The 54,360-nt window shown below is 67.7% G+C and carries 57 protein-coding genes, 1 tRNA gene and 2 pseudogenes (1 of these 60 only partly in view); 27 read left to right on the top strand and 33 right to left on the bottom strand.

Annotation, left to right across the window (positions count from 1 at the left end; all coding sequences use genetic code 11):
- Positions 1 to 536, bottom strand: partial view of a class I SAM-dependent methyltransferase gene (locus ACWEVR_RS25900; RefSeq protein ID WP_452469074.1) — the 5' portion only. The gene continues 226 nt to the left of window position 1, outside the view; the window shows 536 of its 762 coding nt (coding positions 1-536); its start codon is at positions 534 to 536; the stop codon falls past the left edge of the window.
- Between the two features lie 145 nt (positions 537 to 681).
- Between ACWEVR_RS25900 and ACWEVR_RS25895 the strand changes: the two genes are divergently transcribed.
- Positions 682 to 1,569, top strand: coding sequence for a ribonuclease Z (locus ACWEVR_RS25895; RefSeq protein ID WP_452469073.1), 888 nt, complete (start codon positions 682 to 684; stop codon positions 1,567 to 1,569).
- A gap of 25 nt (positions 1,570 to 1,594) precedes the next feature.
- Here ACWEVR_RS25895 and ACWEVR_RS25890 read toward each other — a convergent pair whose 3' ends face one another.
- A complete protein-coding gene (locus tag ACWEVR_RS25890) occupies positions 1,595 to 1,999 on the bottom strand; it encodes a hypothetical protein (RefSeq protein WP_157105051.1) in 405 nt (134 codons plus the stop codon).
- Between the two features lie 275 nt (positions 2,000 to 2,274).
- Between ACWEVR_RS25890 and ACWEVR_RS25885 the strand changes: the two genes are divergently transcribed.
- Positions 2,275 to 3,882 carry an ABC-F family ATP-binding cassette domain-containing protein gene (locus tag ACWEVR_RS25885; RefSeq protein ID WP_452469072.1) on the top strand — a complete coding sequence of 536 codons (1,608 nt, stop codon included), beginning with the start codon at positions 2,275 to 2,277 and terminating at the stop codon, positions 3,880 to 3,882.
- Positions 3,883 to 3,899: 17 nt separating this feature from the next.
- Here ACWEVR_RS25885 and ACWEVR_RS25880 read toward each other — a convergent pair whose 3' ends face one another.
- Positions 3,900 to 4,505: a hypothetical protein gene (locus ACWEVR_RS25880; RefSeq protein ID WP_452469071.1), complete on the bottom strand. Its 606-nt coding sequence runs from the start codon at positions 4,503 to 4,505 to the stop codon at positions 3,900 to 3,902.
- Between the two features lie 46 nt (positions 4,506 to 4,551).
- Between ACWEVR_RS25880 and ACWEVR_RS25875 the strand changes: the two genes are divergently transcribed.
- Positions 4,552 to 4,983, top strand: coding sequence for a hypothetical protein (locus tag ACWEVR_RS25875; protein ID WP_452469070.1), 432 nt, complete (start codon positions 4,552 to 4,554; stop codon positions 4,981 to 4,983).
- A gap of 27 nt (positions 4,984 to 5,010) precedes the next feature.
- On the opposite strand, the gene ACWEVR_RS25870 is transcribed toward ACWEVR_RS25875, so the two are convergent.
- Positions 5,011 to 5,727 carry a TetR/AcrR family transcriptional regulator gene (locus ACWEVR_RS25870; RefSeq protein ID WP_452469069.1) on the bottom strand — a complete coding sequence of 239 codons (717 nt, stop codon included), beginning with the start codon at positions 5,725 to 5,727 and terminating at the stop codon, positions 5,011 to 5,013.
- A gap of 108 nt (positions 5,728 to 5,835) precedes the next feature.
- Here ACWEVR_RS25870 and ACWEVR_RS25865 point away from each other — a divergent pair, with 108 nt between their 5' ends.
- Both ACWEVR_RS25865 and ACWEVR_RS25860 read left to right on the top strand, forming a co-directional pair.
- Complete coding sequence (locus tag ACWEVR_RS25865) at positions 5,836 to 7,308, top strand: MFS transporter (RefSeq protein WP_452469068.1); 1,473 nt, start codon at positions 5,836 to 5,838, stop codon at positions 7,306 to 7,308.
- Positions 7,305 to 7,844, top strand: a complete 540-nt coding sequence (locus tag ACWEVR_RS25860; protein ID WP_452469067.1) for a hypothetical protein — start codon at positions 7,305 to 7,307, stop codon at positions 7,842 to 7,844. Before ACWEVR_RS25865 ends, ACWEVR_RS25860 begins: the two co-directional genes overlap by 4 nt.
- Before the next feature lie 70 nt (positions 7,845 to 7,914).
- Here ACWEVR_RS25860 and ACWEVR_RS25855 read toward each other — a convergent pair whose 3' ends face one another.
- Together ACWEVR_RS25855 and ACWEVR_RS25850 are read right to left on the bottom strand one after the other, a co-directional pair.
- Entirely contained in the window at positions 7,915 to 8,442 is a 528-nt protein-coding gene (locus ACWEVR_RS25855; protein WP_067487208.1) for a DUF3145 domain-containing protein, read from the bottom strand.
- 101 nt (positions 8,443 to 8,543) lie between these two features.
- On the bottom strand, positions 8,544 to 9,359 hold the full coding sequence (locus ACWEVR_RS25850) for a serine hydrolase domain-containing protein (protein WP_357151690.1): 816 nt from the start codon (positions 9,357 to 9,359) through the stop codon (positions 8,544 to 8,546).
- 31 nt (positions 9,360 to 9,390) lie between these two features.
- Between ACWEVR_RS25850 and ACWEVR_RS25845 the strand changes: the two genes are divergently transcribed.
- On the top strand, positions 9,391 to 10,587 hold the full coding sequence (locus ACWEVR_RS25845) for a serine hydrolase domain-containing protein (RefSeq protein WP_452469066.1): 1,197 nt from the start codon (positions 9,391 to 9,393) through the stop codon (positions 10,585 to 10,587).
- 90 nt (positions 10,588 to 10,677) lie between these two features.
- On the opposite strand, the gene aztD is transcribed toward ACWEVR_RS25845, so the two are convergent.
- From aztD to aztB, 3 genes and pseudogenes are all read right to left on the bottom strand, one after another.
- Positions 10,678 to 11,838: a zinc metallochaperone AztD gene (gene aztD / locus ACWEVR_RS25840; RefSeq protein ID WP_452469065.1), complete on the bottom strand. Its 1,161-nt coding sequence runs from the start codon at positions 11,836 to 11,838 to the stop codon at positions 10,678 to 10,680.
- Between the two features lie 23 nt (positions 11,839 to 11,861).
- Positions 11,862 to 13,007: a zinc ABC transporter substrate-binding protein AztC gene (aztC, locus tag ACWEVR_RS25835; protein WP_452469064.1), complete on the bottom strand. Its 1,146-nt coding sequence runs from the start codon at positions 13,005 to 13,007 to the stop codon at positions 11,862 to 11,864.
- Positions 13,004 to 14,976 (bottom strand): annotated as a pseudogene (gene aztB, locus ACWEVR_RS25830) (zinc ABC transporter permease AztB). The gene aztC and the pseudogene aztB overlap by 4 nt, the downstream one beginning before the upstream one ends.
- A 48-nt stretch (positions 14,977 to 15,024) precedes the next feature.
- On the opposite strand from aztB, the gene aztA reads away from it, so the two are divergent.
- Complete coding sequence (gene aztA / locus ACWEVR_RS25825) at positions 15,025 to 15,723, top strand: zinc ABC transporter ATP-binding protein AztA (protein ID WP_452469063.1); 699 nt, start codon at positions 15,025 to 15,027, stop codon at positions 15,721 to 15,723.
- On the opposite strand, the gene ACWEVR_RS25820 is transcribed toward aztA, so the two are convergent.
- The 3 genes from ACWEVR_RS25820 to ACWEVR_RS25810 all read right to left on the bottom strand — a co-directional run bounded on the left by ACWEVR_RS25820 (position 15,702) and on the right by ACWEVR_RS25810 (position 18,572).
- Positions 15,702 to 16,832 carry an NDMA-dependent alcohol dehydrogenase gene (locus ACWEVR_RS25820; protein ID WP_067487192.1) on the bottom strand — a complete coding sequence of 377 codons (1,131 nt, stop codon included), beginning with the start codon at positions 16,830 to 16,832 and terminating at the stop codon, positions 15,702 to 15,704. The genes aztA and ACWEVR_RS25820 overlap by 22 nt on opposite strands.
- A gap of 103 nt (positions 16,833 to 16,935) precedes the next feature.
- The gene (locus ACWEVR_RS25815; RefSeq protein WP_452469062.1) at positions 16,936 to 17,460 is read right to left on the bottom strand and encodes a DinB family protein; all 525 of its coding nucleotides are present in this window, start codon (positions 17,458 to 17,460) and stop codon (positions 16,936 to 16,938) included.
- A 71-nt stretch (positions 17,461 to 17,531) separates the two neighbouring features.
- A complete protein-coding gene (locus tag ACWEVR_RS25810) occupies positions 17,532 to 18,572 on the bottom strand; it encodes a phosphotransferase family protein (RefSeq protein WP_452469061.1) in 1,041 nt (346 codons plus the stop codon).
- Positions 18,573 to 18,611: 39 nt separating this feature from the next.
- Here ACWEVR_RS25810 and pabB point away from each other — a divergent pair, with 39 nt between their 5' ends.
- Positions 18,612 to 20,663, top strand: coding sequence for an aminodeoxychorismate synthase component I (pabB, locus tag ACWEVR_RS25805; protein ID WP_452469060.1), 2,052 nt, complete (start codon positions 18,612 to 18,614; stop codon positions 20,661 to 20,663).
- Here the strand turns inward: pabB and ACWEVR_RS25800 are convergent.
- A complete protein-coding gene (locus tag ACWEVR_RS25800; protein ID WP_174550357.1) occupies positions 20,660 to 21,145 on the bottom strand; it encodes a hypothetical protein in 486 nt (161 codons plus the stop codon). The two genes, pabB and ACWEVR_RS25800, sit on opposite strands and share 4 nt — an antisense overlap.
- A 54-nt stretch (positions 21,146 to 21,199) precedes the next feature.
- Positions 21,200 to 21,985 carry a carbonic anhydrase gene (locus ACWEVR_RS25795; RefSeq protein WP_452469059.1) on the bottom strand — a complete coding sequence of 262 codons (786 nt, stop codon included), beginning with the start codon at positions 21,983 to 21,985 and terminating at the stop codon, positions 21,200 to 21,202.
- A gap of 240 nt (positions 21,986 to 22,225) precedes the next feature.
- Between ACWEVR_RS25795 and ACWEVR_RS25790 the strand changes: the two genes are divergently transcribed.
- Positions 22,226 to 23,902 carry a TerD family protein gene (locus ACWEVR_RS25790; protein ID WP_452469058.1) on the top strand — a complete coding sequence of 559 codons (1,677 nt, stop codon included), beginning with the start codon at positions 22,226 to 22,228 and terminating at the stop codon, positions 23,900 to 23,902.
- On the opposite strand, the gene ACWEVR_RS25785 is transcribed toward ACWEVR_RS25790, so the two are convergent.
- The gene (locus tag ACWEVR_RS25785; protein WP_067487178.1) at positions 23,899 to 24,192 is read right to left on the bottom strand and encodes a hypothetical protein; all 294 of its coding nucleotides are present in this window, start codon (positions 24,190 to 24,192) and stop codon (positions 23,899 to 23,901) included. The two genes, ACWEVR_RS25790 and ACWEVR_RS25785, sit on opposite strands and share 4 nt — an antisense overlap.
- Positions 24,193 to 24,396: 204 nt before the next feature.
- Here ACWEVR_RS25785 and ACWEVR_RS25780 point away from each other — a divergent pair, with 204 nt between their 5' ends.
- Positions 24,397 to 24,687, top strand: coding sequence for a hypothetical protein (locus tag ACWEVR_RS25780; protein WP_067487175.1), 291 nt, complete (start codon positions 24,397 to 24,399; stop codon positions 24,685 to 24,687).
- 163 nt (positions 24,688 to 24,850) lie between these two features.
- Here ACWEVR_RS25780 and ACWEVR_RS25775 read toward each other — a convergent pair whose 3' ends face one another.
- Both ACWEVR_RS25775 and ACWEVR_RS25770 read right to left on the bottom strand, forming a co-directional pair.
- Positions 24,851 to 25,339 carry an FBP domain-containing protein gene (locus ACWEVR_RS25775; protein ID WP_067487172.1) on the bottom strand — a complete coding sequence of 163 codons (489 nt, stop codon included), beginning with the start codon at positions 25,337 to 25,339 and terminating at the stop codon, positions 24,851 to 24,853.
- 133 nt (positions 25,340 to 25,472) lie between these two features.
- Positions 25,473 to 26,573, bottom strand: coding sequence for an alkene reductase (locus ACWEVR_RS25770; protein WP_452469057.1), 1,101 nt, complete (start codon positions 26,571 to 26,573; stop codon positions 25,473 to 25,475).
- Positions 26,574 to 26,638: 65 nt separating this feature from the next.
- On the opposite strand from ACWEVR_RS25770, the gene ACWEVR_RS25765 reads away from it, so the two are divergent.
- Complete coding sequence (locus ACWEVR_RS25765; protein ID WP_357151716.1) at positions 26,639 to 27,016, top strand: MerR family transcriptional regulator; 378 nt, start codon at positions 26,639 to 26,641, stop codon at positions 27,014 to 27,016.
- 5 nt (positions 27,017 to 27,021) lie between these two features.
- Here ACWEVR_RS25765 and ACWEVR_RS25760 read toward each other — a convergent pair whose 3' ends face one another.
- A complete protein-coding gene (locus ACWEVR_RS25760) occupies positions 27,022 to 28,248 on the bottom strand; it encodes a vWA domain-containing protein (protein WP_452469056.1) in 1,227 nt (408 codons plus the stop codon).
- Between the two features lie 118 nt (positions 28,249 to 28,366).
- On the opposite strand from ACWEVR_RS25760, the gene ACWEVR_RS25755 reads away from it, so the two are divergent.
- Together ACWEVR_RS25755 and ACWEVR_RS25750 are read left to right on the top strand one after the other, a co-directional pair.
- Complete coding sequence (locus ACWEVR_RS25755; protein WP_452469055.1) at positions 28,367 to 29,134, top strand: ATP-grasp domain-containing protein; 768 nt, start codon at positions 28,367 to 28,369, stop codon at positions 29,132 to 29,134.
- A gap of 133 nt (positions 29,135 to 29,267) precedes the next feature.
- Positions 29,268 to 29,597 (top strand): hypothetical protein, encoded by a 330-nt coding sequence (locus tag ACWEVR_RS25750; protein ID WP_452469054.1) that lies wholly within the window; start codon positions 29,268 to 29,270, stop codon positions 29,595 to 29,597.
- Here ACWEVR_RS25750 and ACWEVR_RS25745 read toward each other — a convergent pair.
- From ACWEVR_RS25745 to ACWEVR_RS25735, 3 genes are all read right to left on the bottom strand, one after another.
- Entirely contained in the window at positions 29,583 to 30,392 is an 810-nt protein-coding gene (locus ACWEVR_RS25745; RefSeq protein ID WP_452469053.1) for a GNAT family N-acetyltransferase, read from the bottom strand. The genes ACWEVR_RS25750 and ACWEVR_RS25745 overlap by 15 nt on opposite strands.
- Positions 30,393 to 30,495: 103 nt before the next feature.
- Positions 30,496 to 30,569: transfer RNA gene (locus ACWEVR_RS25740), tRNA-Ile, on the bottom strand.
- A gap of 279 nt (positions 30,570 to 30,848) precedes the next feature.
- Positions 30,849 to 31,853, bottom strand: coding sequence for a zinc-binding dehydrogenase (locus ACWEVR_RS25735; protein WP_452469052.1), 1,005 nt, complete (start codon positions 31,851 to 31,853; stop codon positions 30,849 to 30,851).
- 633 nt (positions 31,854 to 32,486) lie between these two features.
- Between ACWEVR_RS25735 and ACWEVR_RS25730 the strand changes: the two genes are divergently transcribed.
- The gene (locus tag ACWEVR_RS25730) at positions 32,487 to 32,993 is read left to right on the top strand and encodes a hypothetical protein (protein WP_452469051.1); all 507 of its coding nucleotides are present in this window, start codon (positions 32,487 to 32,489) and stop codon (positions 32,991 to 32,993) included.
- A 3-nt stretch (positions 32,994 to 32,996) separates the two neighbouring features.
- Here the strand turns inward: ACWEVR_RS25730 and ACWEVR_RS25725 are convergent, their stop codons facing one another.
- From ACWEVR_RS25725 to ACWEVR_RS25715, 3 genes are read right to left on the bottom strand one after another with little or no spacing between them, the layout of a single operon-like run.
- Entirely contained in the window at positions 32,997 to 34,763 is a 1,767-nt protein-coding gene (locus tag ACWEVR_RS25725) for an SDR family oxidoreductase (RefSeq protein WP_452469050.1), read from the bottom strand.
- Between the two features lie 40 nt (positions 34,764 to 34,803).
- Entirely contained in the window at positions 34,804 to 35,898 is a 1,095-nt protein-coding gene (locus ACWEVR_RS25720; protein ID WP_452469049.1) for a PDR/VanB family oxidoreductase, read from the bottom strand.
- Positions 35,895 to 36,794: a metal-dependent hydrolase gene (locus ACWEVR_RS25715; RefSeq protein ID WP_452469048.1), complete on the bottom strand. Its 900-nt coding sequence runs from the start codon at positions 36,792 to 36,794 to the stop codon at positions 35,895 to 35,897. Before ACWEVR_RS25715 ends, ACWEVR_RS25720 begins: the two co-directional genes overlap by 4 nt.
- A 487-nt stretch (positions 36,795 to 37,281) precedes the next feature.
- On the opposite strand from ACWEVR_RS25715, the gene ACWEVR_RS25710 reads away from it, so the two are divergent.
- Genes ACWEVR_RS25710 through ACWEVR_RS25695 form a run of 4 tightly spaced genes read left to right on the top strand, consistent with a single transcriptional unit; the run spans position 37,282 to position 39,997 of the window.
- The gene (locus tag ACWEVR_RS25710; protein ID WP_067642258.1) at positions 37,282 to 37,620 is read left to right on the top strand and encodes a plasmid stabilization protein; all 339 of its coding nucleotides are present in this window, start codon (positions 37,282 to 37,284) and stop codon (positions 37,618 to 37,620) included.
- Between the two features lie 16 nt (positions 37,621 to 37,636).
- Entirely contained in the window at positions 37,637 to 38,596 is a 960-nt protein-coding gene (locus tag ACWEVR_RS25705) for a TIGR03557 family F420-dependent LLM class oxidoreductase (RefSeq protein WP_452469047.1), read from the top strand.
- A 7-nt stretch (positions 38,597 to 38,603) separates the two neighbouring features.
- Entirely contained in the window at positions 38,604 to 39,383 is a 780-nt protein-coding gene (locus ACWEVR_RS25700; RefSeq protein ID WP_452469046.1) for a DUF72 domain-containing protein, read from the top strand.
- Positions 39,380 to 39,997: a UdgX family uracil-DNA binding protein gene (locus ACWEVR_RS25695; RefSeq protein ID WP_452469045.1), complete on the top strand. Its 618-nt coding sequence runs from the start codon at positions 39,380 to 39,382 to the stop codon at positions 39,995 to 39,997. The genes ACWEVR_RS25700 and ACWEVR_RS25695 overlap by 4 nt, the downstream gene beginning before the upstream one ends.
- Here ACWEVR_RS25695 and ACWEVR_RS25690 read toward each other — a convergent pair whose 3' ends face one another.
- Positions 39,998 to 42,031 (bottom strand): CocE/NonD family hydrolase, encoded by a 2,034-nt coding sequence (locus ACWEVR_RS25690; RefSeq protein WP_452469044.1) that lies wholly within the window; start codon positions 42,029 to 42,031, stop codon positions 39,998 to 40,000.
- A gap of 146 nt (positions 42,032 to 42,177) precedes the next feature.
- On the opposite strand from ACWEVR_RS25690, the gene ACWEVR_RS25685 reads away from it, so the two are divergent.
- Positions 42,178 to 42,822 carry a TetR/AcrR family transcriptional regulator gene (locus ACWEVR_RS25685; RefSeq protein WP_452469043.1) on the top strand — a complete coding sequence of 215 codons (645 nt, stop codon included), beginning with the start codon at positions 42,178 to 42,180 and terminating at the stop codon, positions 42,820 to 42,822.
- Between the two features lie 19 nt (positions 42,823 to 42,841).
- Here ACWEVR_RS25685 and ACWEVR_RS25680 read toward each other — a convergent pair whose 3' ends face one another.
- On the bottom strand, positions 42,842 to 43,120 hold the full coding sequence (locus tag ACWEVR_RS25680) for a hypothetical protein (RefSeq protein WP_452469042.1): 279 nt from the start codon (positions 43,118 to 43,120) through the stop codon (positions 42,842 to 42,844).
- A 210-nt stretch (positions 43,121 to 43,330) separates the two neighbouring features.
- Here ACWEVR_RS25680 and ACWEVR_RS25675 point away from each other — a divergent pair, with 210 nt between their 5' ends.
- Positions 43,331 to 44,200, top strand: coding sequence for a hypothetical protein (locus ACWEVR_RS25675; RefSeq protein WP_452469041.1), 870 nt, complete (start codon positions 43,331 to 43,333; stop codon positions 44,198 to 44,200).
- Between the two features lie 91 nt (positions 44,201 to 44,291).
- Here the strand turns inward: ACWEVR_RS25675 and ACWEVR_RS25670 are convergent, their stop codons facing one another.
- Positions 44,292 to 45,440, bottom strand: coding sequence for an RNA-guided endonuclease InsQ/TnpB family protein (locus tag ACWEVR_RS25670; RefSeq protein WP_357151752.1), 1,149 nt, complete (start codon positions 45,438 to 45,440; stop codon positions 44,292 to 44,294).
- Positions 45,441 to 45,615: 175 nt separating this feature from the next.
- Between ACWEVR_RS25670 and ACWEVR_RS25665 the strand changes: the two genes are divergently transcribed.
- Genes ACWEVR_RS25665 through ACWEVR_RS25655 form a run of 3 tightly spaced genes read left to right on the top strand, consistent with a single transcriptional unit; the run spans position 45,616 to position 47,600 of the window.
- Positions 45,616 to 45,834 carry a three-helix bundle dimerization domain-containing protein gene (locus ACWEVR_RS25665; RefSeq protein ID WP_452469040.1) on the top strand — a complete coding sequence of 73 codons (219 nt, stop codon included), beginning with the start codon at positions 45,616 to 45,618 and terminating at the stop codon, positions 45,832 to 45,834.
- Between the two features lie 57 nt (positions 45,835 to 45,891).
- Positions 45,892 to 46,977: an S-(hydroxymethyl)mycothiol dehydrogenase gene (locus ACWEVR_RS25660; protein WP_452469039.1), complete on the top strand. Its 1,086-nt coding sequence runs from the start codon at positions 45,892 to 45,894 to the stop codon at positions 46,975 to 46,977.
- The gene (locus ACWEVR_RS25655) at positions 46,974 to 47,600 is read left to right on the top strand and encodes an MBL fold metallo-hydrolase (RefSeq protein ID WP_439263417.1); all 627 of its coding nucleotides are present in this window, start codon (positions 46,974 to 46,976) and stop codon (positions 47,598 to 47,600) included. Before ACWEVR_RS25660 ends, ACWEVR_RS25655 begins: the two co-directional genes overlap by 4 nt.
- A gap of 24 nt (positions 47,601 to 47,624) precedes the next feature.
- Here ACWEVR_RS25655 and ACWEVR_RS25650 read toward each other — a convergent pair whose 3' ends face one another.
- Positions 47,625 to 48,014: a DUF6223 family protein gene (locus ACWEVR_RS25650; protein ID WP_452469038.1), complete on the bottom strand. Its 390-nt coding sequence runs from the start codon at positions 48,012 to 48,014 to the stop codon at positions 47,625 to 47,627.
- 528 nt (positions 48,015 to 48,542) lie between these two features.
- Between ACWEVR_RS25650 and ACWEVR_RS25645 the strand changes: the two genes are divergently transcribed.
- Both ACWEVR_RS25645 and ACWEVR_RS25640 read left to right on the top strand, forming a co-directional pair.
- Positions 48,543 to 49,631, top strand: coding sequence for a sensor histidine kinase (locus tag ACWEVR_RS25645; protein WP_452469037.1), 1,089 nt, complete (start codon positions 48,543 to 48,545; stop codon positions 49,629 to 49,631).
- Positions 49,628 to 50,290, top strand: a complete 663-nt coding sequence (locus tag ACWEVR_RS25640; RefSeq protein ID WP_452469036.1) for a response regulator — start codon at positions 49,628 to 49,630, stop codon at positions 50,288 to 50,290. Before ACWEVR_RS25645 ends, ACWEVR_RS25640 begins: the two co-directional genes overlap by 4 nt.
- Positions 50,291 to 50,300: 10 nt before the next feature.
- Here the strand turns inward: ACWEVR_RS25640 and ACWEVR_RS25635 are convergent, their stop codons facing one another.
- A complete protein-coding gene (locus ACWEVR_RS25635; RefSeq protein ID WP_452469035.1) occupies positions 50,301 to 50,684 on the bottom strand; it encodes a nuclear transport factor 2 family protein in 384 nt (127 codons plus the stop codon).
- A gap of 77 nt (positions 50,685 to 50,761) precedes the next feature.
- Here ACWEVR_RS25635 and ACWEVR_RS25630 point away from each other — a divergent pair.
- Positions 50,762 to 50,941 (top strand): annotated as a pseudogene (locus tag ACWEVR_RS25630) (TetR family transcriptional regulator); the annotation flags it as partial.
- Positions 50,942 to 51,343: a hypothetical protein gene (locus tag ACWEVR_RS25625; protein WP_452469134.1), complete on the top strand. Its 402-nt coding sequence runs from the start codon at positions 50,942 to 50,944 to the stop codon at positions 51,341 to 51,343.
- 27 nt (positions 51,344 to 51,370) lie between these two features.
- Here ACWEVR_RS25625 and ACWEVR_RS25620 read toward each other — a convergent pair whose 3' ends face one another.
- The 4 genes from ACWEVR_RS25620 to ACWEVR_RS25605 form a co-directional block, all read right to left on the bottom strand.
- Positions 51,371 to 51,706: a hypothetical protein gene (locus ACWEVR_RS25620; protein ID WP_452469034.1), complete on the bottom strand. Its 336-nt coding sequence runs from the start codon at positions 51,704 to 51,706 to the stop codon at positions 51,371 to 51,373.
- A 26-nt stretch (positions 51,707 to 51,732) separates the two neighbouring features.
- Complete coding sequence (locus ACWEVR_RS25615) at positions 51,733 to 52,974, bottom strand: oxygenase MpaB family protein (RefSeq protein ID WP_452469033.1); 1,242 nt, start codon at positions 52,972 to 52,974, stop codon at positions 51,733 to 51,735.
- Positions 52,975 to 53,372: 398 nt separating this feature from the next.
- Positions 53,373 to 53,771, bottom strand: a complete 399-nt coding sequence (locus tag ACWEVR_RS25610; protein ID WP_225281089.1) for a DUF4870 domain-containing protein — start codon at positions 53,769 to 53,771, stop codon at positions 53,373 to 53,375.
- 70 nt (positions 53,772 to 53,841) lie between these two features.
- Positions 53,842 to 54,261: a hypothetical protein gene (locus tag ACWEVR_RS25605; RefSeq protein ID WP_452469032.1), complete on the bottom strand. Its 420-nt coding sequence runs from the start codon at positions 54,259 to 54,261 to the stop codon at positions 53,842 to 53,844.
- Positions 54,262 to 54,360: the final 99 nt, after the last annotated feature.

Here is a 54,360-nt window from a genome sequence, read left to right as displayed (position 1 = left end):
ATATCGACGAAACCCGCTGCGGTCAGCACGGATTCGGTGACCGAGGGTTCGGCCAGCGAGAACGGTCCCGGCCCCGGCTTCGCCATCGACGCGACGAGATCGCTGTGGAACACCGTCACCCACTCGTTGTGCTCACTCCCTTGCCACACCATCACCACCAACCGCCCACCCGGCCGCAATGCTCGCCCGATATTGCGGAACGCCGCAACGGGATCGGCGAAGAACATCGCCCCGAACCGGCTGATACACAGATCGAACGACCCGGCGGCGAAGGGATGGACCTGAGCATCGGCGACCTCGAACCCGACATTGCCCACCCCTTCCTCCACACTGATCCGCCGAGCCTGTCCGACCATCACCTCCGACACGTCGACCCCGAGCACCTCCCCCTCCACAGCGACCCGCGCCGCCTCCCGCGTCGTACCGCCGGCGCCACACCCGATATCGAGCACCCGATCCCGCACCCCCACCCCCGCCGCCGCCCGCAGATGCACATTGTGCAACCGCAACTCGGCGTCGTAATCGAACAGTTCCATCCCGACCTCCACCGAATGTGCGTTTGGCACCATCACACCACCCGCGTCCGACACCTGCGACCATCACCAGCGAGTTCGCCGTCGACCGCCCGCGCTGCCCGCGAATCGACGTGACAGTGGGGGCGGGAGCGGCGAGGATGGGGCGATGTCGACACGGGAGTTGATCGTCCTCGGGACGGCGGGGGCGGTGCCGACTCGTCGCCGCAATCACAACGGGTATCTGTTGCGGTGGGATGGGCGGGGTGTGCTGTTCGACCCGGGTGAGGGGACGCAGCGGCAGATGGCGCATGCGGGGGCTTCGGCCACCGAATTGCACTGGTTGTGTGTGACCCATTTCCATGGGGATCATTCGCTCGGCGTGCCGGGGATCGTGCAGCGGCTGGGGCGCGACGGCGTTCCGCACGATGTGCACGCCGTGTTCCCGGCCGAGGGCATCGAGTACTGGGAGCGGCTGAAGTTCGCGACGAGCTACTACGGTTCGCCCAGTCTCGTCGAACACCCGGTGAGCGGTGCGGGAGAAACGTTGCAGGGCAATGGTTTCAGCCTGACCGCCCGGCCGCTGTCGCACAGCATCCCCACCTACGGATACCGTCTGGCCGAACCGGACGGTCGCACATTCCTGCCCGAGAAATTGCGCGAACACGGCATCTCCGGTGCCGCCGTGCGGGAGCTGTCGGGCCCGTTGCTCGAGGAGTGTTCGGCGCCGAGGCCGGGACAGAAGGTCGCCTTCGTGATGGATACCCGCCTGTGCGACAACGTCTTCGAGCTGGCGGCCGATGTGGACATGCTCATCATCGAATCCACCTTCCTGGATTCGGAAACCGAGCAGGCGCACGAACGCGGGCATCTCACCGCCCGTCAGGCGGGCGAAGTCGCCCGTGCCTGTGCGGTGAGGACACTTGTGCTCACCCACTTCTCGGAGCGCTACACCGCGGCCGACGATCGAACGTTCCTGGAGCAGGCCGACTTCCCCGGCGCCGTCCTCGCCCACGATCTCGATCGCATCCCCCTTCCGGCCCGCCGCACTCCATGAACGGCGGATCCGGAAGGCGGTCCGGCTAGAAGCTGCCGGTCGACGGCATCGAGCTCGGTACGTTCACGGTGACCAGTTCGGAGAACGCGAACTCGGCACCGTTGACGCACCCACCGCGCGCGGTGATCGTGGAACCGGGCTCGAGCCCCTCGAGCGAGGTGGTGACCGTTTCGCCCGCATCGGCCAGCGACTCCGGCGAACCGTTACCGAAGAAGGCGTGGTTGTTCTCGGGTCCGATCCCGGCCTCGGCCCAGCACTGTCCCCGGTCGTTCGGGTTGTGCAGGGTGGCGGTGACGGTGCCCGCGGCGGTGCCGGTGAAGGTCACCTGCGGGGCGACGAACGGCGTCGCCGCACCGGCGGGTGCAATGGACCCGAAGGCCACGGTGGCCGAGGCGGCCAGTACGAAAGCTGCGGAAATTCGTCTGTTCATCACACGTTTGATGGTGCCGCACAACAGTTTTCGGCACAAGGAAACCGCTGCCACCACAACTGGGGTCTGGCCGTGCCGGAAATCTCGTTGGCAGCGCGGGCGCGGATCGGTATCGTCGCTGAGGTGTATACAGGCACCGCGATGATGAAGCCCTGGTCGCTCCGCTGACGGCGGCGACCGGCATTCCATCCCTCTTCTGACGCCGCCGTCCCGGGTCATCCGCCGGGCGGTTTCCTTGCGCTGCCCGGCTCCTTTCTCGAGCCGCGGAGTTCTCTGTGCCTATTTCTCCTTCCCTGCCTGCCGGGGCGCATGCCCACCTGCGGGCAGCATCCATCCACGTCACGCTCGGTTCACGCCCGGTGCTGACCGACGTCTCCGTCACCGTCTCCGCACGTTCGCGCTTGGCGATCGTCGGCGAGAACGGGCGTGGCAAGACCACCTTGCTGCATGTTCTCGCCGGTCTGCTGAAACCTGACAGCGGTTCGGTCAGCCGCGTCGGCACCGTCGGCGTCGCCGAGCAGAACATCACCGTTCGCGCGGGCGAGACGGTCGGCGATCTGGTGGCCGAAACCATCGAACCGGCCCAGCGTGCCCTACGCGATCTGGACGCCGCCACCCTGCTGCTCACCGAGGACGCACCGGGCGCCGACGACGCCTACGCCGCGGCCCTGGATGCCGCGACCAGACTCGACGCCTGGGACGCCGAACGGCGTGTCGACATCGCCCTGGCCGCCTTGAACGCCTGCACCGACCGATCCCGCCCGCTGTCGACGTTGTCTGTGGGACAACGCTATCGGGTCCGCCTGGCCTGCCTGCTCGGCGCGACCAACGACATCCTGCTCCTGGACGAACCGACGAACCACCTCGACCGCGCGGGCCTCGACTTCCTCACCGACCGCCTGCGTGCCCACCCCGGCGGCCTCGTCGTCGTCAGCCACGACCGCACCCTGCTGCGCGCGGTCGCCGAGGAGTTCCTCGATCTCGACCCGAGCCCCGACGGCCGCCCCCAGCTTTTCGCCGGTGGCTATGCCGGTTGGCAGGAGGGCAGGCGCCGTGCTCGAGACCGGTGGGAACACGACTACCAAGAACAACTCGCCGAGCGCGCACGACTGAGGGAGGCGGTGGACGGTGCCCGAGACCGGCTCAGCACCGGGTGGCGCCCGGACAAGGGCCACGGCAAGCATCAGCGTCAATCACGAGCCCCCGGCCTGGTCCAGATGCTGAAACGCCGTCAGTCGGACCTCGACGCCCACACCATCACGATTCCCGAACCCCCACTGCACCTGCGCTTTCCGGAACTCCCGGTACGCCGAGGAACACCGGCGCTGCGGTGCGAAGGCATCACCGTCCCCGGCCGCCTGAACGCCCCGATCGACCTGACTCTCGAAGCAGGCGACCGCCTCCTGATCACCGGCCCCAACGGCGCGGGCAAATCCACCTTGCTCACCGTGCTGGTCGGCGCACTCACCCCGGTGACGGGAACCGTCCACCAGCACAGTTCCGCCCGCATCGCGCTGCTCGGCCAGGAAGTCCCCGACTGGGACCTCACCGCCACCGCCCACGACATCTATGGACGGCACACCCGACACCTCGACAACCCGCTCCCGCTCAACGCCACCGGTCTCCTGGAGAAACAAACCTCCCGCACTCCGGTCGGCCGCCTCTCCCAAGGCCAGCAACGCCGCCTCCACCTCGCCATCGAACTGGCCGCCCGACCGACGGTCCTGCTCTGTGACGAACCGACCAACCACCTCTCGACCACCCTGGTAGACGACCTCACCACCGCCCTGTCCACAACCCCCGCCACCGTCGTCGTCGCCACCCACGACCGCCGAATGCTCTCCGACTTGACCGACTGGCCCCGCCTCACGCTGTCGGCGTGAACACCACCCTCCGCGTCCTATGCGCGGACAGTTGCGGCTTTCCGTGGACGAGCGGAGCGGGATTGATCAGTCCGGGCCAGACGGATTCCCGTGCCCAACAACCAGATCGCCACGCCCATCTGGAACGGGAACAGGATGGAGTAGTCGATGTCGCGGGTGAGGACCACCAGCGGCCCCGCGAAGGAACTGACCACGCCGGAGATCAGCGCGATCGCGCCGAGGATCCACGCGGCGGTGGTTCGCGCCTCGCGGGCGACGGCGATCGCGAGCGCGGCGGTGGTGAGACCGAGGGCCGGCGAGGCGAGCACCTGCATCGTCATATGGAAGTCGAGTATCGGGGTGTGGGCGTGGTTGCGCAGGTCGTCGGCCTCGGATGCCGCTGCCACGTGCGGAATCAACTCGAGCCCCGCGAAGGCCGTGCCGACTGCCGCCAGGGTGAGCCATTTCGCGACCGCCTCGCCGAACACGCCGTCTCGCCGGGCGAGTACGTACATCGTCGCGGCGAGGAGCAGCCCGACCATCTGCAGCAGGTGGGACGCATTCCAGAGATCGCTGGTGAACATCGAGAGCAGGTGATCGTCGACGTTGCCGCCGGAACCGATCGGATGCAGCTGACCACCCACCCCGAAAAGGACGGCAGCAACGACGAAGCCCAGCGGCCTGGCGACGTTGCTGATCGACAGCGCCGACGAGGGCGCCGACGTGGAGCGCGCGACCGCCGAACTGATTGCCGGAAAAGACGATCCACGTGCGCAACTACGCGCGTTGGCCGGCTTCGACCGCCGGCTCTTCGAGTCCGCGGGCGACGTGTTGCGCATCATGATCGAGGGATCGCGCCAGCACGCCGCACTGGCCGACGCGTACCGCATGGGTCGCGACCGTGGCGACCAGGTGCGCCGCGAGGTCTACGAGGCCTGGCCGCAGAGCGTCTGGCGACCGGATATGACCGCGGCACATGCCCTCGACGTCGCCGCGGCCCTCTGCTCTATCGATACCTTCGATGTGTTGCGCGGGGAACGCGGGTGGACACCCGATCAGATCGAAAGCTGGTGGGCCACCACATTGGGTGAGTTGTTCTTCGGATCGACGCACGGGCGGTAACGGGCGCCCGAGCCTCGCGACGCCTTTTCAGTGGGGCAGTTTCGTGGCGATGCCGTCGAGTAAGCAGTCCAGCCCGAAACGGAACTGCCACTCGGCGGTGTCCTGATTGGACCCGCCCACGAGGTAGTCGACCAGGTGGGGGTGGCGGCCGGTGGCGGTGAGTTCGGCCATGTAGGGGTGGTAGGCGCTGCGGACGTCGTCGTCGCTGGTCCAGCCGCGGCGCGCCATCGACTGGCGTTGGGCGACCTCTGCGGCGGCCGCGCCGTGGGTGAAGGCGGTGACGCCCGCGAGCATCGCCATCTTCGCGTCGACGTCGGCATCGACAGTGTCCATGGAGGCGAGGACCTGCTCGGCGATATCGGCCATGCGCGGGGTGAGTACGCCGGGCAGGCGCGCGAAGATCTGCACGAGCCAGGGGTGACGCAAGGTGATCTCGCGGACCTGTTCGGCGTAGGCCCCCAACGTTTCCCGCCAGTCGCCCGCCGTTGCGGACAAGGTGATGTCGGCGTGGACCGCGTCGACCATCAATTCGAAGAGGTCGTCTTTGCCGGAGATGTAGCGGTAGGGCGCCATCGCGGTGACGCCGAGGTGCTCGGCGAGTTTGCGCATGGACAGGGCGTCGAGACCGTGCAGGTCGGCCATTTCGACGGCGGCGGCCGCGAGGCGGTCATGGCTCAGCGGAGCGCGTTGCCCGGCGGGCGACCGACCGAGTCGCTCCCAGATCGTCCCATCCGCTTTCGCCAAGGCTCACTCCTTCGGGGTCGCTGTCCGGCCCACCCTAACAGTCTTGTGTACACCGCAATCTTGAGTCTACGTTGTATACACAGTCTACGATGCACACAGGAGTTGGGCATGTCGATCGAACCCGCCACCACCCTGGAGAAGGGACCTCCCGCCCGGGTATTCGCCGCGATGAGCGGGCTGGTCATCGCCTTCCTCGTCGCCAATCTCGACTTCACCATCGTCGGCACCGCGCTGCCCGCCATCGCGGGTGAACTGGGCGGGCTCGCGGATCTGTCGCTGGTCGTCACCTCGTTCTCGCTCACCACGGCGGTGACCACACCGATCTGGGGCAAATTCGGCGACCTCTACGACCGCAAGAACGTCTTCATCGCCGCGTTCACGATCTTCCTGATCGGGTCCGCGTTGTGCGGGGCGGCGCGGAACATGCCGCAGATCATCGGGTTTCGCGCGCTTCAGGGGCTGGGTGCGGGTGGGTTGCTCGTCGGCGGGATAGCGATCGTCGGCGTGCTGTTCCCGCCGCGACAGCGGGCGAAGGTGCAGGGGCTGATGGCGATCATCATGCCGCTCGCCATCGTGAGCGGGCCGCTGATCGGCGGGTGGTGCGCCGACAGCATCGGGTGGCGGTGGGCGTTCTACCTGAACCTGCCGCTCGGCGCGGTGGCCTTGATCCTGCTGGCGACGCAGCTGCGGTTGCCGCCGAGCACCCGGGATTCCGGGCGCGTGGACGTGGTCGGGATGGCGGCGCTCAGCGTGTGCATCGTCGGTATCACCGTGCTCGCCTCGGCAGGCGGCCGCACGTGGGCGTGGGCCTCGCTTCCGGTGCTGCTGCTGTCGCTGGTCACGACTGTCGGTGCGGTGTTCTTTCTGCGCTGGGAGCGGCGGGCGAGCGATCCTGTTGTTCCGCCGCAGCTGCTCGGCCACCGAAATTTCACGATCGCCGTGGTGCTCGGATTCCTCAGCGGCCTGGTGATGTTCGGCGCGGTGACGTTCCTTCCGCTCTATCAGCAGATCGCGCAGGGTCGTTCGGCCACCGGATCCGGGGTGCTGATGCTGCCGTTGCTCGGCGGGATGCTGGTCGTCGCTCCCCTGGTCGGGGCGGCGGTGTCGAGGAGCGGGCGGTTCCGGGTGTATCCGGTCGTCGGCGCGGCGGCGATGACCCTCGGCATGGCTGTGCTGGCGTCACTGGACGTCGACAGCGGATGGTTGCCGGTGGTCGCCGGCATGCTGGCGACGGGTGCGGGCATGGGGTGTTTCATGCAGCTCACCGTTGTCATCGCGCAGAACAGTGTCGGCCTCGACGACATCGGCGCGGCCGTCGCCACCGCCATGCTGGCCCGCAATCTCGGTAATTCCCTGGGCATTTCCCTGCTCGGCGCACTCTACGCACGCCACGTGACCGGGCTGCCCGACCTCGAGCACACCGATCTCACGACCCTGCCCGAACCGGTCCGCGACGCTCTGCGCGCCCCGGTCACCGCGGGCGTCACCGACGCCTTCCTGGCCGCGAGTCTGTGCGCTGCCCTCGCCTTCGTCGTCGCCTGCTTCCTGCGCGACGACTTCACCGATATGGAGCAACGATGAACCACCCCGATCTCGCCGGTATCGTCCTCACCCGCCACCAGGCCGACGACCCCGAACACCAGCGATCCGTGGCGGCCCGGCTCGCCGATCGCGACCTGCCACCCGGACTGGCCGCCCTCACCGTTCTCCTCGACCTGCGCGGCACCGCCGTACTCACCCAGGAACTCTGGACGACCCCACCCGCTGCCACCACCGTGTTCCGCCCCCGCCACAACCTGATCTTCGACCCCGACGGCACCCCCGGCTGCACGGTCGTCACCACCTTCACCTTCCCGACCGACCGCGATGCCACCATCTGGACCGACCTCCTCGCCGAAGCACTTCGCTCCCACCCCGTCGAAGGCCTCCTCGCCCAGCACCTCTCGACGCACGGCGATTCGGTCCTCAACTGCTCAGACTGGACCGCCCCGGAAGCGCATCAGGCCTTCATCGAGAACAGCCCGGACACAGCCGCATGGCACCGAGTGAGCGACTATCCCGGCCTCACCCACGGTCCCGGCGCACGCTGTCGCATCTACTACCCCGGCGAGTTCTGATCGAAGACGCTGTGGGACAGAGTGTGCGACGGTCTCGGCGCAGAGGCCGGCATGCGGGAAGGAATGGTGCTCAGCCGACGTGGCGGCGCAGCCAGGTGACTTCGGCGCCGGTGCAGTCGGTGCCCTGACGGAAGGCTTCGAGGTCTTCGTCCCAGGCGGTGCCGAGAGCGCGGTCGATTTCGGCGCCGAGGTCGAAGGTGCTCAGTTCGGTGGCGGCTTGGAGGAGGGCGCGTAATCGCATTTCGCCGAGCATCACGTCGCCGTTGGCGCCGGTGGAGCCGTGCCAGAGGCCGAGGGCGGGGACGAAACTGTAGCGTTCGCCGTCCACGCCTTCGCTGGGGTCCTCGGTGACTTCGAACCGCAGGACCGGCCAGGCGCGCAATGATTGGGCTATCCGGGCGGCGGTTCCGACGGGGCCGATCCAGTCGCCGCTGGCGCGCAGCTGTCCGTCGGCGGGCTGCGCGGTCCAGCGCAGTTTCGCCGGCGTGGAAAGCGCGGTGGACAGTGCCCATTCGATGTGCGGGCACAACGCGGCGGGCGAGGAGTGGATGTAGACCACACCTGCCGTCGCGTCAGCGAACTGACTCGATGCGCGCACTACCAACACCTCCAGCCTCGACAAGGAGCGTCTTCCCCAACGGTCCGTCGGACTGGTGTGGTGCGAGTGTAGGCGAAGTGAGCGATGTTGCGGGTGTTACCTCACTGCGTGTTATGTGTCTCTGCGATCACGGAATCACTAAATTTCGGCCACGCGGTTCTTGCCCAGTCGCCGAAATTCTCGTCGCTCAAACCGATCGTGGCTACCCCTATTTCGGGGTCGACCCACAGGAACGTCCCGGACTGACCGAAGTGCCCGTAGGTGCGCGGCGAATTGGAATGACCGGTCCAGTGCGGGGTTTTCCCGTCGCGGATTTCGAAGCCGAGACCCCAGTCGTTGGGCCGCTGAGAGCCGTATCCGGGCAGCACTCCGTCACGGTCGGGGAATTGCACGGAGGTGGCCTCGTCGAGCGTTTGCCGAGATATCAATTCGGGTGTCAGCAACTCGGTGGCGAATAGCGTCAGGTCACGAAGGCTCGCGCGTCCCGCATGCCCCGCCGACCCTTCCAGAACCGCGTCGCGCATGCCAAGTGGTTCGAATACCGCCTCGTGCAGATAGTCCGGAAAGTGGATGCCCGTGCTTTCGGTGAGGAAATCGGCGAGTAGTTCGAATCCGGCACTCGAGTAGATGCGTCGGGCACCCGGTTTCGCGATCACTTCCGGTGTGGCGAAGGCCACACCGGAAGTGTGGGCCAGCAGATGCCGCACGGTCGATCCGGGCGGGCCCGCGGGCTGATCCAGTTCGATCGCACCTTCCTCGACGGCGACCAGGGCCGCGTAGGCGACGAGAGGCTTGGTGACCGAAGCCAACCGGAACACCCGGTCGAGTTCACCGGTGGTGTCGACCCCGTCGACGGTGACCACGGCGGCCGCGGCGTGCGCCACCGGCCACTGCTGAACCTGCTCCAACGAACGCATATCCGGCAGCGTAGCTACGATCGACGACACCATGAGTCCCGCACCATCAGTTCACGGCGACGTGGCGGCCGGTTTCGGCCCTGTCGCCGATGCCTTCCGCCGCAATTTCACCGCCCACGGCGAGATCGGCGGCGCCGTCGCGGTCTACGCGGGCGGCAAACCGCTGGTCGACCTGTGGGCGGGCCATCGCGACCGCGCGCATGCGGTTCCCTGGGAGCGCGACACGATCGTCCCGGTGTTCTCGTCCTCGAAGGGCATGTCGGCGTTCACCATCGCCACCGCCGTCTCGCGCGGACCCCTCGACTACGACGCCCCGGTCGCGAAGTACTGGCCGGAGTTCGCCGCGCACGGCAAGGACCGGATCACCGTGCGCCAGCTGATCGACCACCAGGCCGGCCTGTCGGGCCTGGACCGGATCGTGAAGCTGAGCGAACTCGGTGACCGCGAGAGCCTGGCCGACCTGCTCGCCGCTCAGAAGCCGATGTGGGAACCGGGCACCCGGCACGGCTACCACGCGCTGACTCTCGGCCTCTACCAGAGCGAATTGCTGCGCCGCGTGGATCCGGCGGGGCGCAGTCTCGGTCGTTTCTTCGCCGAGGAGATCGCGGCACCGGTGGGCGCCGACCTGTTCATCGGGCTGCCCGAAGACGAGTCCCTGGACCGCGTCGCCCAGCTGTCGGCGACCAAGGGCTTCGACATCCTGCGCTACGAACTCGCCGACATCCCGCTGCGTATCGGTGCGGAGGTGTACGCCAAACGTGGGCATTCGTATGCGGCGCTGACCAATCCGCGCCCCGGCGCGCCCGCCCGCGCCACTCGTCGCGAATTCCTCGGCATCGAATGGCCCGGAATGAACGGCGTCGGCAACGCCCGCGCCCTGGCCCGCGTCTACGGCGCGGCGGCCGGACGCACCGGTGCGCTCCCCCTCAGCGACGACGTCCTCGACCTGCTCGCCGCCCCGACCGTCGACTCCGTCCCCGCCGCCGACCTGGTTCTGCACACCAAGAGCCGCTACCACCTGGGTTTCCGCAAATCGCGCGGAAGTTTCCGCTTCGGCTCCGACAAACGCGCCTACGGCACGACCGGCCTCGGAGGCTCCTTCGGATTCGCCGACCCCACAACAGGTCTCGGCTTCGGCTACACCATGAACCGTCTCGGCATGGCCATCCTCGACGACGTCCGCAGCCGCAACCTCCGCACCGCCGTCCTCGACTGCGCCACACGCTGAACCTGGACAGACGATCACCACGCTCTGGTGGCGGCATCGGTCGAGAGCCGAACGCCACGAGAGCGTGGTGATCTTGATCGCGAGGACCCGTTAGTGGGCGGAGACCCCGTTGATCTCGTTGGGCGCGGCGGGGAGGGTGACCGACTGGGTGATCTTGCCCTCGGCGAGGTCGACGCGGTGGACCTGCTTGGTCGCCGGTTCGGTGACGTAGGCGATGCCGTCACGGACGTAGAGCGTCGGGCGCGCGTCCTGCCATTCGAGCGGTTCCTGCCAGGCACCGGTCACCGGGATCGTGCGGGTGACCGCGCCCGCGACCGGGTCGATGACGTGGAGCTTGCCGTCGGTACCGAGCACGAGCGCCTCACCCTGCGGGCCGCGGCCCAGCGAACGGAAGGAGTAGCTGGTGCCGATGTCGACCAGGCGCAGGCTGCCGTCGGCGGTGTTCACCAGCGAGATCTTGGTCGGCCGTTCGAGTTCGGCCTCCTTGTCCTGCTTGTAGTCACCGAGCACGATCGGGGAGGCTTCGCTGCCCGACATGTTGCCGATGCGGCCGTAGGGGGTCGGGCTGGTCACCTTGGTGATCTTGCCGTCGCGGTAGACCACGGCACCGGTCTGGCAGCCGACCACCACGGCCTCGTTCTGGGCGGTGGCCTCACCGTGGACACCGGGGCAGTCCTCGTTGCGGGCGATCTCCTTGCGGTCCTTGTCTAGTGCGACGAGACCCACCCGCGCATCCTCGGTCCCGAGGGTGACCAGCAGGTTCCCGGTGCTCAGCTCGACGGCGACACCGTGGTGGGCGGCGGCCGCCTTGTACACCTCGGTGGGCTTGCCGCCGTCGATCTTGTCGGTGTCGACGACGGTCACCTCACCGGTTCCGTCGGCGAACAGCACGGTCTTGCCCGCGTGCCGCACGACGTGGCCGGGCTTGCTCGCGGCGTACTCGGTGCCGGTGAATTCCGCCTTGTCGGCGTCGAACACCCGGAAGCTGTCCTTGACGGTCACCATCAGGTGGTCGTCGTCGCCCGCGGGGTTGAGCCGGTTGAAGCCCTCGAGCTTCACCTCGCCTTCCTGGGCGAGCGTCAGGCCGTCGAGGACGTAGATGCCGCCGTCGTAGGTGAGGGCGATCGGTTCGGCGCCCGGGGCGTGGTCGTGGGTTTCGGCGTCGTCGCTGCCGCAACCGCTGAGCGCTACCACCGAGGCGAGCGCCCCGGACATGGCCACCATCGTGGTGGCCCGTGACCGACTGTGCATGTCGTGCTCCATCTCTTGTTGAATTACGTTGTCGGCCCGGACAAGCCGCGGGCGATGGCCTCGGTGTTGGCGCGCGCCATCTCGAGATAGGTCGCGGCGCCGCCGCCTGGTTCGGTGAGCGATTCGGTGTGCAGGGCGGCGACCTGCACCTGCAGACCCGCATGCTCGGCCAGGACACGTGAAAGGCGGTCGGGCGCGGCCGAATCGGCGAAGATCGTGTGCACCCCGGCGGTGCGGATGGCGGTGGCGAGGTCGTCGAGATCCGAGGCGCTCGGGGACGCGAGGGTGGTGCCGCTGGGGATGACGGTGCCGATCACGGTGAACCCGAATCGCTGTGCGAGATAACCGAAGACGTGGTGATCGGTGACCAGTTGCCTATGTTCTGGCGGGATCGCCGCGAACCGGTCGGTCATCCACCGGTCCAGCTGGTCGAGTTCGCTCACGTAGCGGGCGGTGTTGGCGCGCACGGTCTCGGCGTCGATGCCGTCGACCCGCGCGATGACTTCGGCGCTGATCGCCTCGACGGCTTTGCGCACCCGCGCCGGGTCGGTCCAGAAGTGCGGGTCGGGCTGACCGGCGGATTCGTCGGAGGTGTAGGTGATCGGGTCGGTCCGCTCGGCCACCGCCAGCGTCGGCACGCCTGCCGAGGCGGCCGCCTGTACATGCCGGGCCACGCCTTCCTCGAGGCCGAGGCCGTTGTGCACGACCAGCGCCGATCGTTCGATATCGGCGGCCTGGCGTGCGGAGATGCCGAACGAATGAGGGTCGGTCCCCGCTTGCATCAGCACCGTCACCTCGGCGGTGTCGCCGACGACGGCCTTGGTCAGGTCACCGAGAATGTTGGTGGTCACCATGATTCCGCTGCGGTCGCTGCCGGTGTCGCACGCGGTGATCGATGCGAGGAGCGCGATGACGACGAGCGCCAGGCCTGCGATGCGTGGAGCACCCCGGAATCCGGCCCCCGGCGACACCCGTGACCGCGGAGATGCGCCGCGGCGACCGAGCACCGAACGGGATTCGCGTGCAGCGGCCCTTCGGGCGCCACTGCCCGACGTGGCGTGCGACCGAGTGGGCATGGGTTCGGCCCCGGCGAGCACGGTCTCCGAGAGGTGAGATCCGGCGGCACCGTCCGGCACAGCGTCGGCGCGAACCCTTGCTTCGTAACTCACAGACCTGTCTCCACCAGCAGTGCGGGCGCGATGTCCACCGGGAAGGTGCGCGCGATACGGAGGTTGTCGTTGTAGGCGACCTCGTGGACGGTTCGGCCACGAATGTCGTTGACATAGGCGCGGTTCGGATCCACCTGGAGCACCGGCTCGCCCTCGACCGGGCCGGTCAATGCGACACGTGCGGTCTCCGAACCGGTTTCGGGGTCGAGCCCGCGCAGCACACCGTCACGGGTGAGGACGAGCACCGCGGCCCCCTCACCGGCCGTGTTCACCGCGACCGCATCGGCGATCGCGGTGTGCTTCCAGGTCTTCTTGCGGACGTCGAGGGTCCACACACCGGTGCGTCCGGCGAGCGCGGTCAGCGTCGTGCTGCCGGGCCGGTGGGTGAACGCGGTCGCTCGATCGGTGCCAGGCTCGGGGTAGGCGACCTTCTCGGCGACGAACGCACCGTCACGCTGGGCGACGATCAAAGCACCGTCGGCACAACCGAATACGACTCCACGCCGGGTGACGGCCTGACCGCGCGGCTGCGGGCACGAGCCGGGCAGTGACTCACCGGCCGCACCGTCGCGCCCGCGCACATCCACTCGTCCCGCGCCGTCGGCGACGACCAACTTCTCGCCGTACGGCAGCGCGATGCCATCGATCCGGTGCGGCTCACGGACCTGCCCGTCACCGAGCGCCACCCGATCGAACACCAGCGTGGCACCGGAATCGAGCACCACCGCCGACACCGCCGGATCACCGTATGCGGCGACAACTTCACCCGGTGCCGCGATGCTGCCGACTTCACGCACCGGGGCGCTGTAGTAGTGGCGGTGATCGGCGTGGTCGACGGTCCATCCTCCGCTGTCGACCACCCGCACCGATCCACCGGCGCTCAGGAATCCGAACCGACCGTCACCGACCAGGGCCGAGGCCTCTGGTGCGGCGGTATTTTCGCGTCCGGCGAGCGTGGTGACCTTCTCGGTCAGAAGATCTATGACCCGGATGGCACCGGTGGCCGGATCGGTCACGACCAGCCGGGTCTGTGCCTCGCTCATCTCCTCGGCCCCGGCGACATACCCGTGCGGCGGCTCCTCGACGATCACCGGTTCGGTCGCGGCACACCCGGCCACCGACACCGCGGCCAACGCGGCGACACCGACCTTCCCGAACCGCTCCCGCAGCGCCGAGACGACCGCCGACACGAAGAACGATCCGACCGCGACGGCGGCGATCGTCGCCCCGGCCGCGGTACCCGCGTGCCAGGAGACGACAAGCCCGGCAGCGGTGGAGAACCCGCCGATCAGTGCGGCGAGCGCCATCACTACCGGGATCCGGTCCGACCAGTACACGGCGGCGGCGGGCGGCGCGATGAGCAGCCCGAACACCAGCAGCGTGCCGACCACGTGGAAGGAGGCGACGATGGCCAGGGTCACCAGACCGACGAGCGCGACGTGCGCCGCCTTCGGGTGCAGTCCGAGCGTGTGCGCTTTGCGCGGATCGAAGGTCAGCGCGACGAAAGCCCGGTGCCCGAGCACGGCGACAACCAGCGCGAGACCGACGGCGGCAACGAGGTACCACAGGTCGACAGCGCGCACCGCGAGCACATCACCGAACAGGAATCCGGTGAGGTCCACGGCGAAGGACTGCGAACGCGACACGATGATCACACCGGCCGCGAGCATCCCGACGAACAGCAGCCCGATCGCGGTATCGGCCGCGAACCGTTTGCTCCGCGACAGCACCGACACACCGAAAGCCATTGCGGTGCAACTGATCGCGGCGCCCACGATCAGATTGCCGCCGAGCAGCGCCGCCACCGCGACACCGGGCAGCATGCCGTGCGCCATCGCGTCACCGAGAAAGCCATGCCGCGCACCACCACCCACGTTCCGGCGAGGGCGCACACGCAGGACACCAGCAGCCCGCCCCACAGCGCCCGCTGCACGAATGCCACCTCGAACGGGGCGATCAGCCACTCCATGGCAACGGACGATATACTGAAAACGATTATCGTTTCAAACGAGGTGAGATGCAACACACAGCAGACCCGGCGATCCGTATCGAGGACGTCACCGCCGGCTACGGCCGGATGCCCGTGCTGTCCGAGGTGACGGCGTCGATCCCGCGCGGACAGGTGACCGCGATCGTCGGACCCAACGGTTCGGGGAAGTCGACGCTGCTCGGCATCCTGGCGGGAACGGTGCCCGTCCGGTCGGGCACGGTGCACCGCGACACATCCCGGCGACCGGCATTCGTGGTGCAGCACACCGCGATTCCCGCGGCGCTACCGATGACGGTGCGCGAGGCGGTGGCGATGGGGCGCTGGGCGCATCGGGGATTGTGGCGGCGGCTCACGAAGGCCGACCGCGAGATCGCGCGGGCCTGCCTGGAGCGGATGGACCTCACCGCACTGGCGACACGGCGCCTGGACACGCTGTCGGGCGGTCAGCGCCAGCGCACACTTCTGGCCCAGGCGTTGGCGCAGGAGTCCGATCTGGTCCTGCTCGACGAGCCGGCGACCGGACTGGACGACGCCGCGCGCGCCGAGATTTCGGGTGCGCTCACCGAGATCGCGGCCGGTGGGGTCACCGTGGTGCAGGCAACCCACGACCCGGCCGAGGCGGCACGAGCCGATCATTGCCTGCAGTTGCGCGACGGCAGGATCCTCGCCGGGGGTTCACCCGGCGAGGTACTGGGAACCTTCGGTTACCAGTCGGCTTCGGTGTAGCGGATGATGCCGCGAATATTCTTGCCGTCGAGCATGTCCCGGTAGCCCTGGTTGATCTCCTCGAGGGAGTAGCTGCGGGTGACCATGTCGTCGAGGTTGAGCTGACCGGCCTTGTACAGCGACAGCAGCCGCGGCGCGTCCTGGCGGGCGTTGCCGCCGCCGAAGATGCAGCCCTTCACCGTCTTCTGCAGCATCGAGAGCAGGAAGCTGTTCATCTTCACCTCGCCCGCGTCCATGCGGCCCATGGAGGTGACGACGAGCGTGCCCGCCTTGCCGGTGAGGATCAGACCCTCCTCGATGTAGTCGCCGTGCATCTCGCCCATGGTGAGGATGACCTTCTCGGCCATCCGGCCCTCGGTGGCATCCATCAGCGGCATGATCGCGGCGGCCATGCTCTCGTAGGTGTGGGTGGCGCCGAACTTCTGCGCCTGCTCGCGCTTCCACGGATTCGGGTCGATGGCGACGACTTTCGACGCACCACTGAGCACCGCGCCCTGCAGCGCGCTCATGCCGACGCCGCCGATGCCCGCGATCACCACGGTCTCGCCGGGCTGGACCTGCGCCACATGGGTGGACGAGCCGAAGCCGGTCGGCACGCCGCACCCGACCAGGCAGGCCACCTCGAACGGGATGGTCGGGTCGATCTTGACCACCGAGGTGTGGTGCACCGTCATGTACGGGGCGAAGGTGCCGAGCAGGCACATCGGGATGACGTTCTCGCCGCGCGCCTGGATGCGGTACGTGCCGTCCGAAATCGCCTGTCCCATCAGCAATCCCGCACCCAGGTCACACAGCGCCATATTCCCGGACACACACGACGGACAACGTCCGCAGGCCGGGATGAACGAAAGGATGACGTGGTCGCCCACGGCCAGATCGCTCGGGCAGTTCGGCCCGAGCTTGGTGATCACACCCGCGCCCTCGTGGCCACCCATCACCGGGTAGCCGGGCATCGGGGTGGCACCGGTGACGATGTGGTGATCGGAGTGGCACATGCCCGCCGTTTCCATGCGGATCTGCACCTCCCCCGACACGGGGTCGCCGACCTCGATCTCCTCGACCGACCATTCCTGGTCGACGCCCCACAGGATCGCGCCCTTCGTCTTCATTACGATCGACCTCTCGCCAAGCAGTGCCTCGTTGTGACTGCTCCCACCCTACGAACTTTCGGCCGATTCTGGAACACGTTCTAGAAATCTGGTGAAGATTTCTCTATCCGCGCACGTCGTAGACGTGGTGTTCGAGATCGTGCAGGAAGTATCGAGCCAGCGAGGCCACGGTGAACAGCGATCCGTCGCTGCGGGCACCGCGCCAGTCGAGCCGATCCGAGGGCGCGGCGGCGAAGGCGGCGGCCACCTGTTCGACAGCGGCGGACAGCTCTTGCGCGACCGCCGCCGGGTCCTGCTCGTTGTAGCGGTCGGCGACGGCGGTGGCGTCCTGATCCCAGTTCGCGAATCGCGGCGCCGTCGCGCCGTCACCGTCGAGCATCAGCGCGAGCCGGGTGTCGAAGATCCGGCAGACATCGCGCACGTGGGCGGCGTATTCGAGGACCGACCACGTCTGCGCGTCGGGCCGCACGCGCGCGTCGTCGCGGTCCAGCGCCGAGGCGATGTGGGCGGCAGCGGCGCGCGCCCGGTCGGGCACCTGCTCAAACGCGATCGACGCGGCGTCGTATCCACATTCGGCGCAGGGCTTTTCGAGGACCCAGGTCCAGTCCTTGGTATCAGGCACGATCATGTCGCCAAGGCTATGGCGTCGCAATCTTGACGTCCATTGATATTCGGCCAATGATCGTCGAGATCCGGGCATCAATCGATGAGCTTGCGCGCCTTCTCGAACAGTTCGAGGGTCACCGCGTGCAGGAAGTCGCCCACCTGCTTGGGCGCCTTGCCCGCGAAGGCCCTGGCGTGGGTGCCTTCGAGCACGATGCCGAGCTTGAAGCAGGCCAGCACCTCGTACCAGGTGACGGCGCGCAGGTCGCGGTCGGAGAATTCGGCGTAGTGCCGGATCATCTCCTCGGGTGTCGGCAGGCCGCCGACGGTGCCCAGGGTGCCCATCAGCCCGGCGCCGACGGTGCCGGGCTCGGGGCGGGTGGCCAGCTGCCAGCCGAGGTCGAGCAGTGGGTCGCCGATCGTCGACATCTCCCAGTCGACCATGGCCGCCACCTCGGGGCCGTCGTAGTCGAACATCATGTTGGCCAGGTGGCAGTCGCCGTGCATGATGCCCGGCGGCGGATCGGCGGGACGGTTGCGGTCGAGCCAGTCACCGACGCGCTCGACATCGGGGATCTGCGGGCCCGGGTAGCCATCGTTGGCGGCGTAGGTGTCGAGTTCGCGCAGCCAGCGCGGCACCTGACGTTCGAGGAAGCCCTCGGGGCGGCCGTAGTCGGCCAGGCCGAGCGCCAGGTAGTCGACCGTGCCGAGGCGTGCGATGGCCTCGATCGCCGACAGCCCCATCCGCCTGCGGATCTCCGGGTCGTTCGCGTGCAGGTCGGGCAGTTCGGTCTGCGGATTGAAGCCGCGGATGGGTTCCATCAGGTAGAAGACCGCGCCGAGGACCGAGGGGTCGGTGCAGGCGGCGATCACCCGCGGTGCGCGGATCTCGGTGCCGTCCAGCGCGGTGAGCAGGCGGGCTTCGCGGGCGATCACCTCGTTGCTCTTGGCCCGCAGATGTTCGGGTCCACGACGCAGGACGTATTCGCGGCCGCCCCGGGTGAAGCGGATCATGATGTTCTGGGTGCCGCCGCCGATCGGGCTGACCTCCCCGATCGTGTCGCCGGGTAAGCCCTGCTCGTCCATCCAACGTCCGAGCGCCACGAGATCCGGTTGCGAAACAGCCATGGCGCACATTCTGCCCCGAACCGCGCCCGGCGTAGGGTTTTGGCCACGATGCGCACGCTGTTGATCGATAACTACGACTCGTTCACCTACAACCTCTACCAGCTCATCAGTGAGGTCAACGGGAGCGAGCCCGTCGTCGTGCGCAACGACGAGGTGGGCAGCGTGGGCGAACTGGGCCTCGACCGATTCGACAATGTCGTGATCTCGCCGGGACCGGGACGTCCCGACCGGGCCAGGGACATGGGTGTTTCGACGGCGGTGCTCGAGCAGGCCGAGCTTCCGCTACTCGGGGTGTGCCTCGGACATCAGGGCATCGTGATCGGTGCGGGTGGACAGGTCGGTCGCGCACCCGAGGCGCGGCACGGGTATCTCGACCGGGTCGCCCACGACGACCGGGACCTGTTCGCCGGGTTGCCGCAGGACTTCACGGTGGTGCGCTACCACTCGCTGGCCGCGCTGCGACCGCTGCCCGACGTGCTCGAGGTGACGGCGACGACGGGCGACGGCGTGGTGATGGGTGTGCGGCACCGCGAGCGGCCGCAGTGGGGTGTGCAGTTCCATCCGGAGTCGGTGTCGAGCGAGTTCGGGGCCGCGCTGTTGCGCAATTTCGCCGATCTCACCAAGGCTCGGACCCCGGTGGCCGCGCCGGTCGTCGTGCGTGGCCCCGAGGTGCCGTCGGATCCGCCGACGAGACGGTTCGTGCTGCGGCACAAGGTGATCGAACGGGCGATCGATACCGAGGCGATCTTCCTGCGTTGCTACCGCGACTCGGCGACCGCGTTCTGGCTCGACAGCGAACACGTCGAACCGGGTCTGGACCGATTCTCCTTCCTCGGCGACGCGGCGGGACCGCACGCCGAGATCGTCGGGTACCGGGTCGGCGACGGCGCCGTCACGGTGACGGATGGCGCCGGCACCCGAACCGTCGCGGGCACCGTACTCGACTACCTGGACCGCGAACTGCGTGCCAGGCACTGCGAAAGACCGTTGCTGCCTTTCGATTTCGCGGGCGGTTATGTCGGTTATCTCGGCTACGAGGTGAAGGCCGACTGCGGGGCGCGGGCTGCGCATCGCTCCCCCACCCCGGACGCGCAGTGGATTTTCGCCGACCGTTTGGTCGTGGTCGACCACGTGGCGGGTCGCACCCATCTGCTCGCGCTCACCGATCCCGGTAGCGACGCGGCGGGTGCGGCTTGGCTCGGTGCCACCGAATCCGCCCTCGCCGATCTGCCGACCTGGAAGAACCCCGTCGACCTGCGCGTGCGCGCCGATCCCGACGCGGTCCAGGCGCATCTCGTGCGCGGCCGCGACCGCTATCTGGCTGATATCGCGGTGTGCCAGGAGCGGCTGCACGCGGGTGAGTCGTACGAGATCTGCCTGACCGACGCGGTGGTGGTCGCGGCGGGCGAGGACGACGGCCTGGCCTTCTACCGCCGCCTGCGCCGCTGCAACCCCGCGCCCTACGCCGCCTATCTACGGTTCGACGGTCTCGAGGTGGCGTGCTCGTCGCCGGAACGGTTCCTCAAGGTCGACCGGGACCGGGTGGTGGAGAGCAAGCCGATCAAGGGCACCGCACCGCGTGGCCGGACACCCGCCGAGGACGCGCGGTTGCGTGACGCGCTGGCCGCCGACCCGAAGACGCGGGCCGAGAACCTGATGATCGTCGACCTGTTGCGCAACGATCTCGGGCGCGTGTGCGAGGTCGGTTCGGTGCACGTCCCCGCGCTCATGGTCACCGAAACCTATTCCACCCTGCACCAATTGGTGTCGACAGTCCGCGGCACCCTGCGTCCGGGGGCGGGTGTGGTCGACTGCGTGCGCGCGTGTTTCCCGGGTGGGTCGATGACCGGGGCGCCGAAACTGCGCACCATGGAAATCCTCGACGAGCTGGAAACCCGGGCGCGCGGGATCTATTCGGGCACCATCGGCTTCCTCGGGCTCGGCGGGACCGCCGACCTCAATATCGTCATCCGCACCGCCGTCCGCCACGACGACGAGTGGACCATCGGCGCCGGCGGGGCGATCGTGCTCGATTCCGACGCCGAGGACGAGTACGCCGAGATGGTCCTCAAGGCCGCGGCGACCTTCCGCGCACTCTAGCGACGTCGGCGCTTCTCCGGTTCCGGTGGTGGTTCCTCGCCGCCGCGCCCGGTGAACCGGCCGATCAGACCCACGCCCGGCAGTTTCGCGAGGGCGCCGAACAAGTCCTCACCCAGCGAGATCATCGCCTCGAGGCGGGGCAGCAACCGGTCGTAGGTGGCGAACACCGGGTCGGCGAGGGCGAGCGTGCGGTCGAGGCGGTCGATGGTGCTGTTGAGCCGGTCGACCGCGATCGACAGGTTCTCCACCAGATCCGGCAGCTGCGCGGCGAGTTGCGCCGAGGCCGGTGGCAGCCGCACCGCCGCGTCGAAGGCGTATCCCGCCGTCTGCTGCGCCGCGTCGATGGCCTGCCCCGCCGCCGACTGTGCCGCGCCGACCGCCGCCTGCGCCGCCGACAGCAGCTCGGCGCCCGGCACCCTGCGCGCCTGCGGCGGCACCGGTGGTGGTTGCGGCGTGCGCCCCCGCTTCTTCGGGTTCGTCATGCCTCCACTGTGCCCCACGGCGGCCTCGTGCGCAGGGAGGAGCCGCCGTGTCCGTCAGTTCTGTCCGGCCAGCACGACCGGTCGGCCGAATCGCGGCTGCACCGGGCGGTTGGTGTGCGGGAACAGCGCGCGATAGTGCTCCACGTCGGCGATCGCGACCGGCGCGGGTTCGCGCAGCACGATCCAGCGCACCCCTTCGGTACAGGGCGGCGTGGTGAGCGATCCCTCGTAGCGGAACTGGGCGAACCCGGTCGGCAGATACGCACGCGGATCGATGCTCGTCACCGTCCTGGTGGCACCCACCCGATCCGGCGCCGCCGCGAGTACCGCCCCCAGCGGCGACGAGTCCCGCTGCGCGCGCAACAGCACCGCGAGTACGGCCAACCTGCCTGCCCGGTCGGCGTGCACGAAGTGCAGCTCCATCGCCGCTTCCGCCCCGTCGACGGTGTGTTCGCTCGGCAGATGGAAATGGAACTGGGTCAACTCGAACACGCTCCCGTCGACGACGATGCGGTTACCCGAGCCGGGCGCCACATTCGCCTGGATCGTGTGCCCGTTGTTCACCACCTCCACCGAGGACATCGGCCGGTACTCGATCTCGATGTGCTCATCGGGATGCAGTTCCGTATGGGCGGGCAGATCGATCGGCGACTGCGCGTGCCCGCTGCGGCAGGTCACGAACCGGCTGTCCAGATCGGCCCAGTGGTCGGGTCCTTCCGCGTCGTAATCCCAGTGCACGTCACTGTACGCCGCCTGCCCAGACCCTCCACACCCCGCGACCGCGAGCAGAGCGAGCGCGGCCAGCGCTCCCCGCCGGGTGAGTAGGTGACCATTCGACATACCGACCAGCTCCTCGTCAGCTCGGCCGTCGGCACCGAACGCGGCGGCCCGAAAAATGTCCGCTTTGCACCGAATATCCCTATATCACAACGGGTTTCGGAAGCGAGCGGACCCCAACGCTAAACCTCTGAGGAGGGCGAAAACCAGGCCCGGTCCTGCGAGATGGCTCACACCTACCGGGATGGCCGGGGCGGCGCTCCGGCAAACCGTGTCGGACCTCCGTGGCATCATGCGAGGACCATGGAACTACGCAAGGGCGCGAATTCGCCGGTACCGACATCGCTTCTCGCCGTGGTTGTTTCATGGCGGGGGGCGCAGGCTGTCGACGCCCACGCACTCCTGGTCACCGAATCCGGGCTGGTCCGCACCGATCGCGATTTCGTCTTCTTCAACGCCCCTCGCCACGCCTCGCAGGCGGTCACCCTCGACCAGGAACCCGAACCGGGTACGGCCCGGCTGAGCATCTCTCTGCCCCGCACCGAGGCCGATGTCGCCCGCATCGTCGTCACGGCATCAGTGGACGACACCACCTTCGACCGCCTCGACGATCTCACCCTCACCGTCCACGCCGCCGACGGTCCGGTCGCCCGCTTCGCCGTCGACAGCATCGAAGACGTGCAGGCGATGATGTTCGGCGAGTTCTACCGGCGCGACGGTGGCTGGCGTTTCCGCGCGATCGGCCAGGGCTGGGCAGGCGGGCTGCGGGGTCTGGCCGTCGAATTCGGTGTCACGGTCGACGAACCGGCCGCCGTGGGTAGGGCCGACGAACCGCGCACCGGCCGGACCGGTGCAGAGCCGTCCGGCGCGCCCGCCCTGACCCGCCGTGTTATCGATACCCCGCCGCCACCACCGGCAGACCCCGACCTGGCCGACTGGCATCCCGACCCGGACGCGCCCGACCGCCTGCGCTGGTGGGACGGCGACGAATGGACATCGAGCGTTCGCCCATTCCTCCCGCCGACCCGAGGCCACTGCGCACGCTGCGGTAACACCTTGCGCCGCAAGCTTTTCGGCGGTCACGCTCCGTGCAAGGCGTGTGCGGCCGAGATCGACGAGTTCCTCACCCATTGGCGCAACCGCGCCGTGCGGGTCCTCACCGGCCCCGGCACCCGATCTCCGGAGTGGACACAGGTGTGGGCGTCACTGCGGTTCCAGCGCATCGACGAGGAACAGGGCAGAGCGTTTCTGCGCGAGGACGGCCTCACCCAGGTGGAGCGGATGGTCGCGTTCGCGTTCGCCGACGGTGAGGTGTTCGCCGATGAACTCGACGCGTTCGAGCACGTCGTCGGTGAGCTCGACCTGGGCGGCCCCATCGTCGAGGATCTGCGCAGGCGAATGCACCGGGGCCGCACCCTGTCACGGCTACGCGCAGGCGAGCTGCCCGGCGTCGACACCCGCGGTCTGCACCTCGACCCCGACGAACGCGTCCACCTCGACCTGCCCGCCGTGCACATCCGGATGCTGGCGCGCGGTCCACGCCACTCCGAGGGCAGGCTGATCGGCAGCTCCAAGAAGCTGCGTTTCGTCGGCGACGGCACCGGTGTGGAACTGCCCTGGTCCCGGGTGGTTTCGGTGCATCCCGAACACGGCACCGTCGTGGTGGCCGCGACCTCCGCACGCGGCGGCGCGACCTTCGGTGTGGCCGACCCGGACTATGTGGCGGCGGCGCTCGAAGGCGCGCTGCGCGTGGCCAAACGCCTGGTCCTCACACCCGGCCAGCGCGACAGCCGCAGCATTCCCCAGGACGTGAAGGCCCTGGTGTGGCAGCGCGACGGTGGCGCGTGCGTGGAGTGCGGCGACCGGCACTACCTGGAGTTCGACCACATCATCCCGCTCAGCCGGGGTGGCGCGACGAGCGCGTCGAACCTGCAGATCCTGTGCCGGGCCTGCAACCGGGCCAAGGGCGCGCGGATCTAGCTGCCGAGAACCGCGTTCATGATGGTGCCACCGCTGGTGGCGACCACACCGCCGATCATGGCGCCCGCGATCATCTTGGGCGACTCCATGGAGCTGCCGTTCCACTTCTCCCAGGCAAACTTTCCGCCCGCCACGGTGATGGCCAGAATGCCCGACAGGATCATGAACCAGGTGAGGTACTGGACCATCTGCATGATCTTGTCCGAGAGCGGCGGCGCCTCCGGCGTAGGGTTGCCGACCTGCGCAAACGTCGTGACGGTGTCGGCCATCGACGTCAGAATGATGCTCATAGCCTGCTCCCCTTTTCCGCGTATAGCGAACTACGTTCCAGCGCTGCCGTATTCGGACGAGTTCCAGGATACGGCCGCGAACCCCCAGCGCACCAACAAAACCGATCGGTTCTGTCGAGGGGGTGGCTGCGACGCCGCGCCGGACGGGATACCATCGGCCACAGCAGTTCATCGCCGTTCCCCCGAGTTACCGAGTGAGCAAACATGATTCTGGCCGCTGTCGCCGATACCTTGGTCTTCACCGATACCTTGGCCCAGATCGGCAATCCGACACCCGAGGCGCCGCCGCTGTCGGAGAAGCTCTTGCAGATGGTGCGTTACTTCACGTGGTTCGTGCTGCTGTCGGGCATCATCGCCATCACCTATGCGGGTGGCAAGTTCGCCTGGGAGAAGTGGACCGGCGGTGCGATGCAGTCGCCGCGGATGGTCGCGGGCGCGATGATCGGCGGCGTGGTCGCCACCAGCGGCGGCACCATCATGAACGCCATGATCTGATTCCTGTCCGCTCGGGCCGGTCCGGATGAACCGGGCCGCCTCGACCGGCAAGGACTCCCGACCCGGGTTCTGTTGTGGTTCAACAGGACCCGGGTCGCTTCAGCTGGGCTCTACTGTGTCGGCACATGGCAGCAACCTCCTTTCTGTCAGCCGGGCGGATTCGCTAGGTGTAGAGCTTGTCGACGAACGCGTAGAGGTTCTCCACCACGCGCTCGGCCTTCTGCTCCACGGTCAGATCCTCGCGGTAGCGGCTGCCCATCGAGGGCTTCTTCTTGTTGCGGGCGTACAGCGAGCACGCCAGATCGGTGCACATGTAGCTGCCGATCGTGTTCCCGCGCCGCCCCGATTCCCCGGCCTTGTTCGCCGTCATCAGCGAGACCCCGCCGCCGGTGTGGCTGGTGAGGCACAGCGCACACATCTGCGTCTTGCCCGAACCACCCGTCTCGTGGCGCAGCGCGATGCTCACCAGCTTGCCGTCACGCGGCACGGCGATGTAGCAGCGCCCCGCGTAGGAGGGGTCGGTCCAGCCGAGGAAGTCGAGATCTTCCCACGGACGTTCGGCCAGGTCACGGGGGACGTTGAGACGTTTGGCGTCGCCTTTCGAACAGTTGACGAACGACGCTCTGATCTCGCGTTCGGTGATGGGTTCCATCGCATTCCTCTCGGTAGTCGAACACAAAACGTAGCCACGCTAACGAGTTGCCGACCCGCTGACAACCGAGTTTCTCCAGCTCACGCGACCTCCATGCCCCGGCGGCGATTCGGCCGCCGGGGCATTCGGCCGGTCACGCCACGGATTCGAGGACCGGGTAGTCGGTGTAGCCGGTCGCATCGCCACCGTAGAAGTAGTCCTCACGGAACTGGTTGATCGGCGCGCCGTCGCGCAGCCTGGCGACGAGGTCGGGATTGGCCAGGAACGACCGGCCGAGTGAGACCAGGTCGGCGCCCGCGGCGAGTAGTTCCTCGGCCGCGGCCCGGCCACCGTCGGCGGGCAACGGCGAACCCCAGCCGAGCACCGGGTTGGCGATCAGCACGCCGGCCCAGTCCGCCCGGATCCGCTCGAACACCGGGGTTCCCGGATCGGCGAACACCACGTGCAAGTAGGCAAGACCGCGACCGCCGAGTGCGGCGACCAGCGCGGTGTACAGCTCCTCGGTGTCGGATTCGACGATGTCGTTGGCGCCGACGCCGGGTGCGATGCGCACGCCGACCCGCTCCGGTCCGATCGCCGCCGCCACGGCCTCGACCACCTCCACGGTGAACCGGATGCGGTTGTCGACGGTGCCGCCGTATTCGTCGGTGCGCTGGTTGGTGTTGTCGGACAGGAACTGGTGCAGCAGCATGCCGTTGGCGCTGTGCACCTCCACGCCGTCGAACCCGGCCGCGATCGCGTTGCGGGCCGCCTGTGCGAAATCCTGAACGGTGCCGTGGATGTCGTCGGTGCTCAGCTCCCGGGGAATCACCGCGTCCTTCGAGCCTGCCGCGGTGCGGATCGGCGTCGACAGCCGAACCGGTGAGGGGGCGACCGGGGTGGCACCGCTGTTGTCCGGATGCCCGACGCGACCACCGTGCTGCACCTGTAGGAAGGTCCGCCCGCCCGCCGCGTGGATCGCCTCGGTGATCCCGCGCCAGCCTGCGATGTGGGCATCGGTGTAGATGCCGGGGGTGCCCGCGAATGTGATGCCCACCTGGTTGGGGCTGGCCGCCTCGGCGATGATCAGACCGGCGTCGGCGCGCTGGGCGTAGTAGGTCGCCATCAGTTCGGTCGGGCTACCGTCCTCGGCCGCCCGGTTGCGCGTCATCGGCGCCATCACGAGCCGGTTGGGGAGTTGGAGGGCACCGACAACGGCCGCATCGAAAAGGCTGGGTACCGCATTCTTCGTCATGCGAATACGGTAAAACTTGACATTGGTGTGAGATTCAAGTCGATGCGTGAAAGGCCTGGTGGCGCATGCGAATCGGGGAGCTCGCGGCGCGGACCGGCGTCAGCGAACGGTCACTTCGCTACTACGAGGAGCAGGGTTTGCTTGCCTCTGCCCGCACCCCGGGCGGCCACCGTGACTATCCCGATCTCGCCGTGGACCGGGTGATCCACATCCAGGAGCTGTACGCGGCCGGACTGTCCAGCAAGAAGATCGGCCAGATCCTGTGCTGCATCCGCGACGCCGACGGCCGGGCCAACGAGAACGCCACGCCCGAACTGATCGATGAACTCTGCACCGAACGAGCGAGGATCGACCGCACGATCGCCGACCTGATCCGTTCCAGGGATGTCCTCGACGACGTCATCGCACGAGCCTCGGAAGACATTCCCGTCGCCGCGGAATAGCCCCGCTACCGGACGATTCCGGCCGCCCGGGCGGCGCGCAGCCAGTCGGGGAACTCGCTGAGCAGGCGTCGGTAGAGTTCGGCGTCGTCGAGCTGGTCGATGTCGGGGACGGCGAAGAAGCCCGCGTTGTCGACCACCCGGCCGTCGAGTTCGTCCAGGGTGCGCAGCACACCGAAGTTGGCGGGGCCCAGGCCGATGAACTGCCAGAACGCGGGCAGGTGGGCGGCCTCGCGCATGAGCGCGGCGATCTCGCGCTTCTTGGCGAAGCCGCCGTCGGTGAAGAACAGGACGAGCGTGGGCCGGGTGCTGCCGTGCAGGGTGTCGATCACCGCGCGCATGATCGGCAGTTCGTCGTTGCGCCCGCCGAGGCTGCCGTAGTCGATACCGTCGTGGGTGCCGTTCAGGTGCAGATAGGTCTGCGTCCAGCGCTCGGCGTCGGCCACGGTGATGTCCGGGAGTTTCGCGTAGGACAGGGCGTAGAGGTAGGCCTCGAGGGTGCCGTCGTCGTCGAGCTGGGTGGCGACCGGGACCATCCGCTCCACCACCCGGTGCACCGTTCCGGCGCGGTACATCTTCTGCATGCTGCCGGTCTTGTCGATCACCAGCACGACCCGCGCCCGCGTTCCGAACGCGCTCTTGTCGATGAGGATCTTGGCGACTTCCTGCTTACGCATATCCAGCTTCTGCCGCTTCTCGAACGACAGCGCGTGCTCGCCGGGCACCGTCCTCGGTGCCGCGACGACTTCCGGTTCGTCGTCGACACTCACCCCGTGATCGGTGACCAGATCGGCGAACCCGCCGGCATACCCCTGCCCGACCGCGCGCACCTTCCACTGCTCACCCCGGCGATACAGTTCGAGCGCGATCACCACGGTCTCTCGATCCAAGCCCTCGATCAGGTACTCACACACAATGTTTCCCGCGGCATCGGCGACCACCGCGACCGGCGCCGGTCCGCTCCCGAAGGTCTGCCCGTCGGCGGTGATCACCGCCCGGATCTGCGCGATCTCACCTGGCACCTGGTCCGGCGTGACGTGGAGCGCCGCCCCGTCCAAACGGACCCCTTGTGCCTGGGGTTGATTGAAGAACACGAAATCGGCATCCGTTCGAACCTTGCCCACCTCGGTGACCAGCAGCGCCGACAGATCCGCCGCCACACCACCACGCACCGACAGCACCACCTCCCCCGCCGCCAGCCCCAGGTTCTGCCCCTTCACCAGCACAGCAGCCATCGCACGCCCCTCATCTCGCACCCGATGCCCCACACCCTAGGCCAAACCCGTCAACCACGGACGAGGTCGGCGAGCGCACGTAGGATGAGCATTCGACCTCGAGATCGGGAGGCGCAGGATGGATTTCACCATCGCATACCTGCAATACGCCGGTTCCGGACCGATGCGCAACGAAGAACAACTACTCACCGAAGGCCTGGGCAAACTCGGAATCCCGATCCGCCACTACAGCATCAAACGCATCCACCGCAGACAACTGCCGCTCGGCCTCGAGACCTTCGTCGCCGGTGACATGCCCGCGATGCACGGGGCGATGCGCCAGCTGGGCATCCCGATACCGCTGCCCGACGACTATCCCGAAGTGCTGGCGAGTTTCCTCGGTCGCAAGGTCTGGACTTCGACATTGGGTCAGGTCGAACGCCTGATGGAAAGCTCCTCCGCAGCACCGGTTTTCGTCAAACCTGCCGACCGCCGCAAGAGCTTCACGGGCACGGTCTGCTATTCGGAACACGACTTCGGCGCGTGGGGTGGAGCGAGCAGGCATCAGCGCGTCCGGTGCTCGGAAGTCGTCACCTGGGTCAGCGAATTCCGGGTGTATGTCCTCGGCGGCCAGGTCGTCGCGACAGACCACTATGCAGGCGATGATTCCGCTGAGCTCGATATGAATGTCGTGCATGCGGCCGTCGACATCTACCACGGCAGCGGCACTGCGCCCAGCGCCTACGCCATCGACTTCGGCGTGCTCGCGAACGGGGACACCACACTTGTCGAGGTCAACGACGGCTACGCCCTCGGCGCCTATCGGATCACGGCGGATCACTACACCGAACTGGTGATGGCGCGGTGGCGAGAGCTGCTGGGGACGGTGAATCATGACCCCGAATGACCGCTTCCTCCGGCTAGGGGCCGCTCACCGGCGACAGGTTCATCTGTCGCTGTGTGCCGATGTCCTCCCGACGTGGACCGATTATGTTCGGGGAAACCCTGCCGCCCTTCGCTATCGCGACTCGGTGGTCGGGATGTGCCACCACGTCGACGTCGAGCTTCCGATCGATGCCCTCGAGGCGGCTCGGGCCGGTGTGGACCTCGCGAATATCGGCGACCGCTACCTCGAGCCCATTGCCGCGCTGCAAGACGACGACCTGACCTTCCCCGATCCGGTCGAGTTCGCTTATTACGCCATCTACAACTGCTTCCGCAAGTACGTCTCGGGTGAGGACATCGCGGACTGGCTGATCGTCAACCAGGCGTTGGCGGTGCACGATCCCGGCGAGGCGGCGCAACGTCTGACTCGGGCCATCGACGGCGTCGATCCCGTCACTAGCGAAGGTGTGTCATCCGGCGGGTGACACAGACGGCTCGTCTGTTGTCACCTGTCGGTGCTCGTACCAGATCGACGGGACGAGCGATCCGTTCGGCAACCGTTGTGCTCGCCGGTCCTTTTCCGTCGCGCCGATCTTGTCGCAGATTCGACGCACCGCGAGATTCGACTCGGAGGTACCGATCTCTACGGTTGCGAAACCGGCGTCGTGGATCGCCTCGACCAGCGCGGCCACCGCTTCGCTCGCGTAGCCCGCGCGCCGGTGTCGTGGTCCGATCCACCAGCCCAGGGCTCGCGACGACGGGTCTGTGGCACTTGGATGCACCGTCGCGCCACCGACGAGGGCCCCGTCCGACCGCGCCTCGAAGACGAGCAGTCCGGGTACCGGGTACCCCGACCGGACAGCCTTCACCATTGTCCGAGCCTCGCGTTCGGTCCACCCGTTCCCGGCGAGCATCTCCGCATCGATCGCGGCGGCGAGCGCAACCGCGTCCTGCGGTACCGGTCGGCGTACCACCAGCCGCTCGGACTCGACGTCCCGCAGCCCGTGGTAGCGCCCCCTGACTTCCTTGTCGACGAGCCCGCTGACCCGCCACGCCCACAGCCCGCCCGCGACAAGCAGGACGCCCACCACGAGCACCACCCAAAGGGCGGTAACGAATCCCTTTGCAGAGGTGCCGGATTCGATCGTCAACACGATCCCGACGAACACCGCCGGCGCCCCGACTACGACGATCCAACTCGCCAGCCCGAGAGCGACGGAATGCCAGGGCGCTTGCTGAACGGCCGCTCTGACATACGCGACTCGCCACCGGGAAGACATGCGCGAACGATATTCGATGAGGCCCGACCGTGCAGATCCCAACCGACACAGGTCGGCGCAATAGGTGTACCAGGCGGCATAACCGCTGGTGAAGGACTGAAAGTGGGGCGGGTGGGGCTCGAACCCACGACCAACGGATTATGAGTCCGCGGCTCTAACCGACTGAGCTACCGCCCCTGACCGCGGTCTCCGCGGGCGAGTCGCATGGTACCCGGTGGGTTGCGAGATTGACCACTCGTGCGGGGGTGGCGGACCGGTCCGGTCAGGACCGGTTCACCTTCTCCCGTTCGGTGCGTGCGCGGTCCATACGGTCGCGCTGCTTGACACTTCCCCCTGGGCTGCTGGCGACCTTGATGACTCCGATTACCAACAACAAGACCGCGACTGTCACCCCGGCGACAATTATTCCCTGCACATATTGAACTTAACGTGTATTCCGTTGTGCCGCAGGGTAAGTTACACTGTCGCGCCGATCGTCAATACGGTACGTCCGAGGGCGGAACGGTCCTCGATCACGGCGTGCGCCCGGCGCACCTCCTCGAGCGGAAAAGCCTGGCCAACCACCACTTCCAGCTCACCGGCGGCCACCGCCGACTGTGCGCGGCGGGCGATGGACTGCCAGTCGATTTCGCCGCCGACGATGTCGAACAGGCCGCGAATCGTGACGTGACGCACACTCGCCGCCGCTGTGTCGCCGTTGGCGAAGTCGCCTGCGGCCGAGCCGTATCCGAGGAACGAGCCGCCGTCGGCGGTCGCGGCCAGCGCGCGACCACCGATGTCACCGCCCGCGCCGTCGAAGACCACTGCCGCTCCCCCACCTGTGATCTCGCGAACCTGCTCCGCCCAGCCGTCGGACGAATAGTCGACAACAGCGGTGGCGCCCAATCGCTGTGCGAGAGCCAGCTTTTCGGTTCCACGGGCGGCCGCGACGACCTTCGCACCAGCCGCGGCGGACAACTGGGTGAGCAGTGTGCCGAGGCCCCCCGCCGCCGCGGTGATGAGCACCCACGAATCCGGTTGCACCCCTGCATGATCGAAGACCGCCAGCGAGGTGCGGCCGTCGTGGGCCAGCGCGACCGCCTGCACGGTGCTGAGTCCTTCGACGATCTCCACCAGCGTGGCCGCCCGTGCGAGCGCCTGCTCGGCGTACCCACCGATGGGCAGGCCGCCACCGATGCCGCTGGCGGCCGTCTGAGTGACGACGCGCTTGCCGACCCACGCGGGATCGACCTCCGCGCCGACCGCACGCACCACACCGCCGATCGCGCCGCCGGGAATGTACGGCAGGCTCAACGGAAAGAAGTCCTGTCCCCAGCCCGCCCGCAGCCGGGTGTCGAGGAACATCACGTCGGCCACGTCGACATCGATGAGCACCTCACCCGGACCGGGCTGCGGCGCGGACAATTCGCGCACCTCGAGCACATCGACTCCGCCGAATTCCTTGACCTGCACTGCTCGCATCGTGACTCCTTGTGGTGTTCACCGGGACACCACAAGCTTCGAACCTGAAGCGGAGTTCAGGTCAAGGCGCTGAGACCGCTGTCACATTTCGCTCGTCGACCCACACAGGACGACAGCTGACCGCCTCGACCACACGGAGCCTGCGCACCTCGTCGATGCTCGACTTCGACGAGACGCGGCACGCGGTCGCCCGCCCGGCACTAACTTCCGCCGCCACAACTACTGCTGCTCCCACCGCCACAACTGCTACTACTACCGCCACCGCAGCTGCTACCGCTTCCGCCACTGCTACTTCCCCCACTGCATCCGCTACTACTGCCACCGCCACAGCCACTACCCCCGGAACCCACATCCCCAGGCCAGCCGGCCGAACACCCCGACCCACTGTTCGTCCACGTCTGACCAGGTGCCCCATCGAAGAACCCCGTCGCACCGGCCGCACCGGCGACCCAGCGCGGGTCGTGGGGGTCGATCCGGGGCGGGCTCAGCTTCCGCACGAGCACGACCACCGTCGTCACCACCAGCCCGATGCCGGCGGCGAGGAAGAGCAGGACGATCAGGACGGTCATACGTGCAGGCTAACCCGCCGGAATGTTCCCGGCAGCCCTACGCCCAGGGGCCTTACAGTGAAGCATGGCCATCACGATCCCCGGACTTCGTCGGCGACCGGTCGATCTGGCGACGGTCGATCGCACCGTCGCCGACCTCGATTGCCCCGACGCGATCTTCAAGACCTGCCCTTGGCAGCCGCGCGATCTGGTGGAAACCGGTCTACGCCAATGGTTGCGGTGTTGTGGTGCCGCGCTGCGCGACGATCAGGTGATCGGTATGCCCTCGCACGCGGTCGACGAGGCCTGGCACGGTTTCATCCTGTGCACCCAGCTCTACGCCCGGTTCTGCGATCGGGCCTACGGCCGGTTCCTGCACCACTTCCCCGACGGCGTCGCCGCGGACACACCGACCGACGCGGGCCCGATGCTCGAACAGCTCGGGCGAACGGTGGTCGCGTGGTCGATGGTCGCGGCACCGGGCGAGCCGTGCGTGCTGTGGGATCTGGACCGGCAGGTCGGTGTGGAGAACCCGTGGGGTGTGGACGCCCGGCACGTCGCCGCCGTGGAGCGGCAACTGCACCGGGCGTGAGCCCTACCTGACCAGTTTCATCCGGCGCGCCGCGAAACGCACCGCGCCGGGGGCGATCCGGTTCGCCCGGTACTGCAGCCACGATTCCGGGGTCACCGGCACGATGTCGCGGCGCTCACGCACGGCTCGCACGATCTGGTCGGCCACCTTGTCCGGGGTGTAGCCGCGCCGTTCGTAGAGCTTGTCGAACTTGCGCTGGGTGGCGGCTTCTACCTCGGCCGAGACACCCGAGATGCGGGTGGTGGCAACGATATTGGTGTGCACGATGCCGGGGCAGACGGTGGACACGGAGATCCCGCGATCGGCCAGTTCCGCGCGCAGGCAGTCGGAGAACATGAACACCGCCGACTTGCTCGTCGCGTAGGCGCTCATATCGCGTTGCGGGCTGTAGGCGGCCATGCTCGACAGGTTCACGATGTGCCCGCCGAGTCCGCGTTCGGCCATGGCCGATCCGAAGGCGCGGCAGCCGTTCACCACGCCACCGAGATTGATCCGCAGCACCCGGTCGAACTCCTCGGCCGGCGTGTCGAGGAATCCGCCCGCCTGTCCGACACCGGCGTTGTTGATCAGAATGTCGGGCACACCGTGCGCCGCGATCACCGTGTCGGCATGTGCCCGCACCGCGTCCTCATCGGACACGTCCAGCGGATAGGCATGCGCGACACCACCTTCGGCGCCGACCAGTTCGGCGGTACGTTTCGCGGCGAGCTCGTCGATGTCGGACAACACCACCTCGGCGCCGAGGCGGGCGAAGGCGAGCGCGGTCTCACGACCGATACCACTGCCCGCACCGGTCACGACCACGAGGTGATCGTCGAATTCCCGCCGGGTGCGGCCCACTTCGGCCCGCGCCAGCCCGCGCGAGACACCGGCCCCGCCGAGCGCGTCGATCAATTCGGTGGTCGCGGTGGCCAGCAGTTCGGGATGAGAGAACGGCATCCAGTGCCCGGCGGGCACATCGCGCCGCCACAGCCGGTCGGTCCACTTGCGTGAGTCGTCGTAGCCGGTCGGGCGCACCGCGACATCGCGGCCCGCGACGATGAGCTGCACCGGAACCCGGGTGCGGCGCTCGCGCGGTTCGAGCATGCGCTGCACGATATTGGCGCGGTAGATGAGCAGCCCGTCGACCATGTCGCGACGGAAGGTCGGGCCGAGCTTCACATTCGCGGCAGGCGTGTCGTTCATGATGGAAACCACACGTTGCCACAGCTTTTCGGTGCCGATGGCGTTGAACGTCACGCGCGGGAGGCCCGGTGTCATGAAGAAGAACGTGTACGCCGAGGACGCCAGCTGGGTCAGCGGCTGCCACACATTGCGTGGGGTCGGGCGCGAGAGCCGATCACGCACCCAGGCGGCCAGGTGGTCGAGGTTGGGACCCGACACGGAGGTGAACGAGGCGACCCGCTCGGCGGCCTGCGGCTCGCACACCGCCTCCCAGACCTGCACCGAACCCCAGTCGTGGGCGAGTACGTGCACGGGACGGTCGGGGCTCACCGCGTCGATCACCGCGTAGAAGTCGCGGGCGAGCTCGTCGAGCCGGAAGTCGGCGGTGCGCTGGGTTCGCGTGGAGGCGCCGTGGCCTCTCGTGTCGTAGGCCACCACGTGGAAGCGGTCGGCGAGCAGGGGAATCACCTTGTCCCACAGGTGATGGGTGTCGGGCCAGCCGTGGACCAGCACCAGGGTCTCGGCGGCGGGATCACCGTATTCGAACACCGCGATATCGAAGGCGCCATTGCGCACGACGCGCTCGTTGGCCGGGTCGATCGTCATACTTTCGGACTCCTCGTGTGGGTAGGTAGCGCAACCGGGCTCACAGGTCGAGCACCAAACGCTCACCGCGGGAACGGGATACGCAGGCGAGCATGTCTCCTGCGGCGTGGTCGGTCTCGGAGAGCACGCTCTCACGATGGTCGGGTTCGCCGCCGCGCACGCGGACCACGCAGGTGCGGCAGAAGCCCTGCCTGCACGAGTACGGCTGATCGGGGCGGACGGTCAGGATGGTGTCGAGCACCGTTCGATCGGCGGGGACGGTGAGGACTTCGCCGGTGGAAGCCAGTTCGATCTCGAACGGTTCGCCGTCGACGATCGGCGGCGGCGAGAACCGTTCGTAATGCAGTTCCACCTGCGGCATCTCGCGCACCGCACCGACGACGGCCGAGGTCATCGGGGTGGGACCGCACGCGTAGATCGCGGTGCCGGGTCCGACGCCGGGCAGCAGGTCGGCGGCGCCCGGCAGGCCGTGTTCGTCGTCGGTGCGCACGATCACGTGCGGGCCGAAGGCCTCGAGCTCGTCGAGGAACGGGATCGTCGCCCGGCTGCGCCCGCTGTAGACCAGCGACCAGTCCACACCGAGACGGTGCGCGAGCCGGGCCATCGGCAGGATCGGGGTGATGCCGATGCCACCGGCGACGAAATGCAGACGCTGTGCGGGCGAACCGTGCCCTGGCACCACGAACGGGAACGCGTTGCGTGGTCCACGCACCATCAGCGTGCTGCCCACCGGCAGTTCGTCGTGCACCTCCACGGAGCCGCCTCCGCCGTCGGGAATCCGGCGCACCGCGATCCGGTAGGCGTGCGCGTCGGCGGGATCACCGCACAGCGAGTACTGACGCAACCGGCCCGAGGGCAGTTCGAGGTCCAGATGAGCGCCGGGACGCCAGCGCGGCAGCACCCGCCCCGCGGGCGACTCGAGGCGCAGGCTCACCACGTCCTGGTCGTGCGCCTCGACCCGGCGTTCGGTGACGACCACCGGCAGCCGGTGGTCGGCGGCACGCGAGCGCGGATCGCGGCGGTTCACCAGCGCGCTCCACCGCAGCCGGAAGGTCGCGATCGTGTCGATCACCCGCACCCCCGGATCGTGCCGATGCCTGCCGTACAGGTCGCCGGGGATGTCGCGGACGGTCATGACGCGGCCGCGCGTGCGCCGGGCGAGGCGGCGAGGTAGGCCAGCGCCTGCGCGGTCGAGCCGACCTTCTCCGGGTTGTACCCCGGCTGGAAGGTCGACAACGCGCTCACCAGCAGCGACGGCACACCGGGAATCGCGCCACGCCACATCGCGCCGAGCACACCGGCGATCAGCCTCGGGTAGCGGTAGTCGGGCAGCCCTGGATCTTGGTGCACCAGAAAGCGCGTGCCACGTACGAGCAGGGCGATGAAGATGGGGAACACCAGCGTCATCGTCGCGCAGCGGCGCAGGTAGCCGACGCCGAAGTACTCGGCCACGTCATGGGCGACATTGCGGTGCTCCACTTCCTCGGCACCGTGCCATCGGAACAGGTCGGCCATGCGGGGGTCGGCGCCGAATTTCTCCAGGTCGGCATTGAGCACCCAGTCTCCGAGCCAGGCGAAGAAGTGCTCGAGGCAGGCGATGAACGCCAGCCGTTCCACCAGCATCTGCTTGCCCGCGCGACCCTCGCCGCGCTTGCCGAGCGTCACCCGGAACAGGTATTCCATCTGCCGCTCGTACGGCGCGGTGTCGACGCCGTTGGCGGCGAGCATGTCGACCAGCACCTTGGCGTGGGTTTCCGCGTGCATGGATTCCTGGCCGATGAAGCCGAGCATGTCCTCGCGCAGCTTCTCGTCCTCGACGTAGGCCAGCGCCTCGCGGTAGGTGGCGATGAACATGCGCTCACCCTCGGGCAGCAGCATGTTCAAAGCGCAGATCAAATGTCCCGCAACAGGTTCGGCGGGCATCCACTGCAAGGGGACGCCGGACCAGTCGAAGGTGACATTGCGCGCGTGCAGCGCGACCGCTCCCGGATCGATGTCCGGTCGGGTGGCACTCCAGCGAAGTAACTTCATCGGTACTCCTCGATCACCGCACGATCGTTGTGCGCCCGGGGCGCGACGGTGCGCCTCGCGGGTGGTTCTGATCGTACAACTATCTCGTACTCAACGTAACACCAAATTCCTTCATTCGTGTATCGATGCAAGAAGAATCGATCGCTCAGTTATTGCTAACGGCTATCTGGGTATCCTCGATATATGCGAATAGAAGCCAGGCTTCTCCCTCACTACCAGCCACAACACTGCGAAGACCCCTGCAGCCGCTGGCCGGTAGCTGGCTAGATTTCACGAAGGAGGTGAACACCTATGTTTATCGATTTCTTTCAGGCAATCGCCGATTTGATCTGGAACTTCTTCGTCTGATCTGAAGGCCAGAACCGCGATGGCGCCCACCACCGGTGGACGCCATCACTACGTCAAGCGCCACGCATCATGATGTTTCTTCAGGCACCCACCGGGTAGGCGGCAACCAGAACGCCCACCACCCAGGAGGTGCAGACTCATGCCGCAGCAAGCGTGGAGCGACAAACGCGAACGTCAGTACAAGGACATCAAGAAATCCGAGCGTGAGCGGGGCCGCAGCGAGGACCGCGCGGAGGAGATCGCCGCCCGCACCGTGAACAAGACCCGCGCCCAGCACGGCGAGACCAAGTCGGGTGGGTCGTCGTCCGGCGGGAAATCCGGCGGCAAGTCGAGTGGCACCTCCCGTCGCGGCGGCCAGCAGGCCAAGGGCAGCGGCAAGACCCGCGACGAACTGTACGAAGAGGCCCGCCGCCGCAATATCGACGGCCGCTCCAAGATGAACAAGCAGGAACTGGCCAACGCCCTCGGACGCCACTGACCCGGAGAGGTTCGCCATGCAGATCGGATTCAAATTGGCGGCCGAGGCCTTCGACCCGAACGAACTGGTCCGCCAGGCCGTTCGGGCCGAGTCCGTCGGCTTCGATTTCGTCGAGATCAGCGACCATTTCCATCCGTGGCTGGACAACCAGGGCCATTCACCGTTCGCGTGGTCGGTGCTCGCCGCGATCGCCGCGCGCACCGACAGCCTCGAGCTCGCGACCGGCGTGACCTGCCCGATCATCCGCTACCACCCCGCGATCATCGCCCAGGCCGCCGCCACCACAGCGCTGCTCTCCGACGGACGCTTCACCCTCGGGATCGGGTCCGGTGAGCGGCTCAACGAGCACGTGGTCGGCCAGGAATTCCCGCCGGTGCTCGTTCGGCAGCGAATGCTGCGCGAGGCGCTCGAGATCATCCGCCTGCTGTGGCGCGGCGGGTATCGCAATTACGACGGTCGCTACCTGTCGCTGTCGGACGCGCGGATCTTCGATCTGCCGGACACACCGCCGAAGATCGCGGTCGCGGCGGGAGGTCCACGTGCGGCCGAGATCGCCGCCGAACTCGGCGACGGCCTGTTCGCCACCGAACCCGACCCCGATCTGGTGCGCACCTACCGGGACTCCGGCGGCATGGGCCCACGCTATGTAGAGGTGGGTGTCGCCTTCGATCCCGACGAGCGCAAGGCCGCGGAGGCCGCGCTGTCGACGAATCGGTGGATGACCGGCGGCTGGAAAGTGATGAGCGAGTTGCCGAATCCGGTGAACTTCGCCGCCGCCTCGACCACCGTGCGGGTAGACGACATGCTCGAGGCGATGGTCTGCGGCAACGACCCCAAACGCTATGTCGAAGCTGTCCGCAAGGCCACCGACGCCGGCTTCGACCGGGTGGTGTTGATGAACGCGGGCCCCGATGTCGACGCGTTCCTCGATTTCTACAGCAGCGAACTCCAACCGCTGTTGCGCGCGGAGGGCTGAATCGGCGATGCCCCTGCGAATAGGTACCTCGGGCTGGCAATACCGTGACTGGCGCGGTGTGCTGTATCCGCAGGGGCTGCCGATGCGGAGCTGGCTCGAGCACTTCGCGCAGGCCTTCGCGACGGTGGAATCCAACAACGCCTTCTACCGGCTGCCGAGCCGGGAAACCTTCGCCGCGTGGCGCGAGCGCACGCCCGCGGACTTCGTTGTCGCGGTGAAGGCCAGCCGCTTCCTCACCCACATCAAACGACTGCGCGAGCCGGAGGAACCGGTGCAGCGCCTGCTCGATCGGGCCGAGGGCCTCGGCGACCGGCTCGGCCCGATCCTGTTGCAACTGCCACCCACCCTGCGCGCCGACGCGAGCCTGCTCGACGACTGTCTGCGCTGTTTCCCGTCTTCGGTGCGGGTGGCGGTGGAACCCAGACACGAATCGTGGTGGACCGACGAGATCCGCGATGTCCTGTGCGCACGTGGAGCGGCGCTGTCCTGGGCGGACCGTGATTCCCGGCCGGTGACGCCACTGTGGCGCACCACCGATTGGGCGTATCTCCGCCTGCACGCCGGTCGCGCCAACCCACCGCCGCACTACGGCAGGCAGGCGTTGAACGGTTGGGTGCACCGCCTGCTCGACACTTTTCCGGCCGACGCCGACTGCTACGTCTACTTCAACAACGACCCCGGCGGGGCGGCCGTGCGCGACGCCGTCACCTTCGCCCACCTGGCCGAGGGCGCGGGCGCCGAGGTGACCCGCGTGCCGGACCTGTCCCCCCAACGAGCCGCCTCATGACCACGACCAAATACCCCGGTGCGGCCGAGTACGTGCCCAGCACCGACGACCTGGCCACCCTCGCGGCCGCCGCCGACGCCTGCCACGGTTGCGACCTGTATCGCGACGCCACCCAGACGGTGTTCGGCGAGGGCGCACCGCACGCGAGCACCGTCCTGATCGGTGAACAACCCGGCAACGAGGAAGACCTCGACGGCCACCCGTTCGTCGGACCGGCCGGACGACTGCTCGACCGCGCGCTCGACGACATCGGCGTCGACCGGAAAACGCTCTACCTCACGAACGCGGTGAAGCACTTCCGCTTCGAGCAGCGCGGCAAACGCCGCATCCACCAGCAACCCCGCCGCACCGAGATCGTCGCCTGCGCACCCTGGCTCACCCGCGAATTGGACCTCATCGCACCGGAACTCGTGATCTGCCTCGGCGCCATCGCCGCGCAATCGGTGCTCGGCCCGAAGGCCAAGGTCACCGAATTGCGTGGCCGCACGGTCGAACTCGACCATTTCCGGGTCGGCGCGACGGTGCACCCGTCCTCGGTGCTGCGGGCAACCGACCGCACCCAGGCCTACGCCGAGTTCGTCGACGACCTGACCCACCTGTTCGAGCGGGCCTGATCACCAGCCGGGATCGACATCCATCGGCACATTGATCCAGCTCGGCCGCGCCGGGTCGAGCTCGAGGTGCTGGGTCCGCAGGCCGCTCTCGTTCAGCAACGGCCGCAGCGGGATCGCGCTGGGGAAGTTGCCCGCGAACACGTCGACGCGCAGGCGGTGGCCGGGCAGCAGCACACCGTCGGTGGCGCGGATGCCGATCTCGATGGTCGTCGGCTCACCCGGAACCGTCGGCTGACGGGTGTCGAGCGTGAGGATGGGGTACGGGTCGGTGTAGTCGCCGTTGGGCGAACGGGTAGACTTGGCCTCGTCGATCGCCCGCAGCGATGCCATCAGCTGACCCTGCGACCAGACCGTCGAACGTCCGTCCGGCGCCACATCATTGACGGTGACGGTCCAGTACCCGTCGGTGGTGTCGAGCACCGTGTTCAGGTGCGCGGCGATCGCCCCGGAGATCCGCGTCGGCTTGTCGACCGGCGCGGTGGTGAAGGTGAGCGCGGCACCCTCGCTGATCCGGGCGTCCTTGGCACACACATCCGGCAGCGGAACGAGTCCGGCGGTGCCCTGTGCGGCATCACGCGAACAGATCGTCGACAAACTCGGATCCACCGAAAGACGCTGCGCCCCACCGGGAGCGGTGACCAGACTGCCGTCGTGACGGGCACCGGGCGCGGTCCCCGACGACGCGGCGTCCAGATACATCCGGCGGTACTCCATGCCGGGGCGCGGGAACGCCACATCGGTGGTCCACTGCTCGCTGCCCTGCTGCCACAGCGTCACCGGGTCGTACCGGTCGATGCCGTTGTCGATGCCCTTGAGCCACTTGTCGAACCACGCGCGCTGCAGAGCCTCGAGCGGCGCGGGCGCACCCGGCTGACCGAGTCCCGAGCTCACGGTCACGTGGTACACGTTGCCCATGATGAGCTTCTTCTGCTCGGCGGGCACATCGAGCGCGTTGTAGATGCGCGGGGTCGAGTAGGTGAAGATGTCGTGCCACCCGCCGTAGAGGAACGCGGGCACCTGCACCTTCTCCGGCTGCCCGACCCATGCGGTGCGCAGCGCCGAATCGTCGTCGAGGATCGCCGACATCTCCGGCGGGATCTGCTCGACGGTCGGGGTGGTCAGCGCGGCGATGAGCACATTGAAGAAGGTGAACGGGTCGCGCACCCGGTCGGCCAGCCACACCCAGTCGAACTTGCCCGCGAGGATCGACACCATGTCGGGCAGCAATTTGGCGCCGTCGACCGCGAGCAGCCAGGCGGGGATGAAGCCGACACCGAGCGCGCCACCGGGAGCGGCGACATCGCGGATCAGGTCGCTACCGGGCACCACCGGGAAGATCGCCTTCAGTGCCTCGGGCTGACGCTGAGCGGTGTGCAGCTGGTTGATCCCCGAATAGGAGATGCCGCTCATCCCGATCTTGCCGTCGGACCAGCGCTGTTTCGACGCCCAGTCCACCACCTCGACACCGTCGAGCTGCTCGCGTTCACCGAACACCTGCCAGGTGCCCTGCGAGAATCCGGTGCCACGCACGTCGACGACCACCTGGGTGTATCCACCGCGGATCAAATTGCGGTCGACACCGAAGGTGCGCGCGGCGCCGCCGGGCAGCGCCTTCATCATGTCGCTGAGGCTGCTGAAGCCGAACGGCGAGAAGTCGAGGTTCTGCAGGACCGGCATCAGCAGATCCGACAGGCCGGGCACCGCGAGCGCCGAGTCCGCGATATTGGACACCAGCTTGGTGTAGGGCGTCATATTGACGATCGTCGGCGTGGGTTCGGCGATGGGTTGACCGTCGGCACCGGCGGGGTGATAGACGTTGGCTTTCAATACCGTGCCGTCGCTCATCGTGATGGGGACGTCCCACTCGATGAAAACGTTGGGGTACTGCTGGGGCCCGGTATGGGTTGCCACGAACTGGGCATCGAGCCCCTCGGCGGCCGGGGCGGCCGAACCCATCGGCGCGGATGCCACCGCACCTGCCAATACGACGACCGACGCCATCAGCGCCGCCAGTCGCCCACGATATTTGCCCATACCTCGACGTCAGCCCTCCCGCTATCGGGAACCGTGTCGTTCCCGTACCGGAAAGTAACGTAGCCTGTGTCACACGCGATCGCAACGATGTGCTCTCCGCCGCCCGCCGACCAGCGTCATCATCCCGACCTGACACAATCACCCCTGTGACTGCGCCCGGATTCGACGCCGACGGTCGCCGGTACCGGGGCGCCGCTCCCGGGCAACGCCAGCAGGAACGCCGTGCCCGGCTCATCGAAGCCGCCACCGAGGCCTTCGGCACCGAGGGCTACCGCAACACCACGGTGACCACGATTTGCGCGGCCGCCGGCGTCGGGAAGCGATACTTCTACGAATCCTTCAGCGACAGTGAGGATTTGCTGCTCGAGGTGTACCGCGAGATCGCGGCGCGGATGATCGAGTCGATCCACGCGGGCATCAGCACGGCCGACACCGAGGTGACGACTCAGGTCCGGGTGGCGCTGGCCGCCTACTTCCAGCTCATCCACGACGACCCGCGCGTGCCGCGCATCGCCTTCTTCGAGATCCTCGGCGTGAGTCCCGCCGTCGACCGGGCTTACCGCGATGTGCTCGACGCGCTGGTCGACATCTGCCTCGCCCTGCTCACCCCACACGTCGACCACGACGCGCATGCCGCGGTGAGCGTGCGCACGGTGCTGCTCGGGCTGGTCGGGGCGATCGTCATCATTGCCCAGCAGTGGGTGCTGTCGGACTACCGGCAGCCGATCGGTGACGTGGTCGACAGCGCGTGCCTGGTGGTCGGCGCGGTGCTGGAACGCCTCAGCCCATAGCGGCCGGCTCAGGGCACCGTCAGCACGGCGAGCCCGACAAGAACATCCACCAGGCCGCAAATTCGGCGAACGACCGGGCGACGGTGCGGTCGGCGCGACGATGCCCGTAGTCCCACAGGCCGTGCGCGATCCAGCCCGCGGCGACCGCGATGCGGGCCGCGCCGAGGTCGGCGTGCTGGGCGAATACGGCTGTGGCGGTGAACAGGACGAATCCCACGAGCTGGAGGACGAAGGCGCGGTCGACCCGTCTCGTCAGGGCCGCCCAGAGCACCGCGTCGGCGGCGATCGGGCCGTACAACAGTCTGCTCGCACCCGCCTACATCGGTCGAGCGGAAAGCAAGTGAATGGCTTCCGCCTCGGGTCCGGCCGGGGCACGGGTGCCGGTAGCGCCGGGATGAACAGCGGGCGACCATCGCGTTCGCCGTATTGCCTTGTTCGGCAAGGCGAGTCGAGACTTGGGCCACGCCCGCGCCGTTCTGTGCGATCCAGCCGAGCCGAAGGACCCGCGATGCCCTTTCTGCTGATCTCCGGTGTCTTCGTTGCCAAAGGCGCTGCGCCCGACGGTGATTCGGTGCGGTTTCGTCCCGACGATCCGGCCCTGTGGGACCGCGTCGGCGGCCCGCACCGGGTCAAACGCAATGCCTCGGGTGCCGCCCAGTTGCGGCTGGACGGCATCGACTCCCTCGAGACGCATTACACGCCCCGCCACGGCACCCGCACGCATCAGCCGTTGCCGCCGGCGCGCGCCGCGGCCGACGAGTTGCTGGCATGGCTCGGCTTCACCGGCGTGGTCCGCAACGACAGCGAGACCGTGACCAGCACCGACCAGGCCGAGGTGCCCGGTTTCATCCTCACTCGCGGCGCCGATCTGCACGGCCGGTGCGTGGCGTTCGCCGGGCGGGGGCCCGCACCGGGCAGCTCCGGTGCCGAGATATTCGTCGACGTGGCGCTGCTCCGGCTCACTCTCAACCACCATCAGCTGGCGACCGGTCTGGCCTATCCCACGTTCTATCGCAGCCTGTTCCCCGCCCTGCGCGCGGAGTTCACCGCGGTGTCGGAGGCCGCGGCGGCCCCTTCGCTCGGCGTGTGGGCTGCCGACGCCACCACGACCGGTGCCGCCATCACCTCGCCGAGTTCCCTGTCCGACGACATCGTCGTGCTGCCGAAGTTGTTCCGCCGCCTCGCCGACTACCTCGAACTCGGCGACGGCGACCTCTCCCTCGACGGCTTCCCCGCCTTCCTCGCGCAGGCTGCCGACCGTTTCTTCATCATCTCCACCGGCCACTCCACCACCGGCTTGGACGCGATCACCGTGATCGACGGGTCAACGGTTCGCCTCACCCACCCGCCGACCGATCTGGTTTTCGACGAGAATTGACGTCCTCTCCATCTTGAAGGGTGGAGATTCCTACGAGCACCCTCCTGGGCGCTGTCGGTGGGTTCCTGTTTCACAGGGACGTGCCGTCCGCTTACGCGGCGGGACTTACCGTCCCTCCGCAGGCGTTTAGCCTCTCGGCCCGTCCGGCCGCGAGGATGTTTCGTGCCGCGTTGAGATCGCGGTCGTGAGTGACACCACAGGCGCAGGTCCATTCACGCACATGCAGCGGCTTGGCCTCACCAACTACCCCGCACGCCGAGCAGAGCCGGGTCGAGGGAAACCAGCGATTCACTCTGCCGAAGGCCCGCCCGTACCGGGCAGCTTTCTGCTCGAGCATGCGAACGAACATGCCCCACCCGGCATCGTGGACCGACTTGGCCAACCGCGTGCGCGCCAGTCCCTTGATGCACAAGTCCTCCACATACACCGCTTGGTTGTCGCGAATGATCCGTGTCGAGTGCTTATGCGCCCAATCCCGGCGTGCATCGGCCACCCTCGCGTGCGCGCGAGCCACCTTGACCCGAGCCTTGGCCCGGTTGCTGCTGCCTTTCTGCTTGCGCGAAAGATTCCGCGCAGCCTTGGCGAGTCGGCGTTCGGCCTGACGCAGAAACCTCGCACTGGTGATCGTCGTGCCATCCGACAGCACCGCGAACGTCGCCAACCCCAGGTCGATACCCACCTCGGCCTCGGTCGGGGGCAACGCCTGATCGTCGGTGATTATGACGAACGACGCGAAGTACCGGCCAGCGCTGTCGCGGGTGACCGTGACCGACGACGGATCCGACGGCAACTCCCGCGACCAGGCAACCTTCAACTCGCCGACCTTCGGCAACCGCAGCTTCCTACCGGCCGTCACCGCAAAACGCGCGTTGCGCGTAAAACGGATCGACTGCCGAGAGTCCTTGCGGGACCGAAACCGCGGGGGCGCAACCGGCGCACCTCGACGCTTTCCGGCAACCGACTGAAAAAAGTTGCGGTAGGCGGTGTTCAGGTCGGCCAACGCCTGCTGCAACACCACCGACGACACCTCACCGAGCCAGGCACGTTCCGGATCCTTCTTCGCCAGCGTCAACCGCTTCGATAACTCCGCGTCCGAGATACGCTGCTTGCCCTGTTCGAATGCCGCCTGACGGACAGCCAACCCGTCGTTGAAGACAACCCGTGCGCACCCGAACGCCCGTGCCAGCGCGTTGCGCTGGCGCGGCGTCGGGTAGACGCGGAAGTTGTACCGGAGCTGCACAAACCACAGCGTAGACCGGCACCGAGTCTTCGCGATCGGCATCTGCCCGCATTACCGACATCATGCTGGCAGTGGGTGAGGATTCGACTGTGAGCCACCACCGCCATCGAGAACGACGCACAAGGCGACCTGGGATCAGCTGTTGCCCGGTGCTCGGATCGGGTAACCCACCGATATGACTACTCACGAGCAGCAGCAACTCGACGAGGTCATCGAACGGTTGACCATCCGGTACCCGACAATTCCCCCCGAAGAGATCACCGACATCGTGCGCGAGACCTACCAGCATTTCGGATCGGCACAGGTGCGCGACTACGTTCCCCTGCTCGTCGAGCACCACGTGAAGGACGAGCTCGGCACGCCGACCGGGGACATTCCGCCGATCCCGGATTGAATCCGGCGCGGGCCCGGCTAGCGTGGAGGCCACCACGCAAACCATTAGGAGGTCCGCATGCCTGAATCAGTGCGCGGTGTCGTCGCTCTCACGAAGAACGCACCCGTGGAAACCGTCGACATCGTGATTCCCGACCCGGGACCGCACGATGTGGTGGTCCGGGTGCAGGCGTGCGGGGTGTGCCACACCGATCTGCACTACCGCGAGGGCGGGATCAACGACGAGTTCCCGTTCCTGCTCGGGCACGAGGCGGCCGGTGTCGTCGAATCGATCGGCGAGGCGGTAACCCACGTGGCCGAGGGCGATTTCGTCGTCCTCAACTGGCGCGCGGTCTGCGGTGAGTGCCGTGCGTGTCGGCGGGGCCGCCCGTGGTACTGCTTCGACACCCACAACGCGAGCGTCCCGATGACGCTCGCCGACGGCACCCCGCTCACCCCGGCACTGGGTATCGGCGCCTTCGCCGACAAGACGCTGGTACACGAAAAGCAGTGCACGCGAGTCGATCCCGGCACCGACCCGGCTGTCGCGGGCCTGCTCGGCTGCGGCGTGATGGCCGGTATCGGCGCCGCCATGAACACCGGTTCGGTCTCGCGCGGCGACAGCGTCGCCGTGATCGGCTGCGGTGGTGTGGGTGACGCCGCGATCGCCGGTGCGAATCTCGCGGGCGCGGGCACCATCATCGCGATCGACCGCGATGCGCGGAAGCTGGAGTGGGCCAAGGATTTCGGCGCCACACACACGATCGACGCCACCAGCGGCGACGTGGTGGAACAGATCAAAGACCTCACCGACGGTTTCGGTGCGGACGTGGTGATCGACGCGGTCGGCAGGCCGGAGACCTGGAAGCAGGCGTTCTACGGTCGCGATCTCGCGGGCACCGTGGTGCTCGTCGGCGTCCCGACCCCGGACATGAGCCTCGACATGCCACTGATCGACCTGTTCTCGCACGGCGGTTCGCTGAAATCGTCGTGGTACGGCGACTGCCTGCCCGAACGCGACTTCCCCATGCTCATCGACCTGTACCGGCAGGGCCGATTGCCACTGGACCGGTTCGTCACCGAACGCATCGGCATCGACGACGTCGAGGCGTCCTTCGCCGCCATGGGCGAGGGCCGCGTGCTGCGCTCGGTGGTGGTCTGGTGAGCGCCCGCATCGAAAAGGTCGTCACCTCCGGCACTTTCAGCCTCGACGGGGGCACCTGGGACGTCGACAACAATGTGTGGCTGATCGGTGACGACGACGAGGTACTCGTGATCGACGCCGCCCACGACGCCGACGCCATCGCCGCCGCCGTCGGCAACCGGAACGTCACCGCGATCCTGTGCACGCACGGTCACAACGACCACGTCACCGTCGCCCCCGACCTGGCCGCCCGCCTGGACGCCCCCATCCTCCTGCACCCCGGCGACGAACCGCTGTGGCGGATGACCCACCCGTCCGTCGGCTACCGCTCCCTCGACGGCACCGACCGAATCACGGTGGCGGGCACCGACATCGACATACTGCACACCCCGGGCCACTCCCCCGGTTCGGTCTCCCTGTACGCCCCTGACCTCGCTGCCCTCTTCACCGGAGACACCCTGTTCTCCGGTGGGCCCGGAGCGACCGGGCGATCCTTCTCCGATTTCGACACGATCATCGATTCGATCCGAGACCGTTTGCTCACTCTCCCGGAGGACACGACGGTCAACACCGGCCACGGTGACAGCACGACGATCGGCGCGGAGAAACCATCGCTCGCGGAGTGGATCGCGCGAGGTCACTGAGTTCGGGCGAGGAAGGCCCCCGCGTCAGCCGACGCGGCGGGAGCGGGCGAGCGAAAGCCCGCCGACGACCGCGCTCGCCAGCCCGAAAACAATCGCTACGACACCCCCGCCGAGACCGTTCCCGGTGCCTAGTCCTCCTTCGGCCGTGGCGACCACCCAGGCGCCACCGACGATGGCGATCAGTCCCGCTACCAGAGCGAATACCGCTCTGGTAGCGGCCGGTCGGGCCAGCGCCCAGCCACCCGCGAGCACACCGAGCAGGCCGATGATCGCGGCCGAAGACGCGACGAGTCGACCGGAACTCATGCCGTCGGACGCGGCGAGCGCGGTCGTCGCCGAAGCGGGTGCGGCCGCGCCGAGGGCAAGCGGGGCGGTGACAGCGAGTGCGGTCAGGGTGCGAATCGAGGTAGGCATGCTGTTCTCCTTCGTGTGGACGTGTCAGTGCGATGCACGACCGAGCGGTCGTTGCTCGCGCCGAAATCGATGTGGACGCGGCACCGGCCGATCGCCGACGGCGAACCGGAGGCGGAATCACCGCGTGGCGACGATCGACCTGCTTCGGAGTACGCCTGGCACGAGCGGCGCAGCCCACGAGCCGATGTGCCACCATCGACCTCCCCGGATGTCGAGGAGCGTCCAACCGCCGCGGGTGGTGGTGATCGGTTCTTGGAGTGCGCCGGCGGGCTAGCGATATCGTCCACCGCGCCGATATGCCGCCGTCGCCGCCCGCTTCGTGCCGGAGGTCGTCGGCGATCAGTTCAAGAATGGCCGAACAACAGGGGTCAGTCGTCATGCCGCAGTGGACAATTCGTGATGCTGCGGATGCGGTACCGGCGGGGCGGGGCGGGACCGTTCTTCGCTCGGAGTACCGCGTTCGTGGTAGTCGACGAGTCACCCTGCCGGACGACGCGGTCGACGACTGGTCCGGGCTAGGGTGCACGGATGAGCAGGGCACGGGTGGTCGACTGGGTGGTCGCCGTCGGTGTGGCGGTGGCGCTGCTGGTCACCGGGGTGAGCCGGGCGCACGGCAGCCCGGAGTGGCTGGGCTACGCCCTGCTCGTCATCGGCGGCCTCACCTTGGCCGGGCGTCGGCGCGCGCCGGTGGCCGTGCTGGTGGCGACCGGTTTGTGCGCGGTGGGTTATCAGGCGCTCGGCTTCGACGTACCCGTTGTGGCGTTCCTGTTCGCGGTGTACTTCGCGGTGCGCGCCGGGCATCATCTCGTGACGGCGGTCGCTTCGGTCGCCTTGATCGTGGCGTTGCCGCTGGCCGCCATGATCACCCTGCACGACACCGCCGCGGCCCTCGCTCGCGGTCGCGACGCACTCGAACTCGCCTGGTTGATCGCGGCGGGCGCGGCCGGTGAGGCCCTGCGGCAGGCCGAGCGCCGCGCCGACGAAGCCGAACGCACGCGCGAGGAGACCGCGCGCCGCCGGGCCGACGAGGAACGCCTGCACATCGCCCGCGAGCTGCACGACTCGCTCACCCACCAGATCTCGGTGATCAAGGTGCAGTCCGAAGCCGCCGTGCACGTGGCACGCAAGCGCGGCGAGGACGTGCCCGCCGCCCTCCTCGCCATCCGGGACGCAGGCCGGGAAGCTGCCCGCGAACTGCGGGCGACCCTGACCGCGCTGCGCGACGACGAGACACCACGCCCCGGCCTCGCCCACCTCGACGACCTGCTGGAACGCGCCCGCGCGGCCGGAGTGGACACCTCGTTGACCGTCGAGGGCGACCGCACGGACGTGCCGGCGGCCGTCGACCGAACCGTGTACCGCATCGTGCAGGAAGCACTCACCAATACCGCCCGCCACGCCGGCGCGACCACCGCGACGGTCCGCGTCGACTACCGGGCGAACGGTCTCGTCATCGACGTCGAGGACAACGGCCGTGCCGCACCCACCGGCACGGGCGGGGTCGGGCTTCTCGGCATGCGTGAGCGGGTCACCGCACTGGGTGGACGCCTGCATACCGGGCCACTACCGACCGGCGGTTTCGTCGTGCACGCCGAATTACCCTTGGAGCGAACATGATTCGCGTTCTTCTGGTCGACGACCAGCCCCTGATCCGCAGCGGGTTCCGCGCCCTGCTCGACATCGAGGACGATATCGAGGTGGTCGCCGAGGCCGGTGACGGTGGCGAAGGTGTCGACCTGGCCCGGGCGCACCTGCCCGATATCGCGCTCGTCGACATTCAAATGCCGCACGTCGACGGCATAGAGGCGACCCGCCGAATCGCCGCCGACCCCGCCCTCGCCGGCGTGCACGTGGTCATCCTCACGAACTACGGCCTCGACGACTACGTGTTCGAAGCACTCCGCGCGGGGGCAGCCGGTTTCCTCGTCAAAGACATCGAGCCCGAGGACTTCCTGCACGCCATCCGGGTAGCCGCTCGCGGCGACGCCCTGCTCGCTCCATCCATCACCCGGCGACTCATCGCCCGTTACGTCACCGAACCAGTCACTCCCCCAATGGGTTCCGGACTGGAAGAACTCACCACCCGCGAACGCGAAGCCGTAGCCCTGGCCGCCCGTGGCCTGTCCAACGACGACATCGCCAGCCAGATGTTCATCAGTCCCCACACCGCCAAAACCCACCTCAACCGGGCCATGACCAAACTCCACGCCCGGGACCGAGCCCAACTCGTCGTCTTCGCCTACGAATCCGGCCTGATAACTCCCCGCAACCACTGACACCGACCGATCAGGCCGCTCTGGTCAGCTGCTCGAGCCGGCGCATCCTGCCGTCCCGCGTGAATTCACCGAAGAGGAAGACCTCTGTGGTGACCGGCCCCGTGGTGCGCATCGTCGCGTGAATGGTCATCCGGGCGGCGATCCGATCACCCTGCGCGACTGCCTCGTGGACCTCGAACCGGTACTCGCGCAGGTTCTTTCGCACCGGACGCAGGTGGGCGATCAAGCGGTCGCGGTCGATCCTGATCCCGTCGGCCACCTGCACGGCATCAGGTGTGTGGAACCGGTCGATCACCTCGGCCGGATCGTTGTCGATGTTCAACGCCGCCGCGGTGAACCGGGTGTAGAAGTCGGCGATGAACTGCTCGGGCGAACGGGGCGGGACAGGGGTCACGGCACTCCAGACGTAGAATTCTTACAACGCTGTAAAGGTTACGCACGATGAAACAACTTTGACAAGGGTGTAAGACTTTGACCGGAATCCGGCAACCGAAGCGGCGCGCGGACGCCACGCGCAGCAGAGCGGCGATCCTTGACGCCGCGACCCGACTGCTCGCGACACAGCCCGACGCAGGCATGGCTGCCATCGCCGCAGCCGCCGGTGTGACACGCCAAACGGTCTACGCGCACTTCGTTTCTCGGGACGACCTCATGAATGCCGTCGTCGATCACACGACTGCCCGAGCTACCGAGGCAATACTCGCGGCCGACCTCGACAACGGGTCACCCACCGACGCATTGCTGCGGATGCTCGACGTGGGGTGGAAGTTCTTCCGCGCCGCTCCCCTCAGCTACCACGTCGGCGCGTTCGCGCGTGAACGGGACGAGAAGCAGCAGGCTCCCGTCAACGACCGACTGCTCGGGCTCGTGATCCGCGGCCAACAGGCAGGCGAGTTCGACGCCACCGCGCCGGCCCAGTGGCTGGTAGCCGCGATCGTCGGTGTTTCCCACGCCGCCGGTGACGAGGTACGAGCCGGAAGAATGACACAGCCCGAGGCAGAGACGGCGTTGCGCGACAGCGTGCTCCGATTGACCGCCGCCGGTTCACGGTGAGTCACGTCCGGCGGCGGTCGAATCTATTCAGCTGTCCGGCAGGGAATCCGGGTTCGCCACGGTGTAGTGGGCGCGCCCCGGTGAGCACGGGCTGTAGAGCGACGACATGGTGGCGAGGTCGCAGATTCCGCTGGTCAGTATCTGGAAGGGTGTGATGCCGAGCAGGACGATGAGGCCAATCAGGTCGCCGTTCTGAGCCAGATAGACCGCCGACTGCGCTGCCGCGGAGCCGGCATCGGCTGCGGACGAACCGGTTTCGGATTCGGTGGCGATCGGCGCCGGTTTCGCGGCGGCGGTGGCCGTCGCGGTGAGTACGCCGGTCGCGACGATCGCGGCGGCGGTGAGGCGGAGGGTGGTACGCATAATGCTCCTCGGGCGGTACGGGCGGATCAGCGTGGGGGAACGCTCATGTCGCGGTTCATCGTGGGGATCTCGATGCTGATCGGCAGGCGCAATTCGGCCAGATAGGTCAGCGCCGCCTTGCGCAGGAACTCGTCGAGCAACCAATAAGCGTCACCTACCGGTGGGACGGCACCGAGCACGCCCTCACGGACCGCGATGAACGGGCCCCAACTGAACCGCAACAGCGGATCCCAGACGGGCTCACGCGGGATGGCGAGGCCGTCGGCGATCTTGTCACCGAGCAGAAACCGGGTGAACGAGCCGAGCACCGGCTTGGTGAGAATGGCCAGGTCGATATTGGCGCCGAGACTCAGCAACCGGTCGGCGAGTTTGGCGCCCTCCGGGGTGGCCTCCAGAATCGGGTCGAGCACCTGTGCCGCTTGGGAATTGGCGGCGGGCCACGACTTCGGGATGTATTCGTCGCGCACGCCGAGCATGTGCGCGGCCACCTGCCAGGAATGCAGGAACGCTTCGGATTCGTGGTGCGGGATCGGCACCTTCCAGTTGTCGAGGTGCTTCATCACCGTCGTCGGCAGGCTGTGCCAGGTGACCATGATGTCGTTCTGGCTGATCGGCACGTCCTCTTCGGCCGATTGCACCCAGTGCGGCGACTGCGGCAGCAGATGCCGAACCGCCGCGTGAACCAGACGGGTCTTCACGCAGGTGATGATCATTTCGCCGTCGGCGGCATAGGCATTGTTGCTACCGATGTCGTAGCCGAGTTTGGCGGTCTTGGAGATACGGTCCTCGAGGTCGTGCCCGCCCTTGGAGTAGTAGACCGAGCGTGCCTCCTTCGGGATGACGGTGCTCATCATCCCGCTGGCGAACCCGTACAGCACACCGAGATACAGCCCGCGCTTCTTGTTGAACTCGATCGCGGTGTTCAGCTTCCCGTAATCGGTCCACTGCGGCATTCGCCGCGCGTATTCCATGAAATCCCGCAGCTCCGAGGGCAATCCGTCGGGCAGGGGCTGACCGTTGCGCGTCCAGGTGCGCAGCAGTTCGTTGACCCGCGGCACCTGGCCGCTCTCGATCAACCGCGCGACCACGCCGTCGGCCTCCGGGTCCCACACCGTCAACGGGTCGACCCCCGACCCCGACCCGGCGACCGATTCCTCCGGCGACCAACTCCACGGCTCCGCCCGCGCCGTCGTCGCTAACCCCAACGCCCCCAGCGCCCCGAGGACGCCACCAGCTTTCAGCGCATCACGCCTGTTGAGTCCATCCATTGCGTCACTCCTCGTCGAGTACAAGCACACCGCGACCGCAGGGAACGACCGATTCGGGCAGCCCGAGCATGCGCGGAATGAGTATTAACTTAACAGCGACGATCGACGCTATGCAGGTGTTTTGCCGACGGCGGTCAGGGCCGCTCGATCCCTGACCTCAGCGGGCCATTTGACCGTAACTTCTCCGAATACAACCTGTTCCAGCCATATTTTCGACACCATGGTTGCGAGCTGCGACGGCCTTGCGCACCGGAGTCGGCCGCTGCGCACAACCGTCGATTACGCCCACTATCGTCCGAAACAGTCAGTCACATATGGCCGGACGCCCTCATGCCGACGGCCCGAGATGGGACTCGGGCCGTCGGCTTCTGGGTACCGTGGTCGCTTCGGCTACGCGGCTACTTGATCGAGCCGGCCAGCTGATCGGCGTAGGGAGCCGTGAACTTTCCGACGATGGGAAGTTCGGCACGGACACCACCCTTGTTGTTCGCCCCGACCATGGCCATGATCCAGACGACGAGGGCGAAGACCCCGAGCGCGAGGCCGGCGAGGCTGAAGATGATCCCCAGGGCCCCGAGGAGCGAGCCGGCGATACTCAGCACGATGTTGAGCACCGAGACGGCGCCGAAGAAGACGATCGACTGTGCGGCATGGAATTTCACGTCGGGATCGTTCTTTCCCACGAAGAGGAAGATGATTCCGGTCAACCAGCCCAGCGCGTACGACAGGATCGCACTGGTCTTCTTGTCCAGGCCGGTGGAAGGGGACTGGTTCGGGGGGAGCTGAGAAGATGTCATGGGTTCAGTAGACGGCGCCCCCGCCGCCTACCGATCCCAACTTTCGATAAAACCCCAGGTCGCGGGAGGTTCAGGGTCGGGCGGGCAGTCCGTTCGGGTAGGCCCAGGCCAGCCGGGTGAGAACCAGGGCCGCCGCCATGAGGCCGAAGTCGCGCAGGGCGATGTCCCCGTAGCCGCCGACCATCAGCAGGTCGACGATGATCGCGCCCAGCCAGACCGCGACGAGCGGGGCACCGAGCCGGGGCAGCAGCAGAACCGCGATGCCCGCGACTATTTCGATCACGCCGACGATCTGCACGGCGGTGTTCGCGTCACCGGGGGCGAGGGTGTCGAACGAGCCGGCGAGATAGCGGGTCCAATCGGCGGTGAGGAGGGTGGTGAACTTGTCGATGCCGAACAGGATCGGCAGGATGCCGAAACCCAGACGCAGAGCCCAGAAAGCTTGGTAGCCGGGGTCTTTGACGGACACGGCGCGATCGGTGGCGGTCATGGTGTCCTTACCTTTCTTCGTGGGTGCTGTAAGCCACTGGCTGCCATAGGCTTTCCAGCACCCGGGAGTGCCGGGTATGGCTTTCATGGAGTTGCCCCT

The organism is Nocardia sp. NPDC003979, assembly GCF_053605015.1.
Note: the sequence above shows the minus strand (reverse complement) of the source record. Positions and strands in the feature narration are given on the sequence as shown.

Bases quoted from the DNA above. Each gene is read 5' to 3' on its own strand.
- ACWEVR_RS25895 (WP_452469073.1), top strand. From the start codon at position 682: ATGTCGACACGGGAGTTGATCGTCCTCGGGACGGCGGGGGCGGTGCCG.
- ACWEVR_RS25890 (WP_157105051.1), bottom strand. From the start codon at position 1,999: ATGAACAGACGAATTTCCGCAGCTTTCGTACTGGCCGCCTCGGCCACC.
- ACWEVR_RS25865 (WP_452469068.1), top strand. From the start codon at position 5,836: ATGTCGATCGAACCCGCCACCACCCTGGAGAAGGGACCTCCCGCCCGG.
- ACWEVR_RS25860 (WP_452469067.1), top strand. From the start codon at position 7,305: ATGAACCACCCCGATCTCGCCGGTATCGTCCTCACCCGCCACCAGGCC.
- ACWEVR_RS25850 (WP_357151690.1), bottom strand. From the start codon at position 9,359: ATGCGTTCGTTGGAGCAGGTTCAGCAGTGGCCGGTGGCGCACGCCGCG.
- ACWEVR_RS25845 (WP_452469066.1), top strand. From the start codon at position 9,391: ATGAGTCCCGCACCATCAGTTCACGGCGACGTGGCGGCCGGTTTCGGC.
- aztD (WP_452469065.1), bottom strand. From the start codon at position 11,838: ATGCACAGTCGGTCACGGGCCACCACGATGGTGGCCATGTCCGGGGCG.
- aztA (WP_452469063.1), top strand. From the start codon at position 15,025: ATGCAACACACAGCAGACCCGGCGATCCGTATCGAGGACGTCACCGCC.
- ACWEVR_RS25820 (WP_067487192.1), bottom strand. From the start codon at position 16,832: ATGAAGACGAAGGGCGCGATCCTGTGGGGCGTCGACCAGGAATGGTCG.
- ACWEVR_RS25815 (WP_452469062.1), bottom strand. From the start codon at position 17,460: ATGATCGTGCCTGATACCAAGGACTGGACCTGGGTCCTCGAAAAGCCC.
- ACWEVR_RS25810 (WP_452469061.1), bottom strand. From the start codon at position 18,572: ATGTGCGCCATGGCTGTTTCGCAACCGGATCTCGTGGCGCTCGGACGT.
- pabB (WP_452469060.1), top strand. From the start codon at position 18,612: ATGCGCACGCTGTTGATCGATAACTACGACTCGTTCACCTACAACCTC.
- ACWEVR_RS25800 (WP_174550357.1), bottom strand. From the start codon at position 21,145: ATGACGAACCCGAAGAAGCGGGGGCGCACGCCGCAACCACCACCGGTG.
- ACWEVR_RS25795 (WP_452469059.1), bottom strand. From the start codon at position 21,985: ATGTCGAATGGTCACCTACTCACCCGGCGGGGAGCGCTGGCCGCGCTC.
- ACWEVR_RS25790 (WP_452469058.1), top strand. From the start codon at position 22,226: ATGGAACTACGCAAGGGCGCGAATTCGCCGGTACCGACATCGCTTCTC.
- ACWEVR_RS25785 (WP_067487178.1), bottom strand. From the start codon at position 24,192: ATGAGCATCATTCTGACGTCGATGGCCGACACCGTCACGACGTTTGCG.
- ACWEVR_RS25780 (WP_067487175.1), top strand. From the start codon at position 24,397: ATGATTCTGGCCGCTGTCGCCGATACCTTGGTCTTCACCGATACCTTG.
- ACWEVR_RS25775 (WP_067487172.1), bottom strand. From the start codon at position 25,339: ATGGAACCCATCACCGAACGCGAGATCAGAGCGTCGTTCGTCAACTGT.
- ACWEVR_RS25770 (WP_452469057.1), bottom strand. From the start codon at position 26,573: ATGACGAAGAATGCGGTACCCAGCCTTTTCGATGCGGCCGTTGTCGGT.
- ACWEVR_RS25765 (WP_357151716.1), top strand. From the start codon at position 26,639: ATGCGAATCGGGGAGCTCGCGGCGCGGACCGGCGTCAGCGAACGGTCA.
- ACWEVR_RS25760 (WP_452469056.1), bottom strand. From the start codon at position 28,248: ATGGCTGCTGTGCTGGTGAAGGGGCAGAACCTGGGGCTGGCGGCGGGG.
- ACWEVR_RS25755 (WP_452469055.1), top strand. From the start codon at position 28,367: ATGGATTTCACCATCGCATACCTGCAATACGCCGGTTCCGGACCGATG.
- ACWEVR_RS25750 (WP_452469054.1), top strand. From the start codon at position 29,268: ATGTGCCACCACGTCGACGTCGAGCTTCCGATCGATGCCCTCGAGGCG.
- ACWEVR_RS25745 (WP_452469053.1), bottom strand. From the start codon at position 30,392: ATGTCTTCCCGGTGGCGAGTCGCGTATGTCAGAGCGGCCGTTCAGCAA.
- ACWEVR_RS25735 (WP_452469052.1), bottom strand. From the start codon at position 31,853: ATGCGAGCAGTGCAGGTCAAGGAATTCGGCGGAGTCGATGTGCTCGAG.
- ACWEVR_RS25730 (WP_452469051.1), top strand. From the start codon at position 32,487: ATGGCCATCACGATCCCCGGACTTCGTCGGCGACCGGTCGATCTGGCG.
- ACWEVR_RS25725 (WP_452469050.1), bottom strand. From the start codon at position 34,763: ATGACGATCGACCCGGCCAACGAGCGCGTCGTGCGCAATGGCGCCTTC.
- ACWEVR_RS25720 (WP_452469049.1), bottom strand. From the start codon at position 35,898: ATGACCGTCCGCGACATCCCCGGCGACCTGTACGGCAGGCATCGGCAC.
- ACWEVR_RS25715 (WP_452469048.1), bottom strand. From the start codon at position 36,794: ATGAAGTTACTTCGCTGGAGTGCCACCCGACCGGACATCGATCCGGGA.
- ACWEVR_RS25710 (WP_067642258.1), top strand. From the start codon at position 37,282: ATGCCGCAGCAAGCGTGGAGCGACAAACGCGAACGTCAGTACAAGGAC.
- ACWEVR_RS25705 (WP_452469047.1), top strand. From the start codon at position 37,637: ATGCAGATCGGATTCAAATTGGCGGCCGAGGCCTTCGACCCGAACGAA.
- ACWEVR_RS25700 (WP_452469046.1), top strand. From the start codon at position 38,604: ATGCCCCTGCGAATAGGTACCTCGGGCTGGCAATACCGTGACTGGCGC.
- ACWEVR_RS25695 (WP_452469045.1), top strand. From the start codon at position 39,380: ATGACCACGACCAAATACCCCGGTGCGGCCGAGTACGTGCCCAGCACC.
- ACWEVR_RS25690 (WP_452469044.1), bottom strand. From the start codon at position 42,031: ATGGGCAAATATCGTGGGCGACTGGCGGCGCTGATGGCGTCGGTCGTC.
- ACWEVR_RS25675 (WP_452469041.1), top strand. From the start codon at position 43,331: ATGCCCTTTCTGCTGATCTCCGGTGTCTTCGTTGCCAAAGGCGCTGCG.
- ACWEVR_RS25665 (WP_452469040.1), top strand. From the start codon at position 45,616: ATGACTACTCACGAGCAGCAGCAACTCGACGAGGTCATCGAACGGTTG.
- ACWEVR_RS25660 (WP_452469039.1), top strand. From the start codon at position 45,892: ATGCCTGAATCAGTGCGCGGTGTCGTCGCTCTCACGAAGAACGCACCC.
- ACWEVR_RS25650 (WP_452469038.1), bottom strand. From the start codon at position 48,014: ATGCCTACCTCGATTCGCACCCTGACCGCACTCGCTGTCACCGCCCCG.
- ACWEVR_RS25645 (WP_452469037.1), top strand. From the start codon at position 48,543: ATGAGCAGGGCACGGGTGGTCGACTGGGTGGTCGCCGTCGGTGTGGCG.
- ACWEVR_RS25640 (WP_452469036.1), top strand. From the start codon at position 49,628: ATGATTCGCGTTCTTCTGGTCGACGACCAGCCCCTGATCCGCAGCGGG.
- ACWEVR_RS25625 (WP_452469134.1), top strand. From the start codon at position 50,942: ATGAATGCCGTCGTCGATCACACGACTGCCCGAGCTACCGAGGCAATA.
- ACWEVR_RS25620 (WP_452469034.1), bottom strand. From the start codon at position 51,706: ATGCGTACCACCCTCCGCCTCACCGCCGCCGCGATCGTCGCGACCGGC.
- ACWEVR_RS25615 (WP_452469033.1), bottom strand. From the start codon at position 52,974: ATGGATGGACTCAACAGGCGTGATGCGCTGAAAGCTGGTGGCGTCCTC.
- ACWEVR_RS25610 (WP_225281089.1), bottom strand. From the start codon at position 53,771: ATGACATCTTCTCAGCTCCCCCCGAACCAGTCCCCTTCCACCGGCCTG.
- ACWEVR_RS25605 (WP_452469032.1), bottom strand. From the start codon at position 54,261: ATGACCGCCACCGATCGCGCCGTGTCCGTCAAAGACCCCGGCTACCAA.